The sequence below is a fragment of the Rhizomicrobium sp. genome (genome assembly GCA_037200985.1).
In the GTDB taxonomy this organism is placed as follows: domain Bacteria; phylum Pseudomonadota; class Alphaproteobacteria; order Micropepsales; family Micropepsaceae; genus Rhizomicrobium.
Genome location: JBBCGJ010000001.1, coordinates 1,352,594 through 1,408,108 on the forward strand (window position 1 = coordinate 1,352,594; position 55,515 = coordinate 1,408,108).

Below are 55,515 nucleotides of genomic sequence, written 5' to 3' on the forward strand. Positions count from 1 at the left end.
GATCTTCGGATGCACACCAGCCTTGAGCAGCGACGTCAGATGGGAATGCCGCAAGCCATGGAATGAAATCCGAGGTATTCCGGCCTTGCCGACGAGGCGTGCGAACTCCTTGCTGAATGCCCTGGGATTGACCGGCTCGCCAGTCTCATCCGTGAAGACCAGGTCGCCCGCCTCCTTACCGAGACCGAGCGCGAGACGTTCGGCCGCCTGTGTCGCCTTGAACGCCCTCAGCGCCTCGACGCTCATGGCTGCGCGGGCGCGCCGACGTCGCCTTCCCGGCGGTCCAGACCTGCGCCAAAGGTGTCGAGAACTGGGACGGCACGGATGCTACACATCCCACCCCGACCCTGATCGTGACGCTGGGCAATGCGCAAGACACGATGCCAGGCATGGATATGTCGCGCGGGCCCGCGGCCGCGGCGCCATCCGCACGAGTCGCCGCGCCGGTCACGATCCGCGATGCGTGGATCCGGGCGCTTCCCGGCAAGCTGCCGGCGGGTGGATATTTCACGCTGCGCAACGATGGCGACCCGCCGTCGAAGCTGACGGGTGCGTCGAGCCCGGCCTGTGGGATTCTGATGCTGCACAAGTCGCAGACCGGAGGCGGCATGGCGCAGATGAGCGACGTGGCCGCGATCGATATTCCGGCCCATGGCACGCTGAAATTCGCGCCGGGCGGCTATCATCTCATGTGCACGGACGCCAAGGCGGCGATCAGGCCGGGCAACCTCGTGCTGGTACGGCTCGACTTCGCGGGCGGACTCCAGGCCACGGCCAGTTTCGCCGTGCGCAACGCTTCGGGTCGGTGAACCCTCCGGTCAGCGCCGGGGTGGGATTACGCCGCTCGCGGGCGCGGCGCTGGCCTGAGCGCCAGGCCTGTCGCCATGCCGATGCTCTGCACGGCCAGCAGCCCGGCGAAAGCGATGCCGTTGACCTCCAAGACATAGAGAATGACGGCCGGCGTGAACCCGCCGCCGGCCGGCAACACCGCAGTCGCGGCATACAGAGCCAGCTCGAACGTTACGAAGCACGCCGCGAACGTCGCGATGGCGCCCGCGATCTCGCCCAACCGCGCGATCCGGCTGCGCAGCGCTAGTCCGGCGCCGGTCGCCAGCAACGCGCCGATGCCCATGGCAGCGCCCCAGCCGAAGCTGTCGGGCGTTTGCGGGTAGTGCAGGAACACGTAGCCGATGAACTGGTTGGCGAGCCAGTTCACCAATGTCAGCGCCAGCGCATCGGTTCGGCGCATGAACAGCGCCGCCAGCGCGCCGACCGCCGCGAGCGGCGTCGCGCAGGCGAAGGCGACGCTGCTGACGATGATCGCCCCCATCAGGAGCGCGATCCAGACGGCTCGCTGCTTGAGATGATTGTTGTCGGTCGTATCAGACATGTCGTTCTCCCTATCCAACCACAGCCAAGCCATGGCTGTGTTTCTAGGCCGCCCGCTCGCGGCGCTTCTCGAAAAGATTCCAGACACCACCGTCTCCGTCCCAGCTTCCGCGGCTGGCCCCTTTGGAATACTCGGTGGCTCGCTGCTCGAAGAAGTTGGCATGCTCGACTCCGTTGAGAATTTCCACCAGCCAGGGGAGAGGATGAGGCTTCAAGGCGCGATAGCCGCTGTCGGTCTCCTCGAAATTGCCGAATACGGGCGCGAGCTTGAGCTGCGTCAGGCGCCAATCGGCGATATAGCGCACATAGGACTTGATCGCGTCGGCGCTCATCCCTTCGATCTCACCGAGTCCGAAGGCGAGGTCGACAAAACCCTCTTCGAGCCTCACCATAGTTTTGGCGACGTCGATGATGTCGTCGCGTACCGCGCGCGTGACCGCGCCGGTCTCTGCGTTCCAGGCATGGAACAGCTTGATGATGCCCTCGCAGTGCAGGCTTTCGTCGCGCACCGACCAGCTCACGATCTGGCCCATGCCGTTCATCTTGTTGTGGCGCGGGAAGTTGAGCAGCATCGCGAAGCTCGCGAACAGCGACATGCCCTCGGTGAAGGCGCCGAACATCGCCAGTGTCCGTGCCACGTCGGCGCAGGTGCCGACGCCGAACGTGTGCATGTAGTCGGCCTTGGCGCGCAACTCGGCATAGTCGCGGAACGCCTCGAACTCGGCCTTCGGCATGCCGAGAGTCTTCAGGAGCAAGGCGTAGGCGTCGATATGAACGGTCTCCATGTTGGTGAAGGCCGCCATCATCATCTGCACTTCCAGAGGCTGGAAGATCGGAATGTAGCGTTTCAGGTAGTTGTCGCCGACTTCTACATCCGACTGCGTGAAGAAGCGGAAGATCTGGGTGAGCAGCGCACGCTCGGCCGGCGTGATCCGGTCCGACGACCAGTCCTTGATGTCGTTGCCGAGCGGGACTTCCTCGCCCATCCAATGCGTCTGCTGCTGGCGCTTCCAGAACTCGTAGGCCCAGGGATAGCGCTCGACATCATAGGTGCCGGTGGCCGTGAGCAGGCCGATCTTGCCCGTGCCGATGAGCGTGCGCGGATCGATGCCGCCGAGGTTCATTGACATGCGAGGCACTCCTCATAGTCGGTCTTCGCATAGACCTTGAGAGCGGCCTCTTTCTTCTCAAGCTGACCCGCGAAGCCTGCACGGCTGATGGACTTGGAGCGGCAGTAGTAGAGGCTCTTGATGCCGCGTTCCCACGCCGTCCAATGCAGCATGTGGAGGTCCCACTTATCGACGTCCGCAGGGATGAACAGGTTGAGCGACTGGCTTTGGCACACGAAGGGCGCGCGATCGGCCGCAAGGTCGATGATCCAACGCTGGTCGATCTCGAAAGCGGTTCGATAGACCGCCTTCTCGTCGTCGCTCAGGCAATCGAGATGCGTGACCGAGCCTTCGTGCTCGACGATGGACTGCCAGACCTCCGGCGTATCGGCGCCCTTGGACGCCAGCAGCCTGGCGAGGTATGGGCTGCGCACTGCGAAAGAGCCGGACAGCGTCTTGTGATTGTAGATGTTGGCCGGAATCGGCTCGATGCCGGCGCTGGTGCCGCCGCAGATGATGCTGATCGACGCCGTCGGCGCGATAGCAAGCTTGTGGGAAAAGCGCGCTTTCATGCCGCGCTCCGCTGCGTCCGGGCACGGCCCGCGTTCTTCGGCCAGGATGAAAGACGCCGCGTCGGCAGCGCGTCGGATGTGGCGGAAGATGCGCAGGTTCCAGCTCTTCGCCAGCGCGCTTTCCAGCGGAATGCCGCGCGATTGCAGGAAAGAGTGGAAGCCCATCACGCCGAGGCCCACCGAGCGCTCGCGCAGCGCGGAGTATTTCGCGCGCGCCATGCTGTCGGGCGCCGTCTCGATGAAGCTGGTCAGCACATTGTCCAGCATCCGCATGACGTCTTCGATGAAGTCCGGCTCGTCGCACCACTGATCCCAGGTCTCGATATTGAGCGAAGACAGGCAGCACACCGCGGTGCGATCCTTGCCATCGTGATCGATACCGGTCGGCAGCGTGATCTCGCTGCACAGATTGGAGGTCGAGACTTTCAAGCCGAGATCGCGCTGATGTCTGGGCAGCGCACGGTTCACATGATCGATGAAGAGCAGATAGGGCTCGCCGGTCTGGAGCCGCGTTTCGAGGATTCGCTGCCAGAGCTGGCGCGCATTCACGTGACGGATGACCTCGTTGTCCTTCGGACTGCGCAGATCGAACATCGCACCATCGCGCACCGCTTCCATGAACTCGTCGGTGATGTTGATGCCGTGATGCAGATTCAAGCCCTTGCGGTTGAAATCGCCGCTGGCCTTGCGGATTTCGAGGAATTCCTCGATCTCCGGATGATGCACGTCGAGGTAGACCGCCGCCGAGCCACGGCGCAGCGAGCCTTGGCTGATCGCCAATGTGAGCCCATCCATCACATGGATGAAAGGGATGATGCCGGAGGTCTCGCCATTGCCTTTCACGCGCTCGCCTATCGAGCGCACCTTGCCCCAATAGGTGCCGATGCCGCCGCCGTTCGAGGCGAGCCAAACATTCTCGTTCCAGGTGCCGACGATACCTTCGAGCGAATCCGACACGCCGTTGAGGAAGCACGAAATGGGAAGACCGCGCGTCGTGCCGCCGTTCGATAGTACCGGCGTCGCCGGCATGAACCAGAGCTTGGAGATCGCGTCGTAGAGCCGTTGTGCGTGCGCGGCATCGTCGGCGTAAGCGCAAGCGACACGCGCGAACATGTCCTGGAAGTTCTCGCCCGGCATCAGGTAGCGATCAGAGAGCGTCGCCTTGCCGAAAGTGGTGAGAAGATCGTCGCGCGTGCGATCGAGCGTGAGATCGGCAGGCACGGGCTTTCGGCCCAACGGCGCCGGCATCGGCGCGGGCCGCGGCTTCGCGCGCTGGAAGACAAGCTTCGGACCAGGCATCGAGCGGCCAGGTGCGATTTCCGGCACCGGCACCAGATGACCATGGATATCGAAATCGAAAGTCTGGGATGACATCGCCTCTCCTTTCGGATGGGGAGAGGCGGACAACTCGCGAAAGGTGGCAAAGCCACGACCAGCAAGCAGCCACCGGGACACCCCGCCCGACGCACATTCAAACCGTTCGCGGCAGGTCTCCTGGCTCGCGGGTCGTTGCGTCCGCCTGGCCTTCCCGAAGCAGGTGCCTCAGTGGCCTTTGGTGGCGGACGCTCGCCGCTGACAGTTGCGGGGGCAGCGCCGGTTTCGCACCGGCTTCCCTCTTAGCTCCAGATATCGCTACCCGGAGAACCGTGAACATCTAAATCTTGTGGCCGGGTGGCGAACAAAGTCAATGGCCGAAAAACCCGGATGCACAGGCCGAGCCGGTTGACGGGGTGGGCCCGCGTTGGGTTACATCCCATCGTCGTGGTTCTTCCGGTCGTGTGGCCGGGAGCTAAGAGGGAAGCCGTTGGCGCTGCCCCCGCAACTGTGAGCGGCGAGTCCGCTGTCGTTTCGTGTCACTGGCGCGTGCGCCGGGAAGACCTGACAGCAGACGATGACCCGCAAGCCAGGAGACCTGCCACGACGATCACCTGTTCCGGACGCGGGGCGCGTTCCGGGAGCGGTAGTTCCCGCAAAGGTGAAGAGACGCGATCGGGCTTCGTCCGATCGATTTTGCTTCATGCCCGAGCTTTCGGGAGAAAGGAACGTCATCATGGAAGTCCCCAAGCCGCCGTTTCGAGCCGATCATGTCGGAAGTTTGTTGCGTCCGCGCGCCATCGCGGAAGCCCGCGCCGCCGGCCTGACCGGCGACGCACTGCGCAAGATCGAGGACGCGGAAATTCCCGGCCTCATCAAGATGCAGGAGGACATCGGTCTCAAGGTCGTGACCGACGGCGAGGCGCGCCGCACCTTCTGGCACTACGACTTCATGGACATGCTCGACGGGCTCGATCTGGTGCGGCGACAGGACGAAGGCGTCGCCTTCAAGGACCGCCATCTGCCGCCGATCGACCCCAGGATCAGCGGGCCGCTGGATTTCCCGCGCGACCACCCGATGCTCGAGCACTTCCGCTTCGCCGCCCGGTACACCAAGGTGACGCCGAAGATTTCGATCCCCGGCCCGTCCTGCATCCATTTCCGCGTACCCCAGGCGCGGGTCGAATACGCGCCCTATCGCGACAAGGACGTGTACTTCGCGGCGATCGCGGACACCTACAGGAAGGCGGTGAAGGCCTTTTACGAAGCAGGCTGCCGCTATCTGCAGCTCGACGACATCTATTTCGCCTATCTGGGCGATCCCAAGCAGCGGGCCGAGCGCGCGGCGCAGGGCGAGGATCCGGACTGGCTGATCGACCGCTATGCCTGGATGCTGGAAGAGGCGATCAAGGACCGGCCCAAGGACATGACGATCGGCATGCATATGTGCCGGGGCAATTTCCGCTCGACCTATGCCGCGTCGGGCGGCTACGACGCGGCGGCGGACGCGATCTTCAACAAGACCAGCGTCGACATCTATTTCATGGAATACGACACCGAGCGCGCCGGCGGCCTCGAACCCTTGCGCCTTCTGCCGAAAGGCAAGAAGCGCGTGATGGCCGGCTTTATCACCACCAAGACGCCGGAACTGGAAAGCCTGGACGCCATCCGCGCCAAGTTCGACGAGGCGGCGCGTTATGCCGACATGGACCAGCTCGGCATCGCGCCGCAATGCGGTTTCGCCTCGACCGAGCACGGCAACGACATCACCGAGGACGATCAGCGCAGCAAGCTGGAGCTGGTCGTCAAGGTGGCCGAAACGCTGTGGGGCGAAGCGTAAGCGTCAGGAGGGTTCCGGCTGCCTTCCGCCGCATTTCCCAGCTTATCGGCAATGGATGAGGGCCATGAAGCCGAAATCCATGTGGTGCTGCATGTGGCAGTGGAACAGGCTCAGGCCGGGCTGGTCGGCGAGAAAATCGACGGTCATTTCCTGAAAGCCGCCGATCATCACGACGTCCTTTCTGACGCCGGCGGTCGGCCGGCCCGCAATGCCGGTGAGTTCGAACGTATGGCGGTGCAGGTGAACCGGATGGGCATCGTCCGTCGCGTTGCGCATGTGAAGCCGGTAGCGCCGGCCGAGCGACAGATCGAACAACGGGTCCATGCGGTCCATGGAGAACGCCACGCCGTTGATCGTGAATTCGTCGAAGCCGTTGCGCGCGCCGGGATTGGCGGCGAAGGTCATGGTGATGGTCTCGTCGGGCGGCGGGCTGCTGCTGCGCGCGGCGCCGAACAGGCGGTAATCCCATCGCGCGTCGGCCGGCTTGGTCCAGACGGGCTTGCCGCCGGACTTTGCATACTCCACCACGATGCCGGCGCCATGACCGCGCGCATCGTCATCGATGTCGCCCATGATCCATTTGCCGGGCGTTCGCATGTCCACGATGGCGCTCACCCGCTCCGCGGGCCCGAGCCAGAGAACCGGAACGGCCGCCGGACGCGGCACCGGATTGCCGTCGAGCGCGACAACCCGGAAGGCATGGCCTGGAAGCGCGAGGCTGTGGCTCTCGGTGGCGCTGGCGTTGAGGACATGGAACAGCACCCTCTCGCCGGCTTTCACCGCGATCGGCGGCCCTTCGCCCAGCATGCGGCCGTTGATCGTGTAGAACTGGTAGCTCACGTCGTAGGCCTGCGGCAGGCCGCGCCTCGTGGAAGCGTCCAGCGCCTTCAGCGCGGCATCGCGCAGTGCGGGATTGATCGGCGCCGGGGCCAACATATTGTCCGGCATCTCCATGCGGGTGAAGGAGGGACCGAACTCCTTGAAGGTGACGAACACCTCGCGGTCGTAGGCGCCGGGATCGTGCTTCGGCGCGATGAACACCGGACCTGCCTGACCGCTATAAAGGCCGACCGACAAATCCGTGCCCGCGGTGAGATGGGAATGGTAAAACCGGAAGCCCGACGGGCCGGGCGTGAAGGCGATCCGGCGCGTGCTGTGCGGAGGGATGTAGGGCGTTCCTTCTTCGGCGGCGCCATCCACTGCGGCCGGCAATGTCTGGCCATGCCAGTGCAGTTGCTCCGGCGAGTCCGTGTTGTTGCGGACATCGACCGTGACGGGCTTTCCCTCCTGCAGCCGGAGCAGCGGCCCTGGGAACTGATTGTTGTAGAGCTTGGTCGAAACCGCCGTCTCCGATCCGAGCGCGAGCAGCCCGTTCCCGATCTCGATGGTGTGATCTGCTTTTCCGATGGGCGTGCCGGTCCGACCCGACATAGCGGCCATCGGCGCAGCGGCGAGGCCGGAGGGTGGGAGCGCGCCGAAACCAAGGGCGAGGGCACCGGTCGTTTGCAGCAGCCGGCGGCGGTCGAAGGTCATGTCATACCTCTGCGCTGATGCGCCGATGTGTGTTTGCAGATTGTTGAAGGCACGAAAGGAGCGCTCTCGCCGCACGGTAGTAGCTGCGTCGGTCGATCCGTATCAAGCGGGCTCCCGGGGTCTGGGCGCGACGAGGATCTGGACGCCGCCGTTCGCGGACGGGATGATCGAACAGCCGACGCGCCACACCCGCGCCACGCGCTCGGCGGTCAGGACGTCCTGCGGCCGGCCCTCGGCGTCGACCCGGCCGTTCGCCAGAACGACCAGGCGATCGGCGTAGGCTGCGGCCAGATTCAGATCGTGCAATATCGCCAGGATTCCGGCGCCGGCTTGGGCCACGTCGCGCGCCTTGGCCAGGATCGCATGCTGATGGAACAGATCGAGACTCGACGTCGGCTCGTCAAGCAGCAGGTAGCGCGCGCCGGCATCCGGGGCTGCGTCCCAGACTTGGGCCAGGGTGCGGGCATAGTGCGTGCGGTGGAGCTCGCCGCCGGACAAGGTGCGGCAGTCGCGCCCCGCCAGCGCCGAGGTCTCTGTCGCCGCCATCGCGCCACGGACGGCAGCGCGATCCGCGTCCGAACTCGCGCGGCCGCGATGGGGAAAGCGGCCGAGCTCGACCACGTCCCAGGCACGGAAGGAGAAGGCAAGCTCCGGCGATTGCGGCAGCACGGCCCGCTGGCGGGCCAAGGCGTCGCCGGACCATGACGCGAGCGGCCTGCCGTTCAGTGTCACGCAGCCGGCTTGCGGGACGATGTCGCCGGACAGGACCTTCAGCAGCGTGGATTTTCCGGCGCCGTTGGGTCCGATCACCGCGACAACGAAGCCCGCGGGCACGACGATACTGACATCGTCGAGAATCCGGCGCGCCCCGGCCGTGACGACGATGTTCTCGCCACGAAGGCTCATGGCGATACCTCGCGCAGGCGGCGGCGCAGCAGCCAGATGAAGAAGGGCGCGCCGAGTGCGCTGGTCACCACGCCGATCGGCAGTTCGGCCGGCATGACGAGGAGCCGCGCCGCGACATCTGCCAGTACGACCAGCAGCGCGCCCAGCAGGGCCGAGCCGGGCAGCACGAAACGATGCGCCGACCCACCCAACAAGCGCACGAGGTGCGGCGCGGCCAGTCCGACGAAGCCGATGATGCCAGTCAGCGCGACGCTCGCGCCGACGCCCAGCGCGACCAGGAGAATTGTCGCGCGGCGGACGGTCTCGACGGCCAGACCGAGATGGCCGGCCGCGTTCTCGCCCAGCGCGAAGAGATCGTAGCCGCGCGCAAGGATGCCGAACCCGGTGCCTGTCGCCGCCATGATCAGGAGTACTGGCCAGATCTGGTCCCAGGTCGCGCCGCCGAGCCCGCCGAGCAGCCAGAAGGTGAGCGCGCGCAGCTGGGCGTCGCTGCCGAGATAGGTGAGATAGCCGACGACGGCCGTGGTCAGCGCGTTGACGGCGAGCCCCGCCAGAAGCAGCGTCGCGATATCGGTGCGCGTTTGGGTGCGGCCGATGATATAGACGCCGCCCGTCGCAATCAGGCCGGCGAGGAAGGCCGCGGCTGGCATGGCGAAGCCGGTATGCATCCACAGCGGCAGTTGCGCGCCGAGCACGATCCAGCCGACCGCGCCGCAGGCGGCACCGCCCGACACGCCGATAAGGCCCGGATCGGCCAGAGGATTGCGGAACAGCGCCTGCAGCGCCGCGCCGGCCAATCCGAGCGTCGCACCCACGCCCAGGCCGAGGGCCACGCGCGGCAGGCGGATTGCGAACAAGGCTGCGTCCTCCACCGGCGCGACCGGCACGCCGATGTCGATACCGGCGCGGGCGAGCAGCGCGGCGACGACATGGGAAAACGGGATGGAGAGCGCGCCCAGGGTCGCCGCGATGAGGCACGCCGTCACCAGCCCGGCGCCGAGCGCGGTCAGGACGATCAAACGCCGCAGACGCAGCGGATCGCGCGCGGGATCGAAGGCCGTGGTGGCGACCGCGGTCATGCTAGTGCAGTGCCGTCGCCAAGGCGCCGAGCGCCTGCGGCGTGCGCGGCCCGAAGCCCAGCAGCAGCAGTGTATCCATCGCGACGATGCGGCCGGACTTCGCAGCGGGCGTCATCGCGATTTCCGGGCGTGCCCGGAACGCCTCCATGCCGCCCATCGTCTTGATCGCATAGTCCGCGACGATGATGACGTCCGGCCTGAGCGCGAGCGCGGCTTCCGGCGTGAGCGGCTTATAGCCGCTGAAGCCGCCCGCGACGTTCTGCGCGCCGGCCAGCGTGAGCATGGTATCGGCCGCCGTGCCGCGGCCGGCCGCCATCGCACCGCCCGGTCCTTGTGCCATCAGGAATATCGCGCGCGGATGGTCGCGATAGGAGGCGAGCTTGCGCTTTATGTCGGCCAACGCGGTGCGATAGCGCGCTTTGAGGGCCTCGCCCCGATCGTGCACGCCGAGCGCATCGGCCACGACGCCGATCTTGTCGACGACACCCTCAGCGGAATGGGCGTTCGGAACATGCACGACCTGCACGCCGGATGCGTCCAGCTGCGTGACGGCGGCGGGTGGTCCGGCATCTTCGGACGCAATGATGAGGTCCGGCCGGCAGGACAAGACGCCCTCCGCCGCCAATGTGCGCAGGTAACCGACTTGCGGCAGCTTGGTCGCTGCCGCGGGATAGAGCGATGTCTGGTCGTCGCAGACGACGCGGCCGCCTTGTCCGAGCGCAAAGGCGATCTCGGTGACATCGCCGCCGAGCATCACGATGCGCTGCGGCCACGCGGCGCCCGCCGACGAGGCAAGCAAGATCGCGACAAGCGCCGCGCTAACCCAAAGTCGCATGGGCACATCCATAGAAGCGGCGTCCGGTCGTCAGGCGATAGAAGAGGCCGAAGAGCGCCGGCGCCGTCCCGCTCTCGCGCATCACGTCGTGCTGGGCGGCGATCCGCCAGCGTGGATCGAACCGGGCGACGTCGCTGGCCCGCCGCAGGCTCCAACGGAACGCGACACTGCGGTCCTTGATCCTGCCGACGGCAGGGTGCTGGCGCGAACGCGCGACCATCGTGGGACTGGCCCAGTCGAATACGATCTGCGCCGGTGCGCGCGTGGCAAAGGCTTGCGCGAGAGTGCGGAACAGCGCGCCGGCCGTCTGTTCTTCCAGATACATCAGGACACCCTCGGCGATGAAGACAACCGGCCGCGCCGCCGTCCAGCCGATGGCGCCGAGCCAGTCAGGCGTGCTGATGTCGAGCACGATGGTACGGCGGCGCTCGTCGTCGGCCAGACAGCGCCGGCGCAACGTGACGACGTCGGCCACGTCGGAATCGATCCAGGTGAAGCGGCGGGTGCCGGCGCGCGAGGCGATCCGCTCATACATGGTGTTGAGACCCGAGCCGAGGCTCACGAACAGCGGGTTGTCGTGGCGATCGAGCGCCCAGAGACAGCGCGAGTCGAACCAGGTGCCGCGCGCGATCACGCCCTTGATCGTACCCTTGCTGGCGCCGTAGCGGGTCAGGTCGACGCCGAGTTCGCGGCACAGCCGCTCCGCCGTGACGTCGCGGCCTTGAGATCGCGGCAGCCTGGCGGTGCCGATGGCGCGCGCGGCGAGCGTGATCAGCAGGGTCTCGGATACGCCCGAGAGTCCGTCAGTGCACGGCGGAGGCACATGTGCGTTCATGTCTCGATCGCGCCCAGAATGGCGCGCCAAGCCGGAAGCTCGGGCTTGCCGGGCTTGCGCGCGCCGAAGAGCTGGGCGAAGCAGAAGCCATCCTTGTCGAACAGTTCGAGCGAGGTGACGTCGCCGTCGCGCGTGGGTTTGCGAACCACCCAGGCCGAGGCGATCGCGTCCTCCCGCAAGTGGAGGTTGAAGGTGGGATCGAGGACATTGAACCACGGCCCCATGCGCTTGAGGTTCGTCACCGTGCCGGTGTGAATCTGGATGCAGCCGGGATTGCCGACGAACACCATGATCGATGTCGCGGTGTCGCGGGCCGCTTCCAGCACGCGAGCGAGCGCGTCCAGGGGGACCGCGCGGGCGAACTCGGAGCCGGCGAGACGCAACGCCTGCAGGCGGCCGACCTCCAGGCCGCGCAACATGCCGAAGAACTCATGGGTATCTTCGAGCGCGGACCATTCGCGGCGCAGCCGCTCGACGTCGATTTCGGTATCGGCGCGGTCGCCCTTGGGCGCCGCAATCTCGCGCACCTCCAGAACGGGCGATTGATCGTCTGCATGCCAATCGGCGATCAGCTTGTCGAAAGCGGGGATGTCGGTTTCGGGTTTCTGGTAGATCTTGTGTATCGCCATACCATCGGCGTCGAACACCTGGAGCGAACGGCGCGGACCGCCGTCGGTCTCGTCGATCACCGCGAAGGTGTGGTGCCAGCGCGATGGGAAGATACGCAGATCGATCAATTCGCCCAGCACCAGACCGTGTGCCGCGTTGATCGTGACATCGAGATAGGGGCCGATCTTCTCGTGCACGCAATGCTCGTTGCGGGTCAGCGCCATCACGGGACCGAGCGCCGGCACGTCCTTGATGATGGCCGCGCCTTTGGTGCGCAGCCGGGTCGCGCCGGCGCCGACGATGCTGGCGATCAGCTCGCCTTCGCTGACGCCGAGGCGTTCGGCGGCGTCTCGTACGCGCAGCTTGCCGCCGCTGCGGTCGCGCAATTCGGCCCAGGCGCTGCGCAGCGTCGCGCCCCAAGGGCGCGCACGTTTCGTCTCTGAAGCAAGTGCCGCTTCGCTCATCCCATCCTCCGTGGCGTCGTATATTGCGATTGACTCGCAATATCAGAAATGCTGACCTACATTGCACTTGCGAGTCATTCTCAGTCAAGGGCTGCTTTGAGAGGGGTTGGACATGCGTGTTTGGGCGGGGCTGGGGCTGGTGTTCCTGGGTTTATGTGCCACGGGAAGCGTGGCGATGGCGGACGGCAATGTGGCCTCGACCGAAACGGTCACGGTCACCGGCACGCGCAACCCGACCTCGGCGGTGACCTTCCCGGGCATGGTGGATGTGGTCGACTACGACACGATCCAGGCCGATATCCCGTCCACGGTGTCGGACCTGTTCTACGGCATGCCGAACGTCCAGTTCGCCGGCGGTCCGCGCCGCACCGGACAAGGCCCGAGCATTCGCGGGCTCGGCGGCCAGGATGTCCTGACGCTGGTCGACGGAGTGCGGCAGAGCTGGACCTCCGGCCATGACGGCCAGTTCTTCCTCGATCCGTCTTTGCTTGCCGGGGTTGATGTCGTGCGCGGCCCGAATTCCGCGCTGTACGGTTCGGGCGCTCTCGGCGGTGTGATCGCGTTCCGCACCGTCGATGCCTCCGATCTTCTTGGCGCAAACGAGACCGCCGGCATCCGTGTCGGCCTCGGCTATCAGGGCGTCGACGACGAACTTCTCTACATGGCCACCGGATTCACCCATGTCGGCAATCTCGACGTCGTCGGCAGCATCGGCCGGCGCACCTCCGGCGACATCAAGCTGGGCTCCGGCGCCACGCTGCCGGCCGACGACGACATCGTCACCGGCTTCGCCAAGGCGGGTTACGACTTCGGCGATGGCCTGACCGTCAAAGTTTCCTATCAAGGCTACCAGGACGAAGCCATCGAGCCCGATGACGGACAAGGCTTGTCCACCGGCGCGCCGATCGACAAGCGCGTCACCAACCAGCAGTTCTCCGGCCAGATCGACTGGAAGCCGAGCGGCACCGACCTCGTCGATGTGCATGTCGTGCCCTATCACCTGGAGGGCAAGGTGGCGGAGACCGATCCCGCGACCGGCGACTTTGCGGTGCAGAGCATCACGACCGACGGCTTCAGCGCCGACAACCGCATCCCGTTCGGTTTCGCGAATGTCTCCGGCCTCTTCACCTTCGGTGGCGAGTGGTACCAGGACAGCCAGGTCGGCACCGACAGCGCGGGGGTCGGCGGCGTGCGCTCCGGCGTGCCGGACGGCAAGGACGAGTTCTGGGGACTGTTCGCGCAGATCGAGGCCAACATCGACCGCCCGCTCGGCGCGCCGGGCAAGCTCACGCTCATTCCCGCGATCCGCTACGACTCGTTCAGTTCCTCCTCGACAGGCAATCCGAGCCTGAACGAGGGCGCCACCTCGCCCAAGCTGGCGGCGACCTATGCGCCGGTCGACTGGTTCTTCGTCTTCGGCAATGTCGGCGAGGCGTTCCGCGCGCCGGGCATCAACGAGCTCTATCTGAGCGGCATCCATTTTGAGGTGCCGCACCCGATCCTTCCCGGCATCTCGGTCGCCAACACCTTCGAGCCCAATCCGAACCTCAAGCCCGAGACCTCGAAATACTGGGAGGCCGGTGCGGGCCTGCTGTTCAACAATGTGCTCGCAACCGGCGACACGCTCCGGGGCAAGGCGTCGTACTGGCACCAGAACGTCGACGACTTCATCGATCTAAGCGTGTTCCTGCCGCCGACGTTCTACAGCCTGGGATGCTTCACGCCGCCGACCTTCCTGGCGGATTGCAATGTCGGCCAGACGACCTCGATCAACGTCAACGCCGAACTGCATGGCGTCGAGTTGGAGGCGTCATACGACGCGCCGCGCTGGGCCCTCGACGCCTCCTACGGCACGATCGGCGGCAAGGAGCGCGGCACGCCCTATTCGCTCAATTCGCTGATGCCGGACATCTTCTCGGTGATTGCGACGCTCAAGCTGCCGGAAATCGATGGCAGCCTGAACGTGCGGCTGCAGAATGCGGGCTCGTTCCACAAGACCCTCGATCCGGCCAGCAACGACCCGCCGACCGACGACCGCACGGGCTATACGCTGTTCGATCTCTACGCGAGCTGGCAGCCGGGCGACGACATCCTGGACGGCAGATTGCGCGGCCTTCGCATCGATGCGGGCGTCGACAACCTGACCGACGAGGACTATTCGTCCTACGCGCAGGGCGTGAGTGCGCCAGGGCGCAACGCCAAGGTCCTCGCCAGCTACACCTTTACCTGGTGACGGCATGGGTGCTTCCGGCAAAACCCGTTTCGAACTGATCGGGCCGCGCTCGCCGGAAGCACTCATCTGCCAATGCCGAAGCGCGGGGATGCGCATCGGGCGGACGGGAAGTGCCGTGATGCGCGCGGTCGCACAGGCGCAGGACCCATTCGACTTCGATGCCGTCTGGGCTGGCGCTCGCCAGATCGAGCCCGCCATTTCCCGGGACACCATTTATCGGTCGCTCCGGCGCCTTCGTTCGGTGGGCCTGATCCGGGATCACACCCTCAACACACGTTAAGCGGAGCCCAGATGCTGCCTTCCGAGAGACTCTTGTGTGACCGCCTCCGGGCGGAGCATGTGCTGATCTTCGCCCTGCGCATGCTGGTTGCTGGACGGGCGCGCTGTCCACTCCTGCACGAAGAGATGGACATCGCCGCCGGTCCGCTTGCCATGGAATTCCTAGCCGCTCTCAGCATATTCCTGATGACGCTCGGCAACGGCAGCCGGCGGCGGCTCGCGGTCGGCCCGCCGCCATGCCATCATCGGATGCCGGACGAAGAAGCAATTCTGTGCCTGGTTGCCGCGGCGCAAGAGGACGATGAAGAGCGGTTGGCTGCCCACCTGTGCTGGTTGGTGCGATCGGAGCGCCAACAAGCCGTGCGAGGCAGTCTGCGGGCGCTCGCCGACATGGCGACCTGCGCCGGGCTGCGGCTCTGCTCATCCGAAGCCGCCAATGCCGGTAGCGCGGCCGCCGTGCGGCGGATGGCGCATCAATAGAGGTTTTCCTTGTAGTCCTTCTCCAGGCCTTTCCTGAGAAGCTCGGAAGCGCCTGGAATCGATAAAGCGGCCTTGGCCAGACTGGCGCCAATGCCGCCGCTGCGATTGAGCTTGATGTGCTCGACGAAGAGTTTGGCCGGGTCGATCGCGGGCGCCGTCGTGACCGGCCAGAGATTGGCGCGCGCGAGGGCGGCGCTGTCGCGGAGGACGATACGGTCCGTTTCGACCTCGATCGCGAGCAGCGGCATCCTGTCGTGAACGACGAAGTCGCCACGCGCGGCCAGGTCGGTCGTCAGCGTGGCCTTGCCGCGCAACACCGCGACCTTCGACGACCCCGGCATAAGGAGGACCACCCCCACGTGGGGCTGTACGAGGATATTCCTGAAACTGTCGACGCGCCGGTTGCCGGGCCGGTCCGCAAATGTCAGCAACTCGGCGGCGGCACGTAAGCGGGAAAGCGTCGCTCTGCGATCATCATGCCGTCACTCAAACCGCCGCGTGATGCTGCCGATGATGGTGCGGCCGCGGCTGAAGTGGCACACCTCGCCGAAGCAGAGCTGGGTCCGGCTGTCGGCGACGTTGTCGACGTTGAGCGCGATGCGCCAATCCTGAACCTCGTAGTGCACGTCGGCGTCGAAGAAGGTCAGGCTGCCGGTGGGGATGGTGTTGGTGGTGTCGGTCCAGGCCGCGCTGGCGTAGCGCATCCCGCCGCCCAGACCGAAGCCCTGCAGCGCGCCGTCCTGAAAGGTGTAGTCGGCGAATACCGAGGCCTGCGTCGACGGCGTGTTGGCGGGCTGCCGATCGATCTCGGTCGGATCGGTCGATTTTGTGATCCGCACGTCGTCATAGGTGTACGCGCCGGTGATGTTCAGGCCGCGGAATGGCGTGACGACGGTCTCGAACTCGATGCCGCGCGAGCGCTCCTCGCCGGTCTCGATCTGGAAGCCGTTATGGGCGATGTCGGGATCGGCGCTCAGGACATGCTGCTCGGTGAGGTCGTAGAACGACAGCGTCGCGCTGATCCAGCCGCTTTTGGGCGCGTACCGGATGCCGGCCTCATATTGCTGGCCGGTCAGCGGATCGAACGGCGTGCCGAAGAAATCGGTGCCCGATTGCGGCACGAAGGACGTCGAATAGCTGACATAGGGCGCCAGACCGATGTCGGAGACGTAGACAAGCCCGACGCGGCCGGTCAGCGCGCTGTCATCCTGTTGCGCCGGCGCCATGCCGAAGAAGGCGCCGGCATAGTTGACGGTCTTGATCGACGACCAGTCTTGCCGCAGACCGCCGGTCAGGAACCAGTGATCGCCATAGGCCATCTGGTCCTGCGCATAGATGCCGACCTGGCTGGCGCCCTGGTGCACGGATGAGGAAACCGTCGTCGGCGGCGTGATGGGCTCGTTGTAGTTCAGGGCGAAGTAGTCGGCGTCGGGCGCATTGCCGACGAGATCCAGCGCCGAAAACGGATCGTTCTGATAGTCCACTGGCGTGGCCCGGGATTGCCTTGATGTAGGCTTCGGGGTCACCTTGCACGCCGAGATATTGACGGAAGAAGTCCCGCACCAGCCGCTTCACTTTGCGTTCCCGGAAGATGCGCCTGAGATAGCGAAAGCGATCACTGCCCAGCTTCTCGACAATCGACATCATGGCGTGCGCCACAGCGATCAGATCGGTGGCGCCAAAACCATGGACGACGCGCAATCCGGCATCGAGCGGTGCGTAAAGCTCGCTCGAAATCGCGACCACCTCCGAGAAGCAGCTCCAGTTGCGCACGGCCTGGGTATGCAGGCGCATGCGCTCCTGCAGTGCGAGGACCGCCCTCTGCTGATCGTCGCGTTCCTCGCGGATCATCAGAAGCCGGCGATGATGGAAGGCCTCCGCCAGCTCAACAATCGTGTCGATGACCTTCTGGATATCGCTGGGTGTTGCCGGCTCCTGGCCCCACTGATCAATCGGCAGCGTCAGCACGAGCGCCTGGAGCAACTCGATGTGGTGCTGCTCGATCTTGGCGATGAGAGTCTTGTCTGCGACGCCGTCGTCCGAGACGCCTGCGGTCGGCCCATAATGGGCCAGCACCGCCAGGATATGGGCCGGGAAGCAGCGCTTGAAGATCTCCATCAGCGCATTGAGGTGTTCGGGGAACGCCTTCTGCTTCGCCTCGGCCATCTGCAAAATGGCCTTACGGATCAGTCTGGGATCGACCCCCGAAAAGGGATACCGCACGACGTAGGGAGCGCCGTCATCGTCCGGCCGCTTCTTCCGTTGGCTCCTGTTCTTCTTGCTCATCTGGGGGGTATTGCTTGGCACCTGATTTGGCACCGAACGCAATATAACGGCTTAGGATCAGCCGGGACGAACCAGGAGTTTATGCGCGGAAAAGCCAACAAACCTGGGCAAAGCATCACCCTAGAGGATGGCAGAGGACGGCCCTACCCGCATTTCAAGACCGGTGCCTTAAACCGCTCGGCCACCCATCCGTCTATTCGGACCAGATACGGCGCGGAACGCGAAAGTGCAATGCCGCCGCGGGCTTGGGACCGACCCGCCGCTGGCAGCCGCGATGAAGTTGGAGCAGACTGTACGGACCAAGATGGGAATCGCCGTGGCGGACGAATATCGGGCGCGCGAAGCGTGCGAACAATCGGGCGTCTATCGCGCGGTGCATGAGCACCAGCATACGCCGGATCACGACGTGACGGTTCTCCACGGTCACGTCTTTCCACGCTGCAGCCATCATGGCTGCGAGCCGAAATTCGTGCTGGTCGCGGCCGGCCAGAACGTCAACTCCAACAACTGGTTCCGGTGAACGGCGCGATGAAGACGCTGACGCGCAGGACCGTGCTGGCGAGCGGAGCCGCGCTCGCGGCGGCGCCGGCCTTCGCGAAGCCGCGGCCGTCGCCGCTCGACCACGTCAAGGCGATCCACCAGAAACTGATCTGCCTCGACACCCATCTCGATACGCCGGCGAATTTCGCGCGGCCCGGCTGGGACATCATGCAGCGCCATACGGCGGCCGAGTTCAGCCAGGTCGACTATCCGCGCATGGTCGAAGGCGGGCTCGACGGCGGGTTCTTCGCGATCTACACGCCGCAGGGGCCGCTCACGCCGGACGGCATGATGGCGGCGCGCGACGCGGCGCTGGTCCGCGCCGCCGCGATCCGCGAAACGGTTGCGAAGAACGCCGCCCATTTCGAACTCGCCTTCGTGCCGGGCGATGCCGCGCGCATCGCGGGCAAGGGCAAGCGGATCGTCTATCAGTCGATCGAGAATTCCTATCCGCTGGGCACCGACGTCACCCTGCTCAGAAGCTTTTACGCGCTCGGCGTGCGCATGGCCGGACCGGTCCATTTCAAGGACAACCAGCTCGGCGATTCGGCGACCGACAAGAGCCGTAGCTGGAAGGGCCTGTCGCCGATGGGCCGGGACTGGCTGGCGCTGTGCAACGAGCTCGGCATCGTGCCCGACGCCTCGCATTCCTCCGACGACGTGTTCGACCAGATGGTCGCGGGTTCGAAGACGCCGATCATCCTGTCGCATTCCGGCTGCCGCGCGGTGCACGAGCATCCGCGCAACATCGACGATGCGCGCCTGAAGCGGCTCGCGGACACGGGCGGCGTCATCCAGGTCAATTCGCTCAGTTCCTACATGATCGCCACGCCCGACAATCCGGACCGCGAGAAGGCGTTCGGCGTGATCTATGGAAGGCTGCGCGGCGTCGCGGACATGACGCCGGCCGACGCCAGGAAGGCGGTGGCGGAGGCCGGCGCCGCGATGAAGGCGCTGAACGCGAAATATCCGCAGCCGCGCGCGACCTTCGAGGACTACATGGCGCACATGCTGCACGCGTTGAAGCTCGTGGGACCGGAGCATGTCGGTGTCGGCGCCGATTGGGACGGCGGCGGCGGCGTCACCGGCATGGAGGACTGTGCCGACAATTGGAAGATCACCGCGCGCCTGCTCAAGGAGGGCTATCGCGAGGACGATCTGCGGAAAATCTGGAGCGGCAATGTGCTGCGCGTGCTTGGGGCGGCAGAGGACGGCCGCGCGAAACCCGCCGCGCCGCCGCCGCCGGTCGGAGGCGGCGAGTGAGCATTGCCCGATCGACGCTTGCCGGCCTGATGGGGCTGGCGGGCCGCGCGATGCCGGACTTCGTGCACTTCGGATCTGGGGCCCCTGCCCTCAAGACGCGGTTTCATGCCGACGAGGCGGCGGCGGCGGCGATCGCGGCCGGCGCGGTCGCGGCGGCCGACATCTGGACGCTGCGTTCGGGCGAGCGGCAGCAGGTGCGCGTCGACAGCCGCGAGGCGGCGGCCGCTCTCGTCGGCTTCCTTCACCAGAAATTCGCGGACAAGACAAAGGCGCCCGACATGCGCGGGCAGTTCGAGGCCAGTCCCACCGCGGCGAAGGGCTTCCGGCGCACGCGCGACGGCCGCTTCGTCTTCCTGCATCCGAGCTTTCCCGAGAGCACCGCGCGGCTGCTCAAGGTGCTGGCCTGCCCGGACGAGCCCGAGGCGGTGAAGGCGGCGGTGGCGAAATGGGACGGGCTCGAATTCGAAGACGCGGTCGCGGCGGCGGGCGCCTGCGCCGGGCTCGCGCGCGCGCCGGAGGAATGGGACGAATCCGAACAGGGCCGCATCCTGGCGAACCGGCCGGTGGTCGAGGTGACGCGGATCGGCGACAGCGAGCCGGAGCCCTTCAAGCACGGCGGCGACGCGCCGCTCGACGGCGTCCGTGTGCTCGATCTGACTCGTGTGCTGGCGGGGCCGTCCTGCGCGCGCACCCTGGCGCAATATGGTGCCGATGTGATGGCGATCTCTTCGCCGAACCTGCCTTCGGTGCCGATGTTCGTCAGCGACACCGGACACGGCAAGCGCGCGGCCTTTATCGATCTCGAAACCTCGGACGGCCGGGACATCTTGCGGCGCCTCGCGCGTGAGGGCGACGTCTTCAGCCAGAGCTACCGGCAGGGCGCGCTGGAGCGGCTCGGCTTCGGGCCGCTCGAGCTGGCGCGGATGCGGCCGGGCATCGTGTGCACCGCGATCAATTGCTATGGCCATGAGGGACCGTGGCGGACGCGGCCGGGTTGGGAACAGCTCGGCCAAACGGTCACCGGCATGGCGGTGGTGCATGGCGGCGCGGAGACGCCCCGGCTGCAGCCCGGCGCGGTGACGGATTACGCGACGGGTTTCCTCGCCGCCTTCGGCACCATGATCGCGCTCGAGCGGCGCGCGCGGTATGGCGGTTCGCATCTGGTGCGCGTGTCGCTGGCGCAGACCGCGGTATGGATGCGCGGCATGGGATTGGCCGGCGAAGATCGGTTGGCGGCGACGCAGCCCCTCACCGCCGAGGAGATCGCCGCCTGGTCGATCGGCAGCGACACAGGCTTCGGCCCGATGACCTATCTGCGTCCGCCGGTGACGCTGAGCGCGACACCCGCGCGGTGGACGCGGCCGACCGTGCCGCTCGGCACGCATGCGGCGGTCTGGTGATTTCCTCCCCGCTGTTGCGGGAAGGAAAGCTATTTCACCTTTAGCGGCGGCTTAACGTCGGCGTAGCGCATCGGCTGGCGCGCGGCGTCGGCCACCGTCGCATTGGCCGGCGGCGTCTCGTACTGCCTGTACTCCGGCACCTCGTCGAGGCGGGCGAAGCGGTAGCCTTCCTCGACCAGCGCCGGCACCACGGCTTCGACCAGCGCGCCGGACTGGCGGTGCACGCAATGCATCAGCACCACGCCGCCGTCATGCCGGCGGATCTCGCGCAGATAGCCCTTGGCGCAGGTCTCGGCCGTCCAGCGATGATGCCAGCAGCTCCAGTCCGCCGCGCTCATCACATAGCCGTCGCTGGTCATAGAGATCTCGCCGCCATTGTCCCAGTAGATCGGGCCGACATAGTTGCGCAGAAGCGGATCGGCGTTGAGGATCTCGGCATGCGCCGTACGCCATGCGCCGTAGGGCGCGCGGAAATAGAATTTGTCGGTCGGCTTCATCAGCGGCGCTATCAGGTCGTGCACCACGCGGATCTGGCTGATAAGCCGCTCCGGCGCCGCATCGAAGCGGCGGTTGAGCAGCGGATGGGTCGCGCTGTGGTTGGCCAGCAGGTGTCCCTCCGCGGCGATGCGCGCCAGGATGTCGGGATAGCGCCGCGCCATGTCGCCGACGATGAAGAACGTCGCCTTCACGTTCATCGCCTTGAGCGCATCGAGCACCGCCGGCGTGTTGGTGTTGGGGCCGTCGTCGAACGTCAGCGCCACGACATGCGCGTGGCGGAGGCCCGAGTGGAAGATGTTCTTGGCCTGAAACAGGGCGATCCGGTCGTCGCCGGCCGGCTGCGCCGAGGCCGCGCCGATCGCCGTCGCGGCGAACACCGCGCCCGCGATGAACTTCCAAAACCGCATCGCGCCCAACCCCTTGAACCGATAGTGCCCCAATTCGGAACAACTCTAGAGGCTGGCGTCCGCCGCAACAAGGCGGCGGCGGCAAACATGGCTAACGCGCGGCCAGGGTCAGGCTGTGGTTGCGGATCGGAAGTTCCCGGATGCGTACGCCCGTCGCGGCGAAAATGGCATTGGCCAGGGCGGGCGCCACCGGGGGCACGCCGGGCTCTCCTCCGCCGCCCAGCGGCGCGTCGCTCTCGATCAGATGGACTTCGATCTGCGGGCAATCGGCCAGCCGCACCATCTCGTAGTCCGGGAAGTTAGCCTGGACGACGGCGCCCTTGTCGATGGTGATTTCCCCGTTCAGCGCCGCGGTGAGGCCGAAGACGATGCCGCCTTCGATCTGCGCGGTCAGACCGTCCGGGTTCACCGCCATGCCGGCATCGACCGCGGAAACGATGCGGTCGACCTTGAGCGCACCGCCGGGCCGGACCGTGATCTCGGCGACATGCGCCACGATGGTCTGGAAGCACTCGAACAGCGCGATGCCCCGGGCGCGGCCCGCCGCCATCGGCGATCCCCAGCCCGACTTCTCGGCCGCGGTGTCGAGCACGTTAAGGTGCCGCGGGGCGTTTACGAGCAGGGCGCGGCGGAATTCGAGCGGGTCCCTGCCCGCGGCATGCGCCATCTCGTCGACGAAGCTCTCGATGAAGAAGCCGTGCCAGGACGCTTCGACGCTGCGCCATGGACCGACCGGCACATGCGTTGCGACCTTGACCGTGCGGATCGCCTGGTCGGCGATGCCGTAGACGATATGCGCTTCGGTATTCGCGCCGTCGTCGGTCGTGTAGTCGTTCACCCAGGCGACGACATTGCCCTTGCCGTCGAGCGCGCCCTTGAAGCGGCTCGTCACGTTGGGCCGGTAGTAGTCGTGCTGCATGTCCTGGTCGCGGGTGTAGATCAGCTTGACGGGCGTGCCCGGCATCGCCATCGCCGTCTTCACCGCCTGTTCGAGGAAATTGAAGAAACCGGGCAGCCGGCGCCCGAAGCCGCCGCCCATCGGCATCAGATGATAGGTCACCTTGTCGAGCGAAATGCCGGCCGTCTTGGCGCAGAAGGCGCGCGCGCCGAGCCCGTCCTGCGTGCCGGACCACACTTCAAGCGTGCCGTCCCTCCATACCGCGGTGGCGTTCATCGGCTCCATCGGCGCGTGGCTGAGATAGGGAACGGCGTAGGTCGCCTCGACGATGCGGCGGCCCAGGAGGCCGTCGGCGCCCTCGCCCCGGACGATGTCCTTTTTGAGGTCGTTGCCCGCGAGCGCGGCGGCATGGCGTTGCGCGATCTGCGCCGACGTCACAGCGCCGTTGCCGGCGGTATCCCAAACGGGATCGAGCGCGGCGGCCGCGTCGCGCGCGCGCCAGTAGCGGTCGGCGACGACGACGACGGCATCGTCCAGCCGGACGACCTGCTTGATGCCGCGGGCGCGCTCGACGGCGCTGGTATCGACGGATTTCAGCTTGCCGCCGAACACCGGCGAGATGCGGATCGCAGCATACATCATCCCGGGCTGAACGACGTCGAGCCCATAGTTCGTCGTGCCGTCGACCTTCTTGGGAATGTCGACGCGCGGAATATTTCTGCCGACCAGCGTGTATCCGCTCCTCGGCTTCAGCGGTGGATTGGAGGACGGTGTATAGACCGCGGCATCCGCGACCAGCGAACCATAGCCGAGGCTGCGGCCCGACGCGGCGTGGACGACCCGGTTCGCCTTCGTGACGCAGGACGACGGATCGACGTTCCAGCGCGCGGCCGCCGCCTTGATCAGCATCTCGCGGGCGGCGGCGCCGGCGACGCGCATGCCATAGACCCCGGTGAAGCGGACCGCCGAAGAGCCGCCCGTCGTCTGCACGCTCACATAAGCCGCCGCGGTGCGGAAAGCGTTGTCGACCGTGCCGCGCAGGAAGGCCGGAACGGAATCCGGCGACAGGCCCTGCCCTTCGAGGATGAACCCTTCCGCCAGCGCGCCGTTGGCGAACAGCGGATCGGGCGGCGCGGCCTCGACCCTGACCTTGCTCCAGTCGGCGTCCAGCTCTTCCGCCGCCATCTGCGACAGCGCGGTGTAGATACCGGTGCCCATGTCGCAATGGGGGACGACGACGGTGACCGTGTCGTCGGAGGCGATCTTGATCCAGTTGGCGATGAAGCGCTCATTCGGCTTCGCCGCGAGCGCATCGGCCTTCTCGAGCCGGTCGCTCGGCCACAGGGCATAGCCGACGACGAGGGCGCCGGTCGCGCCGAGGCCGCCCAGCAGGATCATGCGGCGCGAGGGCATGGCGATCGTCATGGCGTCAGACCTTCTCGCCGAGCGCGCGCACCGCATCGCGGATGCGCGGATAAGTCCCGCAGCGGCAGATATTGGTGATCGCGGCGGCGAGCTCGTCGTCAGTGGGGCGCGGATTGGTCTTGAGCAGCGCGCTCACCGCCATGATCATGCCCGACTGGCAATAGCCGCATTGCGGCACCTGGTGGTCGATCCAGGCCTGCTGCACGGGCGTGAGCCCGCCCGCGCTCAGGCCTTCGATGGTGGTGATCTGCGCGCCCACGACCGAGCCGACCGGCGTGACGCAGCTTCTCTGCGCGTTGCCGTCGACATGCACGGTGCAGGCGCCGCATTGCGCGATGCCGCAACCGAACTTCGTGCCGGTCAGGCCGAGCTCGTCGCGGATGACCCACAGCAGCGGCGCATCGTCCTCGACATCGAGTTCGTGCTCGGTCCCATTGACCCTGAGCTTGATCGTCACACGCGTCTCCCGGGAGGGGCCCAATTCATATCACACCCGATGGGCGCGTCACGAACCGCCGCCCGTGGCGCCGGTGGATGCGATGTTGCGGTGGCCTTGCAGCAGCGCGGCCGTCCCGGGAAAATCGCTCCGGGTCAGGTACAGCATGTAGCGGGACGCTTCGTCGAGCGGATCGAGGTGCGGCACGCCGAGACCCGCCTGCCGCGTCGAATGGATCGTCAGGCCCGCGATGGAGCCGTCCGGCGCGACCCAGGCTTCGAGCACGGGACCGAGACCCGACACCGCGTAGGTCTGCACGCCGGAATAGGTCCAGAAATTTCCCAAACTATAGGCGATGAGATGGCCGCGATAGATTTCGAGAGCGCGCGGCACGTGCGGCCCCTGCCCGATCACGATGTCGGCACCGGCATCGATCGCGGCGTGGGCGAAGGCGGTGACGTTGCCGCGGTTCTCGCCGACATACGTCTCCGGCCCCGGCTTGACATGGACATAGTTCCAGCCCTCGCCGCCGCCATGGAAGGAGACCATGACGAGATCGTGGCTCTTCTTCAGGTCGCGCACCAGCGCCGCGGCCCGCGTCAGATCGTTGATGTTCAGCGTGCCGTTGTTCGGCGCGAAGGCGATGAGGGCGATGCGCTTGCCGCTCGGCAATACCATCTCGCCGTCGCGGGCGCCGTCGCGGTCGAGGCCGCCATAGGCGATGCCGTTCGACCGCAGCGCCGCCATCGTGGAATCGCGCCCCGCCTCGCCGTAGTCGCCGGAGTGATTGTTCGCGAGGCTCACGACATCGACGCCGAGGCTGCGCAGCACGCCGGCATAGAAAGTCGGTCCGTGGAAGGCGAAGCACTGGGCGCAATCCTTGCCGGTGCCTTGGCTTCCTTCGTAGAGCGGACCTTCGAGATTGACGAAGGCGACATCGGCATGGCGGAAGATACCCGCGAGGTCGGCCCCCACAAGGCTCGCGACATCGACACCCGGCTTGAGCGCGGGGTTCAGGCCGCTGGAAATGCTGCCCATCATCACATCGCCGGCGCCGACGATGTCTGTCAGCCGCGGATCGCCGGGCTTGAATGTGGAGGACAGCCAGATCTGATTTTCCGGGTAGCGGATGTCGGCGGCGCCGAGCCCCGGCTGGAGTCTCAGCGGCGCCTGCGCGTTCGCCGCGACCGGGGCGTCCGCCGGCTTCTGCGGCGACGGCAGATAGACGATCTTCGGCGGCGGCGCCGGCGATTGGACGACGACGGTCTTTGCCGGTGCCGGCACATAGACGATCTTCGGCGGCAGCGCGGGGTCGTGCACGACGACCGTCTTTTGCGGCGATGGAATGTACACGACCTTTGTCGCGCCGCCGGTGTAAGGCGCGACGCCAAGGCGCGCGAGGGCCGCCAGCGTGGCGGGACGGCGGTCGAACGATGCCAGGTCGCCGGTCGAGGCGATGACCGCGCTGCAATGCGGCGCGTAGTCGGCGAGGACGCGGCAGAAATCCATCGCGTCCGCCGGCCGGTTGAACGGGAAGAACAGGCTCTGAATGGTCAGCGGGGCGCTGCCGCGATTGCGCAGCACCAGGGCGCGCTTCCAGGGCAGGCCGTAGAACCGGTCGTCGAGATCGCGCTTGAGCGCGGCAAGGCTTGCATCGTCGGGCACATCGCCGATCGCGGCGCCGAGGATCGCGGCGCCCTCGCCCTGCGCCGCGCGCGGCGGCACATCGAAATCGCCGGCGGCAAGCTTGGCGTCGTAGCGGTAGACCAGCAGATGGACCGTGATCAGCGCGATCAGGGCAAGCGAGAGCGGCACCAGCGCGGCGGTCATGAACCAGCCGTACTCGTCCCTGTGATCCCAGCCGTACCCACGCATCATCGACAGCACCCTGCCCCCGACTTTGGCCCAGGGGCCCGTGCCAAGTCGAGACGGCGCAACCCGGCAGGGTTAACGCTGTCGCCGTCAACTATTTGGCGGACCCATACTCACGGCATGGCCCTGTCCAGGCAAGCGCGGCGGCCGGCCGGAGCGGTTCAAATATCGGCGTAGCAGCGCACCTCTTCGTCCGCGCCTGGCGTGGTAAGCGCGCCATAGCGGGCGGGGCCGACATTCCTGGCATAGCGCGCCAGGGCGCCGGTTTTGAAGGACGGCTTTTTCGGCGTCCAGGTCTTCTTGCGCTCGGCGAGTTCGGCGTCGCCGAGTTCGACCTGCAGGAGTCCCTTGTCCGCGTCGATGACGATGATGTCCCCGTCCCTGAGAAGCCCGATCGGACCGCCGTCCATCGCCTCGGGGCCGATATGGCCGACGCACAGCCCCCGCGTGGCGCCCGAGAAGCGGCCGTCGGTGATCAGCGCGATGTTCTCGACGCCCTGGCCGTAGATCGCGGCGGTGGTCGACAGCATTTCGCGCATGCCGGGGCCGCCCTTGGGGCCCTCATAGCGGATGACGAGGACGTCGCCTTCCTTGTAGTCGCGACGCTCGACGGCCGCGAAGCAATCCTCTTCGCAGTCGAACACGCGCGCGGGGCCGCGATGATGCGTGTGCTTGAGGCCGGCGACCTTCACGATGCCGCCCTCGGTCGCAAGATTGCCCTTGAGGCCGACGACGCCCCCGGTCGGCGCCAGCGGATTCTTGGTGTCGCGCATCACCTTCTGGTTCGGGTTGAAGGTCACGTCCTTCAGATTCTCGGCGACCGTCTTTCCGGTCACGGTCATGCAGTCGCCGTGCAGGAAGCCGCCGTCCAGCAGCGCGCGCATCAGCATCGGCACGCCGCCCGCCTCCCACATGTCCTTGGCGACGTATTGGCCGCCGGGTTTCAGGGACGCGAGATAGGGCGTGGAGCGGAACACTTCGGCGACATCGAACAGGTCGAACTTGATGCCGGCCTCATTCGCCATCGCCGGCAGATGCAGCGCCGCATTGGTCGAGCCGCCGGTCGCGGCGACGACGCGGGCGGCGTTCTCGAACGCCTTGCGCGTGGCGATGTCGCGCGGACGGATGTTCTTCGCCAGAAGATCCATCACGGCCTCGCCGGCCTTGAGCGCGAAGTCGTCGCGGGAGAGGAGCTCCGCCGGCGGACCGGACGAGTAAGGCAGCGCCAGGCCGATCGCCTCGGCGACGCAGGCCATGGTGTTGGCGGTGAACTGTCCGCCGCAGGCCCCGGCGCCGGGACAGGCGGCGCGCTCCAGGTCGGTCAGATCGCAGGCGGTCATCTTGCCGGCGGAGAACTGACCGACGCCCTCGAACAGATCGACCACCGTCACGTCCCTGCCCTTGAAGCGGCCGGGCATGATCGAGCCGCCATAGAGAAAGACGCTCGGAACGTTCAGCCGCAGCATCGACATCATCATGCCGGGAAGGGACTTGTCGCAGCCGGCGATGCCGACCAGCGCGTCGTAACAATGGCCGCGCATGGTGAGCTCGACGGAATCGGCGATCACCTCGCGGCTGACCAGCGACGACTTCATCCCCTCATGCCCCATCGCGATGCCGTCGGTGACGGTGATGGTGCAGAATTCGCGCGGCGTGCCGCCGCTCTCCTTCACGCCCTTCTTGGCCGACTGCGCCTGGCGCATCAGCGCGATGTTGCAGGGGGCGGCCTCGTTCCAGCAGGTGGCGACGCCGACGAAGGGCTGGTGGATTTCCGCCTCGGTCAGACCCATGGCGTAGTAGTAGGACCGATGGGGCGCCCGCTCTGGACCCTCGGTGACGTGACGGGATGGAAGCTTGGACTTGTCGAATTTGGTCATTTGCTGCTCGCTTGCGCCGGCTTCGGCAACATAATTGTTTTGCAGATTCCCCGAAGGGCTTCCCCTTCCCTTAATTCATGGCGGGAAAGGTACAAGCGCGGCAAAAGCGCAGGCCCTATGCGTAGGTATACTTTCCTGGAAATTCAAGGGGCAGATTGGAATAATTCGGAACTACTTGAAAGCCGCCAACGATAACTTAGATTCATTCCAACAAAGTACCGGCGCGGGCCCTCCCCCTCCAGCCAGCGCCGGCTCCCTCGAAGCCCAGGCGGGCAATCCCCCCTTTTCCGCCTGGGCCTTTTTCTTCCAAACCGACCTGACCGACCGCGCTAAGCCGCAGTGGCGGTCTCCAATGCCGGATAGTCGGTGTAGCCGTGCGGGCCCGGCGCGTAGAACGTCGCCGCGTCCCATTTGTTCAGCGGCGCGTTCGCCTTGAAGCGCTTCTCCAGGTCGGGATTGGCGATGTAGTCCTTGCCCCAGGCCACCGCATCCGCGGCGCCCGACGCGAGCGCGGCTTCCGCACTCTCCTTGGTGAAGCCCTCATTGGCGACATAGACGCCGCCGAACGCCTCGCGCAGGACCGGACCGATGCTGTCCGCCGCCTGGTGTTCGCGGGCGCAGATAAAGGCGAGCTTGCGCTTGCCCAGCTCCCTGGCGACATAGGTGAAGGTGCCCTTGAGGTCGCTGTCGCCCATGGTGTGGGCATCGCCGCGCGGCGCCAGATGCATGCCGACGCGGTCCGCTCCCCACACCTCGCACACGGCATCGGCGACTTCGAGCATCAGACGGGCCCGCTTCTCTCGGGAGCCGCCATAGGCATCGGTGCGGTGGTTGGTGCTGTCCTGCAGGAACTGGTCGAGCAGATAGCCGTTGGCGCCGTGAATCTCGACGCCGTCGAAGCCGGCCTTCTTCGCGTTCTGCGCGCCCTTCTTGTAGGCGGCGATGACGCCGGGGATTTCATCGGTCTCCAGGGCACGCGGCACGGTGTAGTCCTTTTCCGGGCGCACGAGACTGACATGGCCTTTCGCGGCGATGGCGCTGGCCGAGACGGGCTGCCTGCCGTCCAGATAGAGCGGATCGGAGATGCGGCCGACATGCCAGAGCTGCAGGAAGATATGGCCGCCCTTCTTGTGCACGGCCTCAACGATCGGCTTCCAGCCCTCGGTCTGCTCGTCGGACCAGATGCCGGGCGTGTTGGGATAGCCGACGCCCATGGCGTCGACCGAGGTCGCCTCGGTCATGATCAGGCCCGCGCCGGCACGCTGGGCGTAGTACTCGATGGCGAGCGGCGCGGGGACGCGGCTGCCTTCGAGCGCGCGGGTGCGCGTGAGCGGCGCCATCCAGATGCGGTTGGGCAAGGTAAGGGCGCCCACTTTTATGGGGTCGAACAGGGTCGGCATGGGAATATCCTTCGTTTGGCGAATGGCAGTCGGCGATATTTAGGTATCCGATGGCCGCTCGCCAACGCGGCGTAGGCGCGCCGTGAGCGGCGATGTATTTTGAAAGCCCCGGCCGAGGCGTGGGAATTGCCTGCGAAAGCGGCAGCGTTCAGCCGCGCTCATAGGCCCGGATGCCCTGCGCGTCACGGATCAGCACGTCGCCGTCGCGCATGGTGCGGTAGGCCATCGCCTGGTCGAGCATGAAGGCCGTGACCTTATCCGCCGCCGCGCTTTCGGGGTGGGCTGAGTCGTAGTGCGGCACGAGGTGGAACGGGATCAGGTTCAGGCCTTCCCAGATCACCGCCGGATCGTAGCCCGGGGCGACGCGCTCGGGCTCGTCCATCAGGTCGATGCCCCTGAGGTTCGGACAGGCGACGACGGCGCCGGCGCTGTAGCCGCCATAGACGAAGCGGTCGGCGGCGAGGAAGTCGTGGACCAGCGTATCGAAGCCGCTCTGCCGCATGGCGCGGCGAAGGAGGAAGGTGTTGCCGCCCGTTGCCCAGACGAGATCGAGGGTATCGAGCTTGGACTTCAGATCCTCGGGCTTGCCGAAATAGGCGCGCAGATCGAGGAGGTGTGCGTCGACACCGCGGACGCGCAGCTCCCCGAGAGGATCGTAGACAGTGCGATAATAGGCCTCGCGTGCCTCGGGCGTGAAGAGATCGGCGGCATTGGTTATCACGCCGGCACGTGCGCCTTCCGGCAGCATGGCCAGCAGGAGATCGATTCGGTCGCCGAAGCGGTAGGAGGAGAAATAGAGGCGCATCGATGTCTGCCCAGCTCCAAATAATTCGTCATGCCCGCGAAGGCGGATATCCAGTCGCGCCACCGGCTGGATGCCCGCCTTCGCGGGCATGACAGCTTCAATTAAGTGGACAGTCTCGCCACGGCTTCCGTCAACCGCGCTGCGGTCGCGGCCGCCTCGGCGCGTTTCTCGCGCTGTTCGGTGAGGACTTCATCCGGCGCTCTCGCGACGAATTGCTCGTTCGACAGCTTGGCGTCGAAGCGGGCGATTTCGTCATGGGCTTTCTTCAGATCTTTTTCGAGGCGCGCGCGCTCCTTCGCGAAGTCGATGACGTCGCCGAGCGGCAGGCCGGCGGTCGCCTCGCCGAGGACGAATTGCGCGGTGCCTTTCGGAAAGTCGTCGACGGTTTCGGCGGCGACGAGGCGCGCGAGCTGGAGGATCACGTCCTTCTGGCGCGCCAGGCGGTCGCGCGTCTTCGCGTCCGCGTCCTTCAGCAGCAGCGCGATCTTGGCCGAGGGCGGCACGTTCATCTCGGCGCGGACCGAGCGCACGCCCTTCACCAGGTCGATGACCCAGTTCATCTCGGCCCGCGCGGCATCGTCGCCGGTCGCGGCGCCGCGCGGCCAATCGGCTTCGATGAGCAGCGTGGCGCGGGGCGCGCCGCCTTCGGCGGTCTTGGCCCACAATTCCTCCGTGATGAACGGCATGAAGGGATGCAGGATCGCGAGAAGCTGATCGCGCGCATAGGCCGCGGTCGCCCGCGTCTCCGCCTTGGCCTCGACATCGTCGCCGGCGAAGATCGGCTTGGCGATTTCCAGATACCAGTCGCAGAACACGTCGTAGACGAAGCGATAGGCCGCCGCCGCGGCCTCGTTGAAGCGCAGCGCTTCGAGGTTCGACGTCACGTCGGCGGCGGCCTGCGCGGTCTCCGCCACGATCCAGCGGTTCACCGTTTGCGTCAGGTTCGACGGATCGAATCCCGGCACCGTCACGCAGCCGTTCATTTCGCAGAACCGCGCCGCGTTCCACAGCTTGGTCGCGAAATTGCGGTTGGGCTCGACACGGCTGGGGCCGATGCGCATGTCGCGGGAAAGGCCAGCCGCCAACGCCAGGGTGAAGCGCAATGCGTCGGCGCCGAACTGGTCGACCAGCGTCAGGGGATCGACGACATTGCCCTTGGTCTTGGACATCTTGGCGCCCTGCTCGTCCAGCACGCGGGTGTGGATGAGAACGCGATGGAACGGCACGTCGTCCAGGAAATGGATTCCCATCATCATCATGCGGGCGACCCAGAAGAAGATGATGTCGAAGCCGGTGGAGAGCACGCTGGTCGGATAGAAGCGCTTCAGCTCCGGCGTCTCGTCCGGCCAGCCCAGCGTCGAGAACGGCCACAGCGCGGAGGAGAACCAGGTGTCGAGCACATCGGTGTCGCGGCGAAGCGTCTTGCCCGGCGCCTGGGCCCGCGCCTCCTCTTCCGACATCGCGACGTAGATCTTGCCTTCTTCGTCGTACCAAGCCGGGATCTGATGGCCCCACCAGAGCTGGCGCGAGATGCACCAGGGATGGATGTTGCGCATCCAGTGGAAATAGACGCCGGTCCAGTTGTCCGGCGTGAAGGTCGTGCGGCCGTCCTCGACCGCCTTGATCGCTTTCTCCGCGAGCGGCGAAACGTTGAGGTACCACTGCTCCGTCATGAACGGCTCGAGCACGACGGTCTTGGTCTTTTCGTCATGCGGCACGGCATGGGTGATCTGTTCGACGTGCTCGACGAGGTTGACCGGCTCGCTCCAGCCGACCAGATCGACCGCTTCGAGATCGGCGAGGATCGTCTTGCGCACCGCGTCCCTGTCGAGGCCGCGATAGGCCTGCGGCACGTTCTCGTTCAGCGTGCCGTCCTTGTTGAGGATGTTGATCAGCGGAAGATTGTGCCGCTTGCCGACCTCGAAGTCGTTGAAGTCGTGGCCGGGCGTGATCTTGACCGCGCCGGTGCCTTTCTCGGGATCGGAGTGCTCGTCGGCGATGATCGGGATGTTGCGATTGGCCAGCGGCACGATGGCCCTGCGGCCGATCAGGTCCTTGTAACGTTCGTCGCCCGGATGCACCGCGATGGCGGTGTCGCCCAGCATGGTCTCGGGGCGCGTCGTGGCCACGGTGATGAACCGGCCCATCTCGCCCTCGATGGGATATTTCAGATACCAGAGATGGCCCTTCATCTCGATGCTCTCGACTTCGAGATCGCTGACGGCCGTCTGGAGCTTGGGGTCCCAGTTGACGAGGCGCGTGTCCTTGTAGATCAGCCCCTGCTTGTAGAGCTCGACGAACACCTTCAGGACGGCGCGGCTGAGGCCCTCGTCCATCGTGAAGCGCTCGCGCGACCAGTCGGCGCTGGCGCCGAGGCGGCGGAGCTGCTGGATGATGGCGCCGCCCGACTCGTCCTTCCACTTCCACACCGCTTCGAGGAATTTCTCGCGGCCCATGGCAACGCGGCTCTGCTGGCGCTCGGCCAATTGGCGCTCGACGATGAGCTGGGTGGCGATGCCGGCATGGTCGGTGCCGACCTGCCAGAGCACGTCCTTGCCGCGCATGCGCTCGAAGCGGACGAGGATGTCCTGGAGCGTGTTGTTCAGCGCGTGGCCGATGTGCAGCCGCCCGGTGATGTTCGGCGGCGGGATCATGATGCAGAACGGCTCGGCCTCCGGACGGCGGCCGGCCTTGAAGGCGCCGGAGGCCTCCCACTGGGCGTAGATGCGCCCTTCCACGGATTTGGCGTCGAAAGTCTTGTCGAGCATGAGGGTTACTACCATCTGCCCTCCCCTTGAGGGAGGGTCGAAATCGTTGAGCGCAGCGAAGACGATTTCGGGGAGGGGTCATGGCGCGGTGCCGGACCCCTCCCCGAAAAAATCTTCGCTTCGCTACGATTTTTTCGACCCTCCCTCAAGGGGAGGGTCGGACCTCCGGGATCAGGCCTTGCCGCCGCGCGCTTTTACGACGCGTTCGACTTCGTTGCGGACCGCGCCTTCGAGCAGCGCCGGGAAATGCTCGTCCATCCATTCGCGGATGAGCGGCTTTACCGCCGCGAGCAGTTCGGCCTTGTTGCCGTCCATCCATTTGTGCAGCACCGGATCGAAGGCGCCGGTGATGGCGCGCTCGAACACGGCCTCGACGGAACTGCCTTCCGGGATCGACAGGGCGCGCGCGGGGGCGGGCGCAACGGGAGCGGGCGGCGGCTCGACCGCGGCGGGGATCTTGGCGAAGGTCTCGTCCATGGCCTTGCGGGTCTTGTCGGAGAAGATGTCGTCATGCGAGGCGGCGGGCGCCGGCTTCGGCTCCTCGACGGTCTCGAACACGACGTCGTCGTGCTTGGGCGGCGGCGGCGCGGCGGCGCGCACCGGCTCGGGCTTCGGCGCGGGCGGCGGCAGCTCTTCCACTTCCTGGGTCAGTTCCAGCACGTCGGCCTCCGCATGGGCGGGCGCCGGCGCGGCTGCGGGCGGGGCGTCCGCGGAATCCTCGGAGATGATCTTGCGGATGGAAGCGAGAATTTCTTCCATCGTGGGTTCGTGCTGCGGATTGGACGCCATGACGGAATCTCCGGACATTCGCGAGAAAGGATTTCACCCGTGACCCTAGGACAGTGGGGTCAAGAACGCAAAAACTTCGTTAAGCTTTATGCGGTTGGCCGGCGTTTCGCGGCAAAAATCAATCGCCCAGCCCGATCCAGCGGCCGGCATTGTCGTCATAGTGTTCGAGCGGATCGTAGAGTTTCACCTTCAGGCCCAGGCTCGCGGCCGTCAGGGACCCGCCGGCCGCCAGCACCTGGAAGGCCGCGACCTCGGCGTTGCGCTTCGCGGTGACGAGCGCAACGGCGGAATTGAGAAGCTCCTGCTCGGCATTGAGGACGTCCAATATCGTACGCCCGCCGACCTGCTGCTCCTTCGTGACGCCCTCGAAGGCGATTTCGTTGGCGTGCTGCGCCGCCTCGTTCGAGGCGATGGAGGCTTCGGCGGATTCGAACTGGGCCCAGGCCGTCGTCACCGCATCGCGCACCTGCCTGTCGGAGACCGTGACGTTGAGCGCCGCCTGGGTGTGCAGTTCCTTGGCCTGGCGCACCGTCGCCTCCTCGATGCCGGCCTGGTAGAGCGGCACGTTGAGCTGGCCGGTGACGGTCACGGCATGCTGGGCGGTATGCGGCGTGTCGTTGAACGTGCCGGTCGGCGAAACGACGGAGCCCTGCCCGTAGGCATATTGTCCCTGCACGGAGAATGTCGGCAGCATGGCGCCGAACGCGTCGTCGACGGCGTAATTCGCGGCCACTTCGTTCTCCCGCGCGCTGACCATCGCCGGGTTCTGCTTGAGCGCCAGCACGATGGATTCGTCGGCGCCGCTCGGCAGCGCCTTGGGTAGCGCCGGCTCGGTCTCCAGCGTCTCCGGCTGGCGGCCGATGGCCTGCAGGAAATTCGCGGCGCTGATCGCGAGCTGGCTCCGCGCCGCGGTCAGGTCGGACTGCGCGCCGGCGAGGCGCGCCTGGCTCTGTGCCACGTCGGTGCGCGTCAGCGAGCCGGCATTGAACTGGGCCTGGGTCGCGTCCGCCTGCTTCTGCAGCACCTGCACATTGTGCTCGCGCAGCCCGAGGATCGCGGTGTCGCGCACGACATCCATGTAGGATGTCGCGGCGCTCAGCAGCACGGTCTGCTCGGCGGCCAGAAGCTGGGCGCGGGCGGCGCGCACCTGCGCCTTGGCGCGGCCGATCTGCGCGATCGTGCGCCCGCCGCGGAAGATCGGCTGGGTGATCGTCAACGCGCCCTGCAGCGGATGGGACGAGATGTTGGAGATCGGGCCGAAGATCACATTGCCGTTGCCGTCCGTGATCGTCTGCGGAAAGAAGTAGAACTGGCTGTAGGCATAAGTGCCGCCGGCCGAGATCGTCGGCCGCCAGCCGCCATTGGCGATGGCGACGTTTTCGTCGGTGGCGCGCAGCGAGGCTTCCTGTGCGGCAAGCTGCGGATTGGTCTCGTAAGCGACGGCCAGCGCCTCGTTGAGCGTCAGGCTGGGCTTCTCGGTCGAGGGCGGGGGCAACGGCGACGGCATGGGGTCTGCGGCGGCGACCGTGGTCGCGGGTTTTGCCTTGTGGTGCCGGACGGCCGCGTCCGCCGATGTCGCAACGGCGAGCACCAGCAGCGGGATCACCGCGGCGCGGGTGTAGATGTTCATCGCAAAAGCCCCTTCCTGCGTCCCGGATATGGGGACGTCAGAAGACGAATCCAACCACCTTGCGGAAGCCCGCCAGCAGCGGGACCGTGGCGTCGAAATCCATCCGGCTGCCGACACCGCCCTTGTCGCGGACATAGAGGCGCGCCCGCCCCTGCCCGCCGTCGTTGACGATCGCGGCCAACCGCCCGCCCTCGGCGAGCTGGGACAAGAGAGACTCGGGCACCGATTCGACGGCGCCCTCGATCACGATGACGTCGAACGGCGCCTTGGCCTTCACGCCCTCGGTCAGTCCGCCCTGGACCACCGTGGCGTTGGCCGCGCCGTTGGCCGGGACCATGTCGGACGCGACGCGGACGAGATCGGCATCCTGCTCCAGCCCGACCACCGATCTGGCTATTCGGGCCAGGACCACGGTCGAATAGCCGGTGGCGCAGGCGACATCGAGGACGCGGTCCTCCGCCCGGGGCGCCGCGAGCTGGACCAGCTTTCCGAACGTCCGGGGGTCGAGCAGGAAACGGCCCTGCGCCACCTCGACCGGCACGTCGGCATAGGCGGTGGCGCGCTTGGCGGCGGGCACGAAGCGCTCGCGCGGCACCGCCTGCATGGCGGCATGGATGCGCGGATCGGTGACGTCGTTGGTGCGGACCTGGCACTCGACCATGTTGAAGCGCTGGGTGGCGTAGTCGGCCATGGGATTCGCCCGCTTTCTGTAGGACGGACGGCTTATAGGGGGGCGGTCCGGCCCTGACAACGAGGCGGCGCGGCGCGGACGGTTGTCGGCGGGCGCATGCTTCTGATATAGGGCGCGCCTGCCGCCGAAATCCGTGGGCGTCCACGGGGTTAATCAGATCGAGGCCACGTGGCGGAGTGGTGACGCAGCGGACTGCAAATCCGTGAACCCCGGTTCAATTCCGGGCGTGGCCTCCAGTCTCTGCCCTCCCGGCGGCAGAATACGTCCGTACACTGACATTCATGCCGCCATGGCCCCGCGCGATTCGGCTCGGCGCGTCGCCTCCGATCGACCTGGCGGCGAGGTTGCCGCGCCCACGGGGTCCGGATACGCGTACAAGTACGTGTCCCGAAATCGTGCATGTTAAGGTTTTATTAACCTAGCCATAGCAAAGTTCCGCCCGTCTTCCCTTGAAGACACCCCACCATTACCCAACGCCTTGGGGCCGGGCTAACCACCCGGCCTCTTTTTTTGGCCGCCCGGGCGGCGGATCTGGGGGCCGCCAAATTTGGCTTTGCATTGCCAAACAAACGGGTTAGACACCCCGTCCTCGACATGTTCCTCGGTAGCTCAGCGGTAGAGCAACCGGCTGTTAACCGGTTGGTCGCTGGTTCGAATCCGGCCCGGGGAGCCATTTTCGTCGGCGGGCGAGCAAAGCAGCCGCCACGCCAACCCTACTTTGTTCGCCCGCTGTTGCTGTCGCCCCTCAAATGTACGGCGGCGCGATGCCTTCCACAGACAGCGCCTCCAGCACCGCCGGCCGGGCGGCGACGCGTTCGGCGTAGGCGCCGAGCACCGGGTTTAGGCGCGGCGGCGTCGGCAGGGCGCGGCCCCAACGGATGAACATGAAGAGATAGAGATCGGCGGCGCTGAACGCCTCGCCCAGGAGCCACGCATTCGTCGCGAGATGGGCCGAGATCAGGTCGAAGGTCCTGCCGATGCGCGCCGCCGTCGCGGCCTTCACCGAGTCGGCATAGGCGGGATCGTCGACGAATTCGTGGGCGTAGAACCAGGCGCGGAATTGCGTTTGCAGCGCATTCGAGATCAGCACCATCCACTTGTAGTAGGCACCGCGCTCGCGCGCGCCGGAGGGCGGCGCGAGCTTCGCCTCGGGATGGCGATCGGCGAGATAGAGCGCGATCGCGGCGGTCTCATGGATCGGCTGGCCGTCGTCGACCAGCACCGGGATCGTTCCAGAGGGGTTGAGCTTCAGATAGTCCGCGCTCTTCTGCTCGTTGCCGGCGCGGTCGACCAGGCGCAGCTCGAACGGCGCGCCGATCTCGCGCAGCAGCATGTGCGGCATCAGGCTGGCATTGCCGGGAAAGTAGTAGAGCGTGTACAGGCGGGCCTCCTACGCGGTCGTATCCAGCACGTTCTTCAGCGCCGCCGACATCGTCTCGAGGTTGAACGGCTTCTGCACGACGGTGCGGGCGGACCAGCGCGGATCCATGCCGCTCTTGCCGTAACCGGTGGTGAAGACGAAGCGGATGCCGGCGGCCGCCAGCCGCTCGGCGACCGGATAGACGCGCTCGCCGCCGAGATTGACATCGAGCACGGCGATGTCGGGCGGGCGCGCGTCGATCTGCGCCATCGCCGCGGCGAGCGTCCCGGCATGACGCACGTCGCTCGCGCCGAGCTCGGTGAGCATGTCCTCGATCAGGAAGGAAATGATCGCCTCGTCCTCGACGACGAGCACGCTCAGGCGATCGAGGAATCGCGTGCCGGAATCCGCTTCGGTCATGGCAACACTGCCTACTATTCCGGCAGCGGAATTTCCATCGTGCAATGCACGCCGGCGGCGGAGAAGGCGATCGTCGGACGGCCGCCCAGCTCGTGCGCGATGCTGCGTTCGAGCAGCCGCGTGCCGAAACCGCGCTTGCGCGGCGCGGCGACGGCGGGCCCGCCCTCCTCGCGCCAATCGACGAGCAGCATGCGGCCTTCGACCCGCCAGCGGAGCGCCACCGTGCCGGCCGGCGTCGAGAGCGCGCCGTGCCGCATCGCGTTGCAGGCAAGCTCGTGCAGCACCATGCCCATGGCCAGCGCGATGCGCGGCTTCAGCTTGACGGAGGGCCCTTCGATCGCGACATGGCTGTTCGCCGAGCCGCGCAACGGCCGGAAGGTGTCGCCCGCGATGGCGGCCAGGTCGGCCCATTCCCAGGCGTTGCGGGTAAGCTGGTCGTGCACGCGGCTGAGCGACAGCAGGCGCCCCTCGAACTCGCCGTCGCCATGGGGGCCGCGCATCGTCTGCGCCGCCAGCGACTGGATGGTCGCCAGGGTGTTTTTCACGCGGTGGTTGAGCTCGTCGATCAGCCCGCGCTGCTGCGCGTCGGCGCGCTTCTGGCCGGTCAGGTCGATCAGCATGTTCACGCCGCCGATCAACTCGCCGTCGCTGCCGAAGAGCGGTGTCGGATAGGGCAGGAAGGGCACGCGGGTGCCGTCGGGCCGCTCGACCACCGCTTCGGGCCCGACAAGGGCACGCTGCTCCTTGAGCGCGACGGCCATCGGGCACCGGTCGTGCGGCAGGAGCGTGCCGTCGGGCAGGTAGATCTTCCATGAGCCGCACCAGAGCTGCTCGCCGATCTTCGGCGCGAAGCCCCAGAGCCGCTCCGCCGCCTTGTTGTAGTAGAGAAGCCTGCCTTCCGCATCGGTGGTGTATATCGCCGCGGGCAGCGCCTCCATCACATGGCGCGCCACCCGGCGGCCCTCGCGCATCTGGTCCTTGACGCGCACGAGTTCGCCGACGTCCTGAAAGCAGTTCACGCCGCCCAGCAGCGTGCCGTGCTCGTCGAAGATCGGATCGACATTGGCGAGGATGGCGACCCGGGTGCCGTCCTGCCGCTCGACGGTCAGTTCGCGGTCGCGCACCGGCTGGCCGGTGGCCAGCACCACGGCCATCGGAGACTCGTCGACGGCGACCTCCCTGCCCTGGCGGTCCATGATCTTGAAGGCGCCGCAACAGAGCGAATCGGGATCGCCGAGTGCCGGGGCGCGGCCCCACAACTCCGCAGCACGGCGGTTGTACTGGACGATCAGGCCAGCGCGATCGCAGGTGTAGATGCCGATGGGCAGATTCTCGACCAGCGATGCCGGCGAACGCACGATGCGCTCGAGCGCCAGGGATGCGACAGCCGCCCCCCTCCCGCTTGCTACGGCATCGGCCGAACTGGTCATCTTTCCCCTTTGTGACAGCGAAAACACAGAACCATACGTCAGGCGAGAACGTGCATCGCGACGGTTGGTTCCACCTAAGCCTTTGAATCGAAGGAAGAACAGCCGTGACAGTCTTAACACGAAGTCGTTAGCGCGCGGTTCCTGTTTCTCGGGGCATGACCGACTCACCCCGATACCGGTCGCAGCGCTGCGTCGCCCGCCATCGGGTTTTCGAGGCAGAGCAGATACTTACGGCGCCTTTCTTTCGTCGCTTGAAGGCCCCTGCCGGCGCGATTAGGTTCGTTTCGCCCCCACGAACGCGTACAGATGGACATAAAAAAAGACGTCGTCGCCGCGATCGGCCGCACTCCCCTCATCCGCCTCAACCGCGTCAGCGAGCTCACCGGCTGCGAGATTCTGGGCAAGGCCGAGTTCATGAATCCCGGCCAGTCGGTCAAGGACCGCGCCGCCCTGTTCATCGTCGAGGACGCAATCCGGCACGGCCGATTGAAGCCCGGCGGCGTTATCGTCGAAGGGACGGCCGGCAACACCGGGATCGGACTGGCCGTGGTCGGCAACGCGCTGGGTTTTCGCACCGTGATCGTCATTCCCGATACGCAAAGCCAGGAGAAGAAGGACGCGCTGCGCCTTCTGGGTGCCGAGCTGATCGAGGTGCCGGCGGTGGCGTACAAGAATCCGAACAACTATGTGAAGGTCTCCGGCCGCATCGCCGATCAGCTGGCGCGGACCGAGAAGAACGGCGCGGTGTGGGCGAACCAGTTCGACAACGTCGCCAACCGCCAGGCGCATATCGAAGGCACCGGTCCGGAAATCTGGCACCAGACGAACGGGCGGCTGGACGGATTCACCTGCGCCGTCGGCACGGGCGGGACTCTTGCCGGCTGCGCCATCGCGCTCAAGGAGAAGGACCCGCGGGTGACGATCGCCGCCGCCGATCCCCTGGGCGCGGCGATCTATTCCTGGGTGAAGACCGGCACGCTCGACGCGCACGGCACCTCGATCACCGAGGGCATCGGCCAGAACCGCGTCACCGCCAATCTGGAGGGCGCGCCGATCGACGATGCCTATGAGATCTCCGACGAGGAGGCCCTGCCCCTGATCTTCGACCTGCTCGAACATGAGGGCCTGTGCCTGGGCGGCTCGACCGGCATCAACGTCGCGGGCGCGGTGCGCATGGCAAGGCAGATGGGCAAGGGCCACACCATCGTGACCGTCCTCGCCGACTACGGCACGCGCTATCAGAGCAAGCTGTTCAATCCCGACTTCCTGCGGTCCAAGAACCTGCCGGTTCCGGGTTGGCTCGCCGCGCCCAGGAAGCCCTTTGCCGTACCGTTCGAGCCATGAGCGCCGATTCTCCCCTGGTTTCGACCGAATGGCTGGCGGGCCGGATCAACGCGCCGGATGTGCGCGTGGTCGACGCCTCCTGGTACCTGCCGAACATGAACCGCGATCCGCGCGCCGAATACGCCGCGGCGCATATTCCCCGCGCGCTGTTCTTCGATATCGACGACCTGTCGGACGAGAAGAGCCCCCTGCCGCACATGCTGGCGCCGGCGCCGAAATTCGCCAGCCGCATGCGCAAGCTGGGGCTGGGCGACGGCAACATGATCGTCGTCTATGACAGCGCCGGCGTCTATTCGAGTCCGCGCGCCTGGTGGATGCTGCGCGCCATGGGCCATGAGGACGTCGCGGTGCTGGACGGCGGACTGCCGAAATGGCGGCGCGAGGGCCGGCCGCTGGAAGACATGTCCGCAATGCCCTTTGCGCGGCACTTCACGGCGAGGCCGAACAACGCCCTGATGCGCGACTTTCGCCAGATGACCGCCAATCTCGCGAGCCATGCCGAACAGGTGATCGACGCGCGCGGCGTCCCGCGCTTCAAGGCCATCGAGCCCGAGCCGCGCCCCGGCGTGCGCGGCGGCCACATCCCGGGCAGCCTGAACGTTCCGTACACGGAATTGACTTCCGAGGACGGGACGCTGAAATCGCCCGAGGCGCTGCGCGCTCTCTTCGCGGCCCATCGCGTCGATCTCGCCCGGCACAGCGTGACCACCTGCGGCTCGGGCATCACCGCGGCGATCGTCATGCTGGCGATGACGGTGGCGGGCGCCCATGACGTCGCGCTCTATGACGGCTCCTGGGCCGAATGGGGCGCCAGCGACGCGCCGGTGGAAACCGGATGACCGGCGGCAGGAAGAAAGACGCCGGCCGCGCTTCCGGCCGGCGCATTCCGATGGTCGTCACCTTCCTGGAGATGACGGCCAAACCCGCCGCGCTGCCGCCGCCGGTGCCGCGCGGCAAGGTCGCGATGCTGCGCGCGGCGCATCCGCCGGTGCATTTCTACCGCTATCTCTACGACACGATCGGCGAACCCTATTTCTGGGTCGAGCGGCGCAAGCTCAAGGACGACGCCCTGGCGGCCGTCATCCAACATCCCGAGGTCGAACTTTACGTCCTATATCTCGACGGCAATCCGGCCGGCATGGCGGAGCTCGACATGCGCGACGCGGCCACCGGCCAGCTCGCCTATTTCGGATTGATGCCCGAAGCGATCGGAAAACGACTCGGATATTTCTTCCTGTACCAGGCCGTGATGAACGCCTGGGCGCGTCCGATCTCGAAGCTGCTCGTCAACACCTGCACGCTGGACCATCCCCGCGCGCTGCCGCTCTATCAGCGGCTGGGCTTCGTGCCCTACTCACGCGAAGACCGCTACATCGAATTGCCGTAGACGGAAGAGTCCGGCATGCTCGCCGCCGCATAACAAGGGGGTTGCGCCACATGGCGATTGTCGATTCCGCGCCGGACGCCGTTCCGGAAAAGACGCTCTTCGGTCATCCGCGCGGGCTGACCTTCCTGTTCACGACGGAAATGTGGGAGCGCTTCTCCTACTACGGCATGCGCGCCATCCTGGTGCTCTATTTGACGAACTTCCTGCTGCTGCCCGGCCATGTCGAGACGGTGCTCGGCTATCAGACGATCAAGCATGTGTTCGAATCGGTGTTCAACGGCGGCCAGCCGCTCGGCGTGCAGCCCTTCTCCTCGCTGATCTACGGCAATTACACCGCCTTCGTGTACCTGACGCCGTTCTTCGGCGGCATCATCGCGGATCGTTTCCTCGGTCAGCGCATGAGTGTGATCGTCGGCGGCGTCACCATGGCGATCGCCGAATTCGTCCTGATGGTGCCGGACCTCATGTTCGTGGGCCTGTTGCTGCTCATCATCGGAAACGGCTTCTTCAAGCCGAACATCTCCACCCAGGTCGGCAACCTCTACAAGCCCGGCGACGCGCGCATCGACCGTGCCTATTCGATCTTCTATGTCGGCATCAATGTCGGCGCCTTCTTCTCGCCGCTGGTCTGCGGCTCGCTCGCGGAAGATCCCGCCTGGGGCTACAAATGGGGCTTTTTCGCCGCCGGCATCGGCATGGTGATCGGCCAGATCGTCTATCTCTTCGCCTTGCGCACCCTTCCCAAGGACCGCGTCGAGCGCGCCCGCGCCGGCTCGGAAACCAAGAAGCCGCTGACCGGCGCCGACTGGAAGGCGGTGACTGCGCTGATCCTGCTGTGCATCCCCACGACGCTGTTCTGGGCGACCTATGAGCAGCAGGGCAACACGATCAATCTGTGGGCGGAGCAATACACCAACCGCGCGCTCATCCCCGGGGTCGTCAGCTGGGAGATTCCGGTCACCTGGTTCCAGGCGTTCAATCCGTTCATGATCTTCGCCTTCACGCCGCTGGTCGTCGGCTTCTGGGCAAGCCAGGCGCGCAGAGGCGGCGAACCGCGCACGGTGATCAAGATGGCGCTGGGCAATTTCCTGCTGGCGCTGTCCTATCTGGTGATGGCGGCCGCCGCTTATCTCGCGCCCGAAGGACATGCGAGCTGGCTGTGGCTGTTCCTGTTCTTCGCGATCATCACCTTCGGCGAGCTTTATCTATCGCCGATCGGGTTGGCGCTGGTCGCGCGCGTTTCCCCGCCGCAGATTCTGTCGGCCATGATGGGCCTGTGGTTCATCACCAGCTTCACCGGCAACCAGTTGCAGGGCTATATCGGCAGCTTCTTCAGCCGGATGGACAAGGTGCAGTTCTTCCTGCTCTGCGCGGCGCTCGGTCTGATTGCCGCGGCGATCACCTGGGCGTTCGACCGGCCGCTGCGGTCCATCCTCGAAGGATCGGGAAACAAGCCCAACGCCATCGTGGAACCGCAGGGCGCCGAGATTCACCCGGGGCAATAACGTCGCGTTGCGGCGCGGGCGCCGGCGCGTTAGGGGAAGGCGCTGAAAGGAGCGCCCCGTGGCGGACGGCAAGGAGAGCAAGGACACCAAGCTGACCCGCGCGGGACGCGAGAGCGCGGCGCATTTCGGCGTGGTCAACACGCCGGTCTATCGCGCCTCGACCATCCTTTATCCCGATATCGCGACGCTCGACGCCCACGCCATGCCGTTCACCTATGGGCGACGCGGCAATCCGACGGTCCGCAGTCTCGAAGAGGCGATCTGCGAACTGGAAGGCGCGGCGCGGACGGTTCTCGCCGGCTCCGGCCTGAACGCCGTCGCCACCGCGATCCTCGCGGTGTGCGGCGCCGGCGATCATCTGCTGATGGCCGACAGCTGCTACGCCCCCAGCCGCGCCTTCTGCGACAAGACGTTGAAACGCTTCGGCGTGGAGACGACCTATTACGATCCCCTGATCGGCGCCGGCATCGCGGCGCTGTTCAAGCCCAACACAAGGGCGGTGTTCTGCGAAAGCCCCGGCTCGCTCACCTTCGAAGTGCAGGACGTGCCGGCCATCGCCGAGGTGGCGCATGCGCGCGGCGCGGCCGTGCTGCTCGACAACACCTGGGCGACGCCGCTGCACTTCGCGGCGCTGGCAAAGGGCGCGGACCTCTCGATCCAGGCGGTGACGAAATATATCGGCGGCCATGCCGATGTGATGATGGGCTATGTCGCGGCCAACGAGCGCTACGCGACGCGGCTTTCCGACCTGCACGGCCAGATGGGGATGTATGTCAGCGGCGACGACTGTTTCCTCGCGCTGCGCGGGCTCCGCACGCTTGGTATCCGCCTCAAGCGGCATCAGGAAACGGCGCTGGCGCTGGCGCGCTGGCTGGAGCGCAGGCCGGAGGTGTCTCGCGTGCTCTATCCGCCGCTGGAAAGCGATCCGGGCCACGTGGTTTGGAAGCGCGATTTCACCGGCGCCTGCGGGCTGTTCGGCGTGGTGCTGAAGCCCGCCAGCCACGCCCAGGTCGCGGCCCTGATGGACGGGATGGCGCATTTCGGCATCGGCTTCTCCTGGGGCGGTTATGAGAGCCTGATCGTGCCGTCGCATCTGGCCCGCACCGCCGCGCCCTTCGCGCTCGAAGGCCCGCTGATCCGCATCCATGCGGGACTGGAGGACCCGGCGGACCTGATCGCCGATTTGACCGTAGGCTTCGAACGGTTCAGAGACGCGGCATGACCGACGTTTTGAGCCCCGCCGAATTCGTCGCGCAGGTCGCGTTCAACGCCGATGGGCTGGTGCCCGTGATCGCGCAGCGCGCCCAGACCGGTGAAGTGCTGATGTTCGCCTGGATGACCAAGGCCACGCTGGAGCGGACGCTCGATACCGGCGACGTCACCTACTGGTCGCGCTCGCGCAAGAAGGTCTGGGTGAAGGGCGAGGAGTCCGGCCACAAGCAGCGGCTGGTCGAGGCCTGGATCGACTGCGACGGCGACGTCCTGCTGATGAAGGTCGACCAGATCGGCCCCGCCTGCCACACCGGCGCGCCGAGCTGTTTTTACCGGCAGGCGCGACTGGAAGACTTACCCCCCCCTTGAGGGGAGCGTATCGCTGCCCGACCCCTCCCCGAAATTTGCTTCGCAAATTTCGACCCTCCCTCAAGGGCAGGGTCGATTTATGTTTTCGCTGCGGCTTTGCGCCTTTGCGCCGCTTCGTGGCGGCGGTCCGCGGGTGGGGCGATGTCATCGGGGTAGGTGTGCACGACCAGCGCAATGGTCATGCCGACGCCGGCGCCGAGCAGCAGCGCCAGCGGCCAGTCGTTCATCTCGGCGACCACGGCAAAGACCAGCGCGCCGAGAATCGCGGAAATCGCGTATTTCGTCCGTTTGCGCAAAAGGGCCTCCTTCGAAGCCTCAGCCTACAAATATACCGCGCAGATGCGCATTCAAGAACGTCATGGCCGGATCGAGCTTTTCGCGCAGGCGCCGGAAATCCTCGAATTTGGGGTAAAGTTCCGCGAATTCCTCGGCCGTGCGCGTGTGGCGCTTGCCCCAGTGCGGCCGGCCCTCGACGCCGCGGAAGATGCTCTCGCACATGTCGAACAGCCGTGCCGTGTTCACCCGGTGATACTGGTGCACGGCGATTGTGGCGCTTTTGCGCTGGTAGAACGGGCTCAGCCAGACGTCGTCGGCGGCGACGGTGCGGTACTCGATGGGAAAGCCGGTATTGATCCGGCGCTTGCGGATTTCCGCCACGATCTTGCGGATGGTCTCGGGGCCCTTTTCGTAGGGCACCGCGTATTCCATCTCGTTGAAGCGGGTGGTGCGCGGGCTGGGCAGGATCTCGTGGCTCCAGCGCACGCGATCCGAGGCGGCCATGCCGCCCGAGAACAGCCGGTGCGCCGCCCTGAGCAGGAACGGCGCATAGGGCAGCACTTCGTTGATCCATTCGAAGGTGGTGGCGTCCGCCGCCCGCTTGTCGCCGCGCGCCTTCATGTATTCCGCGGAGCGCGGCTCGGGCGCGGCGGCGGTGCTCTCGTTCAGCGTCTTGCACACCGCGACGTCGGCATAGGGAAACCAGAAGAACTCGAAATGCCGGTTGGTGGCGACGAGGTCGTCGAGCCGGTCCCACAATTCGTCGATCGGCAGCAGGAAGTTCTTCTCCGCCAGCTTGTAGACGTCGCGCACCTTCATCGCGATCTCGACCATCACGCCGAGCGAGCCCATCGAGGTGCGGCCAGCGGCGAAAATCTCCGGGTTCTCGTCCGGCGCGCAGTGGATGATCTCGCCGCTGGCGAGCAGGAGACGGAAGCCCGCGACCTCGGCCGAGAAGCTCCCAAGCGTCGGTCCCGTGCCGTGGGTGCCGGTACCGACCACGCCGCCCAGGGTCTGGCGGTCGATATCGCCCATGTTCTTGAGGGCGCAGCCCAGGGGATGGATCAGCGGGCCGATCTCCCACAGATGGGTGGCGGCCCCGAAGGTCGCGACCTGCTTGTCGGGATCGAAGCCCTTCAGGCCGCTGAAGGCGCGCGCGGAAAGATCGACGATCGTGCCGTCGGTGGCGTTCAGCGGCGTGAAGGAATGGCCCGCGCCCGGCACGCGGACCGGCGGTGCGCCGGTGCGGACGGCGGCGGCCAGATCGACCTCATCCTTCGGTGCGACGATCGCCTTGGGCTTGCAGACGACGCCGCCCGACCAGTTGGACCACTTCCCGCCGACGATTTTCATGGGCATGCACCGCAAGAGCCGGCGGCGGTTTTAGACCTCATGACGGCGGCGTCAATCTTGCTTTTTGCGAACGGCGTGGCCCGCGGACGCCAGTTCGTCCGCCAACTTGCGCAAGCCCGGATCGCGTTTCCTGCGCAGTATGTCGACGGCCGTGACGCCCGTCTTGTCCGGAATATCGCCGCGGGCGCCATGGCGCACCACCATCGCGATGTGCCTGGTATCGCTCCCCTTCTTGAGCATGTAGTGCAGCGCCGTCATGCCGTCCTTGTCGCGCCAATCGGGATCGGCGCCGAGCTTCAGCATTTCCTCCGCCGGACCGAACTTGCTCCAGCGGACCGCGCCGACGAACGGCGTCGAGCCCTCGGCCACCTCTTCGAGATCGGCGCCGTATTTCGCGAGCAGCCGGATCGCGGCCAGGTCGTCGTTGAATGCCGCCGCGAACAGCGAATAGTTCGGGTCGGCGCCGTGGCTGAGCAGATACTCCGCGAGCGCGCGGTTCTGGCCGCGGCCGATGGCGAACCATACCGGCGTCGCCTTCCACGTGCCTTCGGTGAAGGCCGGCGCGTCGATGTCGAAGCCGTGGCGGAGGAAGACCTCGGCGGTCTTTATGCCGTCCTTCTCGCGACCCGGCTTGAGTTTCTGCCCGCAACAGATGTGCAGCCAGTTGCGGCCGCGTTCGTCGCGAAACTCCAGGAGCTTTGGATTGTCGCCGAGGCCACGGTCGACCTCTCCGGCGCGGAAGTCCTTCACCAAGGCCAGCATCGCGGTCTTCGAGATCACGCCGTCCTCCCCGTCGCGCGCGACTCTTGCCGATCTTTTGGGGAAGGCTCAATCCCGGCGGGAGAAGCGTCAGTGGCCGACGTGGCCGATCCGGATCCAGGCGACCGCGCTGGCGCGGCCGAGGGTGCTCAGCGTCCGGCGATTCGGCGGCGGCGAAGCAGCGGGTTTGGGCGTGATCGCCTTCGCCAATACGGCGCTCGTATCGCCGTCGTCCGCCAGGGCGCTGGCGCCCGCCAGCAGGCCGCCCGATGCGAGCGGTGTCAGCACAGCCACCAATGCCGAAGCCAGCAATATTCTGTGAAGTTTGGGCACAGCGCGCTCTCCCTGCCATCGCCGTCGCATAGGGAACGGCGAGCGGCCGGAGTGTTTCCGTCCGGATCCGAATAATTCGTGCGACTCAGAGCGTCTGACGCGGGGATTAAGACAGCAACGTATCCTAACGTCAGTCTGGTCAGGCCGCCGAAGCCGCTTATGATCGTTGCCAGAGCAATTGCGGGGTGGACGATGTACGATCTGGTCATTCGAAACGGTTTGGTGGTGGACGGAACGGGCGGACCGGCGCGGATCGCCGACGTCGCCATCGATGGCGGCCGCATCGCGGCGGTCGGCACCGTCGCCGCGTCCGGCCGACGCGAGATCGACGCCAAGGGACTTCTTGTGACCCCGGGATGGGTCGACATCCACACGCATTACGACGGCCAGGTCACGTGGGACAAATACCTCACCCCCTCCTGCTGGCACGGCGTCACCACGCTGGTGATGGGCAATTGCGGCGTCGGCTTCGCGCCGGCACGGCCGGAGCGGCACGACTGGCTGATCTCGCTGATGGAAAGCGTGGAGGACATCCCCGGCTCCGCCCTGGCCGAAGGCATCAAGTGGAACTGGGAAAGCTTCCCGGAATATCTCGACGCGGTGGACGCAACGCCGCGCGTGCTCGATGTCGCGGCGCAGGTTCCGCACGGCTCGGTGCGCGCCTATGTGATGGGCGAGCGCGGCGCGAAGAACGAAGCCGCGACGCCGGACGACATCGAGAAGATGGCGGCCATCGTGAAGGAAGGCATCGAGGCCGGCGCGCTCGGCTTCTCGACGTCCCGCACGATGCTGCATCGCGCCAAGGACGGCGAGCCGATGCCCGGCACGTTCGCCAGCGCCGACGAGCTGATCGGCATCGGCCGCGCCATCGGCGAGGCCGGCAAGGGCGTCTTCGAACTGGCCTCGGACATGACGCCGGCGGACCACGAATTCCAATGGATGAGCGAGCTCGGCAGGATCGACGGCGTGCACGTCACCTTCAACCTGCTGCAGTCGCCGATGCACCCGGAGCGCTGGCGCGACATCCTCAAGATGGCGATGGACGCGCGGAGCCAGGGCGCGGCGATCACCGCCCAGATGGCGTGCCGGCCGACCGGGCTGATCCTGGGCTGGCAGTCGAGCTTTCATCCCTTCGTGACGCGCGGGGCCTATCGCCAGATCGCCGCCCTGCCCTTTGCGGAGCGGATCGAGAAGCTCAAGGACCGGGCGGTCCGCGCGGCCATCCTGGCCGAGCGTCCGCCGCCGTCGACGCCGCTGGCCGCGATCCTGCGCAGGGTTACGACCGCATGTTCCGGCTGGAGACCGACAAGGGCCTCGACTACGAGCCGCGCGCGGAAGACAGCGTCGCCGCCATCGCCGCGCGCGACGGCGCGGCGCCCGACGCGGTGCTCTACGACATGCTGATGGAGAATGACGGCAAGGGATACATCTACCTGCCGCTGCTCAACTACGCGAAATTCGATTTCGACCATATCCACGAGATGCTGCACCATCCCGCGACGGTGTTGAGCCTGTCCGACGGCGGCGCGCATTGCGGCGTGATCTGCGATGCGAGCTTCCCAACCTTCATGCTGACGCATTGGGTGCGCGACCGCGCGCGCGGGCCGCGCGTGGCGCTGGAGAAAGTGATCGCGATGCAGACTCGCGATACCGCGAGGCTCTACGGCCTGGAGGACCGCGGCGTGCTGGCACCCGGCATGAAGGCGGACGTCAATGTGATCGATTTCGACGCGCTGGCGATCCACGCGCCCGAGATGGTATTCGACCTGCCTGCCAATGGCCGTCGCATGATCCAGAAGGCGAGCGGCTATCGCGCGACCATCGTCAGCGGCGTCGTGACCTTCGAGAACGGCGAGCCGACCGGCGAACTCCCCGGCAAGCTCGTCCGGGGCCCGAAGGCGGCACCGGCGGACGAGCGGGTGGCGGCGGAATAGCTGGCGGCCCCGGCGTGACTCGAACACGCAACATCCTGCTTAGAAGGCAGGTGCTCTATCCAGTTGAGCTACGGGGTCATTCCCAACAATGTGTCGTGGCCCGCGAATGCGGGCCATCCAGGTGACAACGGTCTGCAGTTTATAGATCGAATGGCCCCAGGAAAATCGGGATCGTGGCGCACCAACTGGATGGCCCGCCGTCGCGGGCCATGACAAAGAGGGAAGCCCCGATCAGTGCGTCCAAGGGATTTTCCGGTCGACGCGGAAATTGTCCGAATAGGACTTCGCCTTGGGCGCCGGTCTGTGGGGCTCGAAGACCTGATAGGGAATCGCGTGGCTCTGCGCGTAAGCCACCGCTTCCTCGCTGGTGTCGAATTCCAGGACGACCTGCTGGCGCATGTCGGACGAGCTGGTCCAGCCCATCAGCGGATCGGGCGCCTTGGCGCTCTCGGGCTCATACTCCAGCAGCCATTGCTTGGTGCGGGCCTTGCCCGACTGCATGGCGTTCTTTGCCGGCTGATAGATGCGCGCGCGCATGAACCGATTCTCCGTTTCCACTCCGCCCGGCTTGCCAAGCCGTAGCCCGCTGCGACAGACCCGCCTTCGCCTTTCGGCTTCGGCGTGGCAGCCTTCTCCCGCTCCGCGGGCGAAGGCTGGTCGGGGCGGCGTGATTTGAACACGCGACCCTCTGCTCCCAAAGCAGATGCGCTACCAGACTGCGCTACGCCCCGGTCCGGACGGCCGTGGGATAGCCCAAGCGCCCGGTTGCGGCAAGCCGAGCGGCTCACTCCACATCGTGGAAGATCTGTGCCCGCACGCGGTCGCCGGGCTTGATGCCGAGGTCGCGGGCGCGGCCGCCATTGATCTCCAGCACCGCGCGCACCGGCTCGGCGGACGGGATCGAGGCGGTCGAGAACGGAACCGCGTTCGGCTCCACCGACGAGACCGTGCCGTCCGCCTTGATGAACACCATGTCGAGCGGCAAGGGCGTGTTCTTCATCCAGAACGAGACGCGCGCCTCCTGATGGAAGTCGAACAGCATGCCGGAATCGGCCGGCAGGTCGCGGCGGTACATCAGCCCATGCTCCTGGCTGACCGCGTCGGCGGCCACCTCGACCTTGAGCTCCTTCGGCCCGCCGGCCGTATCGATACGGATGGTCTGAATCGGCAGTGCCGCCTCGTGCCCCGCGAAGGCGGCGCAAGATGCGAGCAGGACCGACACGACCGCTGCTAGGATCGTCAGGCGCATTTTATCCCAAGCTCCCCCGAGCTTCTATTTCGGGAAAGTCTGCCGCATCGCGCGCTGGAGCGCAAAGATTCCGAATTGCGGCACCCAGTGGGCGACCGAGCGGTAGTCGCCACGCCACCAGCTCGGCCGGAACAGATTGGCCTCGATATGGTCCAGCGCAGTTGCGAGAAGCGCCTCGTCCCCACAGGCCTCCGCCAGCGCCAGAAGCGCCCAGCCCCGGCTGAAATTGAGCGCATAGTGATGGGCCTTTCGCGGTGCAACAACGGGCTTGAGCGCGGTCAGCCGCGCTCCCGCCTTGGCCATCAGGGCGGAAGGCTCGACCGCGCCGGCCCGCACCAGCATTTCGCAGAACATCGGCGTCACCGCCATGAAATCGGGCCAGTTCTCCTCCTCGCTCTCGCTGGGCAGGCGGTCCAGGAAGGTGGCGAGGCCGGAGGCGGCGTCGCGCACGATGTCGGCGATGTCGGCGCGGTTCTCGACGCTTGCATAGTCGAGAAGGTTGATCAGCGCCCAGCTGGGATTGGCGTATTCCCGCGCGAAAGGGTCGGCGAGCCGCCCGCGATATTGCGCCGTGAGCGACGCGGCGACGTCGCGCGCCATGAAGGTCAGCCGCGTCGAGCCGGTGACGAGGCGATCCTCGAGCGCCAGCCGAAGCAGCCAGGCGCGTCCATAGGGCATCTCGAATTGCGGCCGCGCGGCCAGGTCGGAGGCTTCCGCGGCCAGTTTCGCCGGCATCAGGATGCCGTCGACGATCGCGTCGTATTGCGGGTCACCCGTCAGCCCCCTGGCCGCGAGGAGGGCCCAGACCGCGTGGCAGGCTGAGTGCCAGTCGATGCAGCCGTGAAAAGCGGGATGGATGGTGTCGTGGCGCAGGACATGGCGCGCCGGCACTTGCGCCAGCAGTGCGACCCAATGCGGCGCCTCGGACTGGAACGCGCGGAAACGCGCCGCGACATCGGACATGCTGGCCTGCGAGTTGGACTACAACTCAAGGATCGATGACTACGATCTCCGCCGCAAGCTCGCCCTTGGGTCCCTCGCCGGTGCGCACCTGCACCCGCTGGCCCTGGCGCAGTTCGCGGATGCCGGACCGGCGCAGCGTCTCCATATGGACGAAGACGTCCGGGGTGTTCGGGCCGCGCGACACGAAGCCGTAGCCCTTGCCGCGGTTGAACCATTTGACCGTCGCCTCGAAGGCCTCTCCCGCCGGCTCGGCAGTGTAGCGCGACGGCTTGGGATTGGGCTGCGGAACGACCTGCGCGGTCGAATTGTCCAGCGAGATCAGGCGCCGGGCCTGCAGGCCGCGCGGCCCCTGCACCGCCTCGCAGACGACGCGGGCGCCTTCATAAGCCGCCTTGAAACCCGATTGCCGCACGCAGGTTTGATGCAGCAGGATATCGCCGTCCGCACCGCTGGACGGGCGGATGAAACCATAGCCCTTGTTGAGATCGAACCACTTCACCAGTCCCATGACTTCCAGAGTCGCCCCGTCCTGGGAAATCGCCGCCGCCACAACCATGTCATGCCCCATGCCAGATACAGCAAATTGCGCTAGACAGTTTCTCGCGCGGGTTGAATCTGTCATTTGCCCAAGGTCGCCGCATCCCCCCTATTTGAGGGATGGGACAGTTTCGAACGTCGGTAACGATATTGGAGCGTAGTGCATGGAATTCACCGGCAGGTACATTATTTCCGCACCTGCACAGCGGGTTTGGGACGGCATTAACGACCCGGCGATCCTGAAAGCCTGCATTCCGGGCTGCGAGCAGATCGAAAAGACCAGTCCGACCGACTTCGTTGCAACCGCGAAGCTCAAGATCGGGCCCGTGAGTGCGACGTTCAAGGGCAAGGTGACGCTGTCGGAGCTCGATCCGCCGCATCATTGCCGGCTGAGCGGCGAAGGCCAGGGCGGGGTCGCGGGCTTCGCCAAGGGCGGCGCCGACGTCGTGCTGACGCCGCAGGGCGATTCCACGGTCCTGAGCTATACCGCGACGGCCTCGGTCGGCGGCAAGCTCGCGCAGATCGGCCAGCGCCTGATCGACGGCGCGGCCAAGCAGATCGCCGACGATTTCTTCAAGCGGTTCGCAGCCGCGCTCGCGACGGAACGGGTGCTGGCGCCCGATCCGACGACGGCGGAAGCGCAGGAAATGGCGTCCGGGGCGAGCGGGACGGCCACGGCGCCGCGCGGGGCCGCGCCCGTTCGACCGGGCCTGTCTGCCACAATCTGGGTCGGAGGGCTTATCGCCGTGATCGCGATTTTGCTGCTGGCTTTCGGGCTGTCGTCTTAGGCGCCGGCGCCGATTTTTCCGCCGGCTTGCGGAACAGCGCGTCGAGGTCGGGCAGCGCATCGGTCTGCGCCATGCGGCGCTCGCTGAGGAGTTCGCCGCCGATGGCCCAGTTGTCCCTGTCGTTGCTCGTGGATAAGCACCTGGGTCGCGCCGCGCTCCAGTTCGAGGATCTCGGTGACCGCGTCGGTGATGGCCTGGACCAGCCTGCGGCGCTTTTCCAGCGGCCGGCCGGCGGCGATATGGACGGATATGAAGGGCATGCGACACTCCCAATCCGGACACAGTATAGCAGCGCTTGACGCCGCGCGTCGCGCGCCTGAGACTCGATCCAGTTTCGCGCGCAAGGAATTGACATGTCCGTTGTATCCATGACGGTGAACGGCAAACCGGTTTCGGCCGAGGCCGAGGATCGCACCCTTCTCGTCTATTTCCTGCGCGAGCAGCTGCGCCTCACCGGCACCCATATCGGCTGCGACACCAGCCAGTGCGGCGCCTGCGTCGTGCATGTCGACGGCAAGGCGGTGAAGTCGTGCTCCGTATTCGCGGTGCAGGCGGAAGGCTCCGAGGTCACCACCATCGAGGGGCTCGCCAAGGACGGCAAGCTGCATCCGGTGCAGGAGGCGTTCCGCGACAATCACGGCCTGCAATGCGGCTTCTGCACGCCCGGCATGATCATGACCGCGGTCGACATGATCCGCCGCAACGGCGCGATGGACCGCGACACCATCCGCCACGAGCTCGAAGGCAATATCTGCCGCTGCACCGGCTATGTGAACATCGTTTCGGCGATCGAGGACGCATCGAAGCGCATGACCGCGGCGGAGAAGGCGGCATGATCACCTATCCTTTCACCTACAGGCGCGCGAAATCGGTCGACGACGCCGTGGCGCTGCTGGCGGCCGCGCCGGACGGCAAGCTGCTGGCCGGCGGCCAGACGCTGATCGCGACGATGAAGATGCGCCTCGCCAATCCGTCGGACCTGATCGACATTTCGGGCATCAAGGAGCTCAGCTACATCCGCGCGAGCGCAGGGGCCGTCGCCATCGGCGCGGCAACGACGCATTTCGAGGTCGCAAGTTCGAAGGACGTGGCGAAGGCGATCCCCGCCCTCGCCCATGTCGCGCGCGTGATCGGCGATCCGGCGGTGCGCCACAAGGGGACGCTGGGCGGCTCAGTCGCCAACAACGATCCGGCCGCGGACTATCCCGCCGCCGTGCTCGGCCTGGGGGCCACGATCAAGACCAACCGGCGCAGCATCGCCGCCGACGATTTCTTCCAGGGCATGTTCACCACCGCGCTGGAGGACGGCGAGATCGTGACCGAGATATCCTTCCCGGTGCCGCAGAAGGCCGCCTACAAGAAATTCGCCAACCCCGCTTCGCGCTATGCGATGGCCGGCGTGTTCGTCGCGAAATTCGCGGACGGCATCCGCGTCGCGGTGACCGGCGCCGGACCCGGCGTGTTCCGCGTGCCGGAGATGGAGGCGGCGTTGGCCAAGAGCTTCACGCCCGATGCGGTGGCGAAGATCGCGGTGGATCCGGGTGGACTCAATTCCGACATCCACGGCTCGGCCGAGTATCGCGCCAATCTGGTGACCGTGCTGGCCAAGCGCGCGGTGGCGGAGACGGCTTGAGGCCGCGAAGGCGATGTCCGAAATCGAACAGCACAACGAACCGCTCGACGCCGCCGCTTTCTGGCTCGGCGAGGGCCGCCAGGTGGCGCTCGCCACGGTGGTCAAGACCTGGGGCTCGGCGCCGCGCCAGGCCGGAAGCCAGATCGCGGTGCGCGACGACGGCGCCTTCGTCGGCTCGGTCTCCGGCGGCTGCATCGAAGG

At 66.4% G+C, this 55,515-nt stretch carries 54 protein-coding genes, 4 tRNA genes, 1 pseudogene and 2 riboswitches (2 of these 61 only partly in view); of the genes and pseudogenes, 22 read left to right on the plus strand and 37 right to left on the minus strand.

Going from position 1 to position 55,515, the window contains the following annotated elements; all coding sequences use genetic code 11:
• Positions 1-258 (minus strand): annotated as a pseudogene (locus WDN01_06540) (tyrosine-type recombinase/integrase); it reaches 75 nt to the left of the window's first position.
• Between the two features lie 131 nt (positions 259-389).
• On the opposite strand from WDN01_06540, the gene WDN01_06545 reads away from it, so the two are divergent.
• Positions 390-809 carry a copper chaperone PCu(A)C gene (locus tag WDN01_06545; GenBank protein ID MEJ0025670.1) on the plus strand — a complete coding sequence of 140 codons (420 nt, stop codon included), beginning with the start codon at positions 390-392 and terminating at the stop codon, positions 807-809.
• A 26-nt stretch (positions 810-835) separates the two neighbouring features.
• Here WDN01_06545 and WDN01_06550 read toward each other — a convergent pair whose 3' ends face one another.
• The 3 genes from WDN01_06550 to WDN01_06560 are packed head-to-tail and all read right to left on the minus strand — an operon-like array spanning position 836 to position 4,444.
• A complete protein-coding gene (locus WDN01_06550) occupies positions 836-1,390 on the minus strand; it encodes a hypothetical protein (protein MEJ0025671.1) in 555 nt (184 codons plus the stop codon).
• A gap of 43 nt (positions 1,391-1,433) precedes the next feature.
• A complete protein-coding gene (locus tag WDN01_06555; GenBank protein MEJ0025672.1) occupies positions 1,434-2,519 on the minus strand; it encodes a ribonucleotide-diphosphate reductase subunit beta in 1,086 nt (361 codons plus the stop codon).
• Positions 2,510-4,444 (minus strand): ribonucleoside-diphosphate reductase subunit alpha, encoded by a 1,935-nt coding sequence (locus tag WDN01_06560; GenBank protein ID MEJ0025673.1) that lies wholly within the window; start codon positions 4,442-4,444, stop codon positions 2,510-2,512. The genes WDN01_06555 and WDN01_06560 overlap by 10 nt, the downstream gene beginning before the upstream one ends.
• Before the next feature lie 92 nt (positions 4,445-4,536).
• Positions 4,537-4,734: riboswitch (cobalamin riboswitch) on the minus strand.
• An 81-nt stretch (positions 4,735-4,815) separates the two neighbouring features.
• Positions 4,816-5,005: riboswitch (cobalamin riboswitch) on the plus strand.
• Positions 5,006-5,120: 115 nt separating this feature from the next.
• Between WDN01_06560 and WDN01_06565 the strand changes: the two genes are divergently transcribed.
• Positions 5,121-6,224, plus strand: a complete 1,104-nt coding sequence (locus WDN01_06565; protein MEJ0025674.1) for a 5-methyltetrahydropteroyltriglutamate--homocysteine S-methyltransferase — start codon at positions 5,121-5,123, stop codon at positions 6,222-6,224.
• A 42-nt stretch (positions 6,225-6,266) separates the two neighbouring features.
• Here WDN01_06565 and WDN01_06570 read toward each other — a convergent pair whose 3' ends face one another.
• The 6 genes from WDN01_06570 to WDN01_06595 all read right to left on the minus strand — a co-directional run bounded on the left by WDN01_06570 (position 6,267) and on the right by WDN01_06595 (position 12,485).
• The gene (locus tag WDN01_06570) at positions 6,267-7,757 is read right to left on the minus strand and encodes a multicopper oxidase domain-containing protein (protein ID MEJ0025675.1); all 1,491 of its coding nucleotides are present in this window, start codon (positions 7,755-7,757) and stop codon (positions 6,267-6,269) included.
• Positions 7,758-7,859: 102 nt separating this feature from the next.
• A complete protein-coding gene (locus WDN01_06575) occupies positions 7,860-8,663 on the minus strand; it encodes a heme ABC transporter ATP-binding protein (GenBank protein ID MEJ0025676.1) in 804 nt (267 codons plus the stop codon).
• On the minus strand, positions 8,660-9,742 hold the full coding sequence (locus WDN01_06580) for an iron ABC transporter permease (GenBank protein MEJ0025677.1): 1,083 nt from the start codon (positions 9,740-9,742) through the stop codon (positions 8,660-8,662). The genes WDN01_06575 and WDN01_06580 overlap by 4 nt, the downstream gene beginning before the upstream one ends.
• A 1-nt stretch (position 9,743) precedes the next feature.
• Positions 9,744-10,577, minus strand: coding sequence for a hemin ABC transporter substrate-binding protein (locus tag WDN01_06585; protein MEJ0025678.1), 834 nt, complete (start codon positions 10,575-10,577; stop codon positions 9,744-9,746).
• Positions 10,561-11,412, minus strand: coding sequence for a class I SAM-dependent methyltransferase (locus WDN01_06590; GenBank protein MEJ0025679.1), 852 nt, complete (start codon positions 11,410-11,412; stop codon positions 10,561-10,563). Before WDN01_06590 ends, WDN01_06585 begins: the two co-directional genes overlap by 17 nt.
• Positions 11,409-12,485: a ChuX/HutX family heme-like substrate-binding protein gene (locus tag WDN01_06595; protein MEJ0025680.1), complete on the minus strand. Its 1,077-nt coding sequence runs from the start codon at positions 12,483-12,485 to the stop codon at positions 11,409-11,411. The genes WDN01_06590 and WDN01_06595 overlap by 4 nt, the downstream gene beginning before the upstream one ends.
• A 112-nt stretch (positions 12,486-12,597) precedes the next feature.
• Between WDN01_06595 and WDN01_06600 the strand changes: the two genes are divergently transcribed.
• The 3 genes from WDN01_06600 to WDN01_06610 are packed head-to-tail and all read left to right on the plus strand — an operon-like array spanning position 12,598 to position 15,477.
• On the plus strand, positions 12,598-14,718 hold the full coding sequence (locus WDN01_06600; protein ID MEJ0025681.1) for a TonB-dependent receptor: 2,121 nt from the start codon (positions 12,598-12,600) through the stop codon (positions 14,716-14,718).
• 4 nt (positions 14,719-14,722) lie between these two features.
• Complete coding sequence (locus tag WDN01_06605) at positions 14,723-14,998, plus strand: transcriptional repressor (GenBank protein MEJ0025682.1); 276 nt, start codon at positions 14,723-14,725, stop codon at positions 14,996-14,998.
• A gap of 59 nt (positions 14,999-15,057) precedes the next feature.
• Positions 15,058-15,477 carry a hypothetical protein gene (locus tag WDN01_06610; GenBank protein ID MEJ0025683.1) on the plus strand — a complete coding sequence of 140 codons (420 nt, stop codon included), beginning with the start codon at positions 15,058-15,060 and terminating at the stop codon, positions 15,475-15,477.
• Here WDN01_06610 and WDN01_06615 read toward each other — a convergent pair.
• Both WDN01_06615 and WDN01_06620 read right to left on the minus strand, forming a co-directional pair.
• Positions 15,471-15,794, minus strand: a complete 324-nt coding sequence (locus tag WDN01_06615) for a hypothetical protein (GenBank protein MEJ0025684.1) — start codon at positions 15,792-15,794, stop codon at positions 15,471-15,473. The two genes, WDN01_06610 and WDN01_06615, sit on opposite strands and share 7 nt — an antisense overlap.
• A gap of 165 nt (positions 15,795-15,959) precedes the next feature.
• Complete coding sequence (locus WDN01_06620; GenBank protein ID MEJ0025685.1) at positions 15,960-17,003, minus strand: TonB-dependent receptor; 1,044 nt, start codon at positions 17,001-17,003, stop codon at positions 15,960-15,962.
• 1,076 nt (positions 17,004-18,079) lie between these two features.
• On the opposite strand from WDN01_06620, the gene WDN01_06625 reads away from it, so the two are divergent.
• Genes WDN01_06625 through WDN01_06635 form a run of 3 tightly spaced genes read left to right on the plus strand, consistent with a single transcriptional unit; the run spans position 18,080 to position 20,966 of the window.
• Entirely contained in the window at positions 18,080-18,283 is a 204-nt protein-coding gene (locus WDN01_06625; GenBank protein ID MEJ0025686.1) for a hypothetical protein, read from the plus strand.
• 8 nt (positions 18,284-18,291) lie between these two features.
• Positions 18,292-19,566 (plus strand): dipeptidase, encoded by a 1,275-nt coding sequence (locus WDN01_06630; GenBank protein ID MEJ0025687.1) that lies wholly within the window; start codon positions 18,292-18,294, stop codon positions 19,564-19,566.
• Positions 19,563-20,966, plus strand: coding sequence for a CoA transferase (locus WDN01_06635; protein ID MEJ0025688.1), 1,404 nt, complete (start codon positions 19,563-19,565; stop codon positions 20,964-20,966). The genes WDN01_06630 and WDN01_06635 overlap by 4 nt, the downstream gene beginning before the upstream one ends.
• 29 nt (positions 20,967-20,995) lie before the next feature.
• Here the strand turns inward: WDN01_06635 and WDN01_06640 are convergent, their stop codons facing one another.
• From WDN01_06640 to WDN01_06690, 11 genes are all read right to left on the minus strand, one after another.
• On the minus strand, positions 20,996-21,871 hold the full coding sequence (locus WDN01_06640; GenBank protein ID MEJ0025689.1) for a polysaccharide deacetylase family protein: 876 nt from the start codon (positions 21,869-21,871) through the stop codon (positions 20,996-20,998).
• Positions 21,872-21,962: 91 nt separating this feature from the next.
• On the minus strand, positions 21,963-24,194 hold the full coding sequence (locus tag WDN01_06645) for a molybdopterin cofactor-binding domain-containing protein (GenBank protein MEJ0025690.1): 2,232 nt from the start codon (positions 24,192-24,194) through the stop codon (positions 21,963-21,965).
• Positions 24,195-24,198: 4 nt separating this feature from the next.
• Complete coding sequence (locus tag WDN01_06650; protein MEJ0025691.1) at positions 24,199-24,651, minus strand: (2Fe-2S)-binding protein; 453 nt, start codon at positions 24,649-24,651, stop codon at positions 24,199-24,201.
• A gap of 48 nt (positions 24,652-24,699) precedes the next feature.
• The gene (locus WDN01_06655; protein ID MEJ0025692.1) at positions 24,700-26,508 is read right to left on the minus strand and encodes a CapA family protein; all 1,809 of its coding nucleotides are present in this window, start codon (positions 26,506-26,508) and stop codon (positions 24,700-24,702) included.
• A 155-nt stretch (positions 26,509-26,663) separates the two neighbouring features.
• On the minus strand, positions 26,664-28,379 hold the full coding sequence (gene ilvD / locus WDN01_06660) for a dihydroxy-acid dehydratase (protein ID MEJ0025693.1): 1,716 nt from the start codon (positions 28,377-28,379) through the stop codon (positions 26,664-26,666).
• Positions 28,380-28,708: 329 nt separating this feature from the next.
• On the minus strand, positions 28,709-29,779 hold the full coding sequence (locus tag WDN01_06665; protein MEJ0025694.1) for an alkene reductase: 1,071 nt from the start codon (positions 29,777-29,779) through the stop codon (positions 28,709-28,711).
• Positions 29,780-29,927: 148 nt separating this feature from the next.
• Complete coding sequence (locus WDN01_06670) at positions 29,928-30,674, minus strand: Type 1 glutamine amidotransferase-like domain-containing protein (GenBank protein MEJ0025695.1); 747 nt, start codon at positions 30,672-30,674, stop codon at positions 29,928-29,930.
• 11 nt (positions 30,675-30,685) lie between these two features.
• On the minus strand, positions 30,686-33,367 hold the full coding sequence (locus WDN01_06675) for a valine--tRNA ligase (protein MEJ0025696.1): 2,682 nt from the start codon (positions 33,365-33,367) through the stop codon (positions 30,686-30,688).
• Positions 33,368-33,523: 156 nt separating this feature from the next.
• Positions 33,524-34,141: a DUF2497 domain-containing protein gene (locus WDN01_06680; protein ID MEJ0025697.1), complete on the minus strand. Its 618-nt coding sequence runs from the start codon at positions 34,139-34,141 to the stop codon at positions 33,524-33,526.
• Between the two features lie 118 nt (positions 34,142-34,259).
• Positions 34,260-35,771, minus strand: coding sequence for a TolC family outer membrane protein (locus tag WDN01_06685; GenBank protein ID MEJ0025698.1), 1,512 nt, complete (start codon positions 35,769-35,771; stop codon positions 34,260-34,262).
• Positions 35,772-35,808: 37 nt separating this feature from the next.
• On the minus strand, positions 35,809-36,462 hold the full coding sequence (locus WDN01_06690; GenBank protein ID MEJ0025699.1) for a protein-L-isoaspartate O-methyltransferase: 654 nt from the start codon (positions 36,460-36,462) through the stop codon (positions 35,809-35,811).
• Between the two features lie 162 nt (positions 36,463-36,624).
• On the opposite strand from WDN01_06690, the gene WDN01_06695 reads away from it, so the two are divergent.
• Positions 36,625-36,698 (plus strand) — tRNA-Cys (locus WDN01_06695).
• A gap of 362 nt (positions 36,699-37,060) precedes the next feature.
• Positions 37,061-37,135 (plus strand) — tRNA-Asn (locus WDN01_06700).
• 72 nt (positions 37,136-37,207) lie between these two features.
• On the opposite strand, the gene WDN01_06705 is transcribed toward WDN01_06700, so the two are convergent.
• Genes WDN01_06705 through WDN01_06715 form a run of 3 tightly spaced genes read right to left on the minus strand, consistent with a single transcriptional unit; the run spans position 37,208 to position 39,600 of the window.
• On the minus strand, positions 37,208-37,843 hold the full coding sequence (locus WDN01_06705) for a glutathione S-transferase N-terminal domain-containing protein (protein MEJ0025700.1): 636 nt from the start codon (positions 37,841-37,843) through the stop codon (positions 37,208-37,210).
• A gap of 9 nt (positions 37,844-37,852) precedes the next feature.
• On the minus strand, positions 37,853-38,242 hold the full coding sequence (locus tag WDN01_06710) for a response regulator (GenBank protein MEJ0025701.1): 390 nt from the start codon (positions 38,240-38,242) through the stop codon (positions 37,853-37,855).
• A 14-nt stretch (positions 38,243-38,256) separates the two neighbouring features.
• Positions 38,257-39,600 carry an HWE histidine kinase domain-containing protein gene (locus WDN01_06715; protein MEJ0025702.1) on the minus strand — a complete coding sequence of 448 codons (1,344 nt, stop codon included), beginning with the start codon at positions 39,598-39,600 and terminating at the stop codon, positions 38,257-38,259.
• Positions 39,601-39,978: 378 nt separating this feature from the next.
• Here WDN01_06715 and WDN01_06720 point away from each other — a divergent pair, with 378 nt between their 5' ends.
• The 6 genes from WDN01_06720 to hisI are packed head-to-tail and all read left to right on the plus strand — an operon-like array spanning position 39,979 to position 45,489.
• The gene (locus WDN01_06720; GenBank protein MEJ0025703.1) at positions 39,979-41,016 is read left to right on the plus strand and encodes a cysteine synthase A; all 1,038 of its coding nucleotides are present in this window, start codon (positions 39,979-39,981) and stop codon (positions 41,014-41,016) included.
• Positions 41,013-41,855, plus strand: a complete 843-nt coding sequence (gene sseA, locus WDN01_06725; GenBank protein MEJ0025704.1) for a 3-mercaptopyruvate sulfurtransferase — start codon at positions 41,013-41,015, stop codon at positions 41,853-41,855. Before WDN01_06720 ends, sseA begins: the two co-directional genes overlap by 4 nt.
• On the plus strand, positions 41,852-42,403 hold the full coding sequence (locus WDN01_06730) for a GNAT family N-acetyltransferase (GenBank protein MEJ0025705.1): 552 nt from the start codon (positions 41,852-41,854) through the stop codon (positions 42,401-42,403). Before sseA ends, WDN01_06730 begins: the two co-directional genes overlap by 4 nt.
• A gap of 50 nt (positions 42,404-42,453) precedes the next feature.
• The gene (locus tag WDN01_06735) at positions 42,454-43,908 is read left to right on the plus strand and encodes a peptide MFS transporter (GenBank protein ID MEJ0025706.1); all 1,455 of its coding nucleotides are present in this window, start codon (positions 42,454-42,456) and stop codon (positions 43,906-43,908) included.
• 58 nt (positions 43,909-43,966) lie between these two features.
• Complete coding sequence (gene metC / locus WDN01_06740; GenBank protein MEJ0025707.1) at positions 43,967-45,130, plus strand: cystathionine beta-lyase; 1,164 nt, start codon at positions 43,967-43,969, stop codon at positions 45,128-45,130.
• Positions 45,127-45,489 (plus strand): phosphoribosyl-AMP cyclohydrolase, encoded by a 363-nt coding sequence (hisI, locus tag WDN01_06745; protein MEJ0025708.1) that lies wholly within the window; start codon positions 45,127-45,129, stop codon positions 45,487-45,489. Before metC ends, hisI begins: the two co-directional genes overlap by 4 nt.
• Before the next feature lie 77 nt (positions 45,490-45,566).
• Here the strand turns inward: hisI and WDN01_06750 are convergent, their stop codons facing one another.
• From WDN01_06750 to WDN01_06765, 4 genes are all read right to left on the minus strand, one after another.
• A complete protein-coding gene (locus WDN01_06750) occupies positions 45,567-45,785 on the minus strand; it encodes a hypothetical protein (protein MEJ0025709.1) in 219 nt (72 codons plus the stop codon).
• Positions 45,786-45,804: 19 nt separating this feature from the next.
• Positions 45,805-47,118 (minus strand): D-arabinono-1,4-lactone oxidase, encoded by a 1,314-nt coding sequence (locus WDN01_06755; GenBank protein ID MEJ0025710.1) that lies wholly within the window; start codon positions 47,116-47,118, stop codon positions 45,805-45,807.
• 51 nt (positions 47,119-47,169) lie between these two features.
• On the minus strand, positions 47,170-47,898 hold the full coding sequence (locus WDN01_06760) for a hypothetical protein (GenBank protein MEJ0025711.1): 729 nt from the start codon (positions 47,896-47,898) through the stop codon (positions 47,170-47,172).
• Positions 47,899-47,967: 69 nt separating this feature from the next.
• Complete coding sequence (locus WDN01_06765; protein ID MEJ0025712.1) at positions 47,968-48,210, minus strand: hypothetical protein; 243 nt, start codon at positions 48,208-48,210, stop codon at positions 47,968-47,970.
• Positions 48,211-48,402: 192 nt separating this feature from the next.
• Between WDN01_06765 and WDN01_06770 the strand changes: the two genes are divergently transcribed.
• Entirely contained in the window at positions 48,403-49,614 is a 1,212-nt protein-coding gene (locus WDN01_06770; protein MEJ0025713.1) for an amidohydrolase family protein, read from the plus strand.
• Positions 49,497-50,144 carry an amidohydrolase family protein gene (locus tag WDN01_06775; GenBank protein MEJ0025714.1) on the plus strand — a complete coding sequence of 216 codons (648 nt, stop codon included), beginning with the start codon at positions 49,497-49,499 and terminating at the stop codon, positions 50,142-50,144. Before WDN01_06770 ends, WDN01_06775 begins: the two co-directional genes overlap by 118 nt.
• Before the next feature lies 1 nt (position 50,145).
• Here the strand turns inward: WDN01_06775 and WDN01_06780 are convergent.
• From WDN01_06780 to WDN01_06805, 6 genes are all read right to left on the minus strand, one after another.
• Positions 50,146-50,222 (minus strand) — tRNA-Arg (locus WDN01_06780).
• A 153-nt stretch (positions 50,223-50,375) separates the two neighbouring features.
• On the minus strand, positions 50,376-50,681 hold the full coding sequence (locus WDN01_06785) for an ETC complex I subunit (GenBank protein MEJ0025715.1): 306 nt from the start codon (positions 50,679-50,681) through the stop codon (positions 50,376-50,378).
• A gap of 117 nt (positions 50,682-50,798) precedes the next feature.
• Positions 50,799-50,875, minus strand: a tRNA-Pro gene (locus WDN01_06790).
• A gap of 53 nt (positions 50,876-50,928) precedes the next feature.
• Positions 50,929-51,393 carry a DUF192 domain-containing protein gene (locus WDN01_06795; protein ID MEJ0025716.1) on the minus strand — a complete coding sequence of 155 codons (465 nt, stop codon included), beginning with the start codon at positions 51,391-51,393 and terminating at the stop codon, positions 50,929-50,931.
• Positions 51,394-51,417: 24 nt separating this feature from the next.
• Complete coding sequence (locus WDN01_06800; GenBank protein ID MEJ0025717.1) at positions 51,418-52,356, minus strand: DUF2891 family protein; 939 nt, start codon at positions 52,354-52,356, stop codon at positions 51,418-51,420.
• 25 nt (positions 52,357-52,381) lie between these two features.
• Positions 52,382-52,912, minus strand: a complete 531-nt coding sequence (locus WDN01_06805) for a cold-shock protein (GenBank protein ID MEJ0025718.1) — start codon at positions 52,910-52,912, stop codon at positions 52,382-52,384.
• A gap of 145 nt (positions 52,913-53,057) precedes the next feature.
• Here WDN01_06805 and WDN01_06810 point away from each other — a divergent pair, with 145 nt between their 5' ends.
• Positions 53,058-53,681 carry a carbon monoxide dehydrogenase subunit G gene (locus WDN01_06810; protein MEJ0025719.1) on the plus strand — a complete coding sequence of 208 codons (624 nt, stop codon included), beginning with the start codon at positions 53,058-53,060 and terminating at the stop codon, positions 53,679-53,681.
• Here the strand turns inward: WDN01_06810 and WDN01_06815 are convergent.
• Positions 53,678-53,941, minus strand: a complete 264-nt coding sequence (locus tag WDN01_06815; protein MEJ0025720.1) for a tautomerase family protein — start codon at positions 53,939-53,941, stop codon at positions 53,678-53,680. The genes WDN01_06810 and WDN01_06815 overlap by 4 nt on opposite strands.
• 93 nt (positions 53,942-54,034) lie before the next feature.
• On the opposite strand from WDN01_06815, the gene WDN01_06820 reads away from it, so the two are divergent.
• The 3 genes in view from WDN01_06820 to WDN01_06830 are tightly spaced (at most 13 nt apart) and all read left to right on the plus strand, a layout consistent with a single transcriptional unit that may run on beyond the window.
• Entirely contained in the window at positions 54,035-54,517 is a 483-nt protein-coding gene (locus WDN01_06820) for a (2Fe-2S)-binding protein (protein MEJ0025721.1), read from the plus strand.
• Complete coding sequence (locus WDN01_06825) at positions 54,514-55,314, plus strand: xanthine dehydrogenase family protein subunit M (GenBank protein MEJ0025722.1); 801 nt, start codon at positions 54,514-54,516, stop codon at positions 55,312-55,314. The genes WDN01_06820 and WDN01_06825 overlap by 4 nt, the downstream gene beginning before the upstream one ends.
• A 13-nt stretch (positions 55,315-55,327) precedes the next feature.
• Positions 55,328-55,515: the 5' portion of an XdhC family protein gene (locus WDN01_06830; GenBank protein ID MEJ0025723.1), read on the plus strand. Its footprint extends 142 nt past the window's final position; only the first 188 of its 330 coding nucleotides appear in the window; it begins with the start codon at positions 55,328-55,330; its stop codon lies beyond the right edge, outside the window.

What these genes read in the sequence shown, in the direction of transcription:
- WDN01_06600 (MEJ0025681.1), top strand. Translation starts at nt 12,598, where the DNA reads ATGCGTGTTTGGGCGGGGCTGGGGCTGGTGTTCCTGGGTTTATGTGCC.
- WDN01_06675 (MEJ0025696.1), bottom strand. Translation starts at nt 33,367, where the DNA reads ATGGTAGTAACCCTCATGCTCGACAAGACTTTCGACGCCAAATCCGTG.
- WDN01_06585 (MEJ0025678.1), bottom strand. Translation starts at nt 10,577, where the DNA reads ATGCGACTTTGGGTTAGCGCGGCGCTTGTCGCGATCTTGCTTGCCTCG.
- WDN01_06815 (MEJ0025720.1), bottom strand. Translation starts at nt 53,941, where the DNA reads ATGCCCTTCATATCCGTCCATATCGCCGCCGGCCGGCCGCTGGAAAAG.
- WDN01_06825 (MEJ0025722.1), top strand. Translation starts at nt 54,514, where the DNA reads ATGATCACCTATCCTTTCACCTACAGGCGCGCGAAATCGGTCGACGAC.
- ilvD (MEJ0025693.1), bottom strand. Translation starts at nt 28,379, where the DNA reads ATGACCAAATTCGACAAGTCCAAGCTTCCATCCCGTCACGTCACCGAG.
- WDN01_06680 (MEJ0025697.1), bottom strand. Translation starts at nt 34,141, where the DNA reads ATGGCGTCCAATCCGCAGCACGAACCCACGATGGAAGAAATTCTCGCT.
- WDN01_06550 (MEJ0025671.1), bottom strand. Translation starts at nt 1,390, where the DNA reads ATGTCTGATACGACCGACAACAATCATCTCAAGCAGCGAGCCGTCTGG.
- sseA (MEJ0025704.1), top strand. Translation starts at nt 41,013, where the DNA reads ATGAGCGCCGATTCTCCCCTGGTTTCGACCGAATGGCTGGCGGGCCGG.
- WDN01_06590 (MEJ0025679.1), bottom strand. Translation starts at nt 11,412, where the DNA reads ATGAACGCACATGTGCCTCCGCCGTGCACTGACGGACTCTCGGGCGTA.
- WDN01_06595 (MEJ0025680.1), bottom strand. Translation starts at nt 12,485, where the DNA reads ATGAGCGAAGCGGCACTTGCTTCAGAGACGAAACGTGCGCGCCCTTGG.
- WDN01_06665 (MEJ0025694.1), bottom strand. Translation starts at nt 29,779, where the DNA reads ATGCCGACCCTGTTCGACCCCATAAAAGTGGGCGCCCTTACCTTGCCC.
- hisI (MEJ0025708.1), top strand. Translation starts at nt 45,127, where the DNA reads ATGACCGACGTTTTGAGCCCCGCCGAATTCGTCGCGCAGGTCGCGTTC.
- WDN01_06640 (MEJ0025689.1), bottom strand. Translation starts at nt 21,871, where the DNA reads ATGCGGTTTTGGAAGTTCATCGCGGGCGCGGTGTTCGCCGCGACGGCG.
- WDN01_06785 (MEJ0025715.1), bottom strand. Translation starts at nt 50,681, where the DNA reads ATGCGCGCGCGCATCTATCAGCCGGCAAAGAACGCCATGCAGTCGGGC.
- WDN01_06690 (MEJ0025699.1), bottom strand. Translation starts at nt 36,462, where the DNA reads ATGGCCGACTACGCCACCCAGCGCTTCAACATGGTCGAGTGCCAGGTC.
- WDN01_06735 (MEJ0025706.1), top strand. Translation starts at nt 42,454, where the DNA reads ATGGCGATTGTCGATTCCGCGCCGGACGCCGTTCCGGAAAAGACGCTC.
- WDN01_06720 (MEJ0025703.1), top strand. Translation starts at nt 39,979, where the DNA reads ATGGACATAAAAAAAGACGTCGTCGCCGCGATCGGCCGCACTCCCCTC.
- WDN01_06570 (MEJ0025675.1), bottom strand. Translation starts at nt 7,757, where the DNA reads ATGACCTTCGACCGCCGCCGGCTGCTGCAAACGACCGGTGCCCTCGCC.
- WDN01_06555 (MEJ0025672.1), bottom strand. Translation starts at nt 2,519, where the DNA reads ATGTCAATGAACCTCGGCGGCATCGATCCGCGCACGCTCATCGGCACG.
- WDN01_06810 (MEJ0025719.1), top strand. Translation starts at nt 53,058, where the DNA reads ATGGAATTCACCGGCAGGTACATTATTTCCGCACCTGCACAGCGGGTT.
- WDN01_06605 (MEJ0025682.1), top strand. Translation starts at nt 14,723, where the DNA reads ATGGGTGCTTCCGGCAAAACCCGTTTCGAACTGATCGGGCCGCGCTCG.
- WDN01_06670 (MEJ0025695.1), bottom strand. Translation starts at nt 30,674, where the DNA reads ATGCCCGCGAAGGCGGGCATCCAGCCGGTGGCGCGACTGGATATCCGC.
- WDN01_06770 (MEJ0025713.1), top strand. Translation starts at nt 48,403, where the DNA reads ATGTACGATCTGGTCATTCGAAACGGTTTGGTGGTGGACGGAACGGGC.
- WDN01_06755 (MEJ0025710.1), bottom strand. Translation starts at nt 47,118, where the DNA reads ATGAAAATCGTCGGCGGGAAGTGGTCCAACTGGTCGGGCGGCGTCGTC.
- WDN01_06655 (MEJ0025692.1), bottom strand. Translation starts at nt 26,508, where the DNA reads ATGATGCGTGGGTACGGCTGGGATCACAGGGACGAGTACGGCTGGTTC.
- WDN01_06565 (MEJ0025674.1), top strand. Translation starts at nt 5,121, where the DNA reads ATGGAAGTCCCCAAGCCGCCGTTTCGAGCCGATCATGTCGGAAGTTTG.
- WDN01_06805 (MEJ0025718.1), bottom strand. Translation starts at nt 52,912, where the DNA reads ATGGTTGTGGCGGCGGCGATTTCCCAGGACGGGGCGACTCTGGAAGTC.
- WDN01_06645 (MEJ0025690.1), bottom strand. Translation starts at nt 24,194, where the DNA reads ATGACGATCGCCATGCCCTCGCGCCGCATGATCCTGCTGGGCGGCCTC.
- WDN01_06685 (MEJ0025698.1), bottom strand. Translation starts at nt 35,771, where the DNA reads ATGAACATCTACACCCGCGCCGCGGTGATCCCGCTGCTGGTGCTCGCC.
- WDN01_06730 (MEJ0025705.1), top strand. Translation starts at nt 41,852, where the DNA reads ATGACCGGCGGCAGGAAGAAAGACGCCGGCCGCGCTTCCGGCCGGCGC.
- WDN01_06710 (MEJ0025701.1), bottom strand. Translation starts at nt 38,242, where the DNA reads ATGACCGAAGCGGATTCCGGCACGCGATTCCTCGATCGCCTGAGCGTG.
- WDN01_06545 (MEJ0025670.1), top strand. Translation starts at nt 390, where the DNA reads ATGGATATGTCGCGCGGGCCCGCGGCCGCGGCGCCATCCGCACGAGTC.
- WDN01_06795 (MEJ0025716.1), bottom strand. Translation starts at nt 51,393, where the DNA reads ATGCGCCTGACGATCCTAGCAGCGGTCGTGTCGGTCCTGCTCGCATCT.
- WDN01_06575 (MEJ0025676.1), bottom strand. Translation starts at nt 8,663, where the DNA reads ATGAGCCTTCGTGGCGAGAACATCGTCGTCACGGCCGGGGCGCGCCGG.
- WDN01_06560 (MEJ0025673.1), bottom strand. Translation starts at nt 4,444, where the DNA reads ATGTCATCCCAGACTTTCGATTTCGATATCCATGGTCATCTGGTGCCG.
- WDN01_06630 (MEJ0025687.1), top strand. Translation starts at nt 18,292, where the DNA reads ATGAAGACGCTGACGCGCAGGACCGTGCTGGCGAGCGGAGCCGCGCTC.
- WDN01_06820 (MEJ0025721.1), top strand. Translation starts at nt 54,035, where the DNA reads ATGTCCGTTGTATCCATGACGGTGAACGGCAAACCGGTTTCGGCCGAG.
- WDN01_06580 (MEJ0025677.1), bottom strand. Translation starts at nt 9,742, where the DNA reads ATGACCGCGGTCGCCACCACGGCCTTCGATCCCGCGCGCGATCCGCTG.
- WDN01_06800 (MEJ0025717.1), bottom strand. Translation starts at nt 52,356, where the DNA reads ATGTCCGATGTCGCGGCGCGTTTCCGCGCGTTCCAGTCCGAGGCGCCG.
- WDN01_06775 (MEJ0025714.1), top strand. Translation starts at nt 49,497, where the DNA reads ATGTTCCGGCTGGAGACCGACAAGGGCCTCGACTACGAGCCGCGCGCG.